Annotated in this window: 53 protein-coding genes; 30 read left to right on the forward strand and 23 right to left on the reverse strand. The window is 71.2% G+C overall.

All coding sequences use genetic code 11. The features are described 5' to 3' along the window. Positions 1–89: 89 nt before the first annotated feature. Both AB0M92_RS34230 and AB0M92_RS34235 read right to left on the reverse strand, forming a co-directional pair. On the reverse strand, positions 90–755 hold the full coding sequence (locus AB0M92_RS34230) for a response regulator transcription factor (protein ID WP_366106259.1): 666 nt from the start codon (positions 753–755) through the stop codon (positions 90–92). Beyond that, positions 752–1,687: a HAMP domain-containing sensor histidine kinase gene (locus tag AB0M92_RS34235; protein WP_366106320.1), complete on the reverse strand. Its 936-nt coding sequence runs from the start codon at positions 1,685–1,687 to the stop codon at positions 752–754. Before AB0M92_RS34235 ends, AB0M92_RS34230 begins: the two co-directional genes overlap by 4 nt. A gap of 281 nt (positions 1,688–1,968) precedes the next feature. On the opposite strand from AB0M92_RS34235, the gene AB0M92_RS34240 reads away from it, so the two are divergent. Both AB0M92_RS34240 and AB0M92_RS34245 read left to right on the forward strand, forming a co-directional pair. Beyond that, on the forward strand, positions 1,969–2,439 hold the full coding sequence (locus tag AB0M92_RS34240; protein WP_366106260.1) for a TrkA C-terminal domain-containing protein: 471 nt from the start codon (positions 1,969–1,971) through the stop codon (positions 2,437–2,439). A 7-nt stretch (positions 2,440–2,446) separates the two neighbouring features. Continuing rightward, positions 2,447–3,697 (forward strand): cation:proton antiporter, encoded by a 1,251-nt coding sequence (locus tag AB0M92_RS34245; RefSeq protein ID WP_366106261.1) that lies wholly within the window; start codon positions 2,447–2,449, stop codon positions 3,695–3,697. Positions 3,698–3,962: 265 nt separating this feature from the next. On the opposite strand, the gene AB0M92_RS34250 is transcribed toward AB0M92_RS34245, so the two are convergent. The 3 genes from AB0M92_RS34250 to AB0M92_RS34260 form a co-directional block, all read right to left on the reverse strand. Beyond that, entirely contained in the window at positions 3,963–4,763 is an 801-nt protein-coding gene (locus tag AB0M92_RS34250; protein WP_366106262.1) for a maleylpyruvate isomerase N-terminal domain-containing protein, read from the reverse strand. A gap of 75 nt (positions 4,764–4,838) precedes the next feature. Beyond that, entirely contained in the window at positions 4,839–5,228 is a 390-nt protein-coding gene (locus AB0M92_RS34255; protein WP_366106263.1) for a hypothetical protein, read from the reverse strand. A gap of 36 nt (positions 5,229–5,264) precedes the next feature. Next, complete coding sequence (locus tag AB0M92_RS34260; protein ID WP_366106264.1) at positions 5,265–5,810, reverse strand: winged helix-turn-helix domain-containing protein; 546 nt, start codon at positions 5,808–5,810, stop codon at positions 5,265–5,267. Between the two features lie 57 nt (positions 5,811–5,867). Between AB0M92_RS34260 and AB0M92_RS34265 the strand changes: the two genes are divergently transcribed. Next, entirely contained in the window at positions 5,868–6,773 is a 906-nt protein-coding gene (locus AB0M92_RS34265) for a S41 family peptidase (protein ID WP_366106265.1), read from the forward strand. Between the two features lie 93 nt (positions 6,774–6,866). On the opposite strand, the gene AB0M92_RS34270 is transcribed toward AB0M92_RS34265, so the two are convergent. From AB0M92_RS34270 to AB0M92_RS34285, 4 genes are all read right to left on the reverse strand, one after another. Continuing rightward, on the reverse strand, positions 6,867–9,062 hold the full coding sequence (locus AB0M92_RS34270) for a SpoIIE family protein phosphatase (RefSeq protein ID WP_366106266.1): 2,196 nt from the start codon (positions 9,060–9,062) through the stop codon (positions 6,867–6,869). Between the two features lie 122 nt (positions 9,063–9,184). After that, entirely contained in the window at positions 9,185–10,228 is a 1,044-nt protein-coding gene (locus tag AB0M92_RS34275; protein ID WP_366106321.1) for an aldo/keto reductase, read from the reverse strand. 240 nt (positions 10,229–10,468) lie between these two features. After that, on the reverse strand, positions 10,469–11,113 hold the full coding sequence (locus AB0M92_RS34280) for a hypothetical protein (protein WP_366106267.1): 645 nt from the start codon (positions 11,111–11,113) through the stop codon (positions 10,469–10,471). Positions 11,114–11,316: 203 nt separating this feature from the next. Beyond that, positions 11,317–11,769, reverse strand: coding sequence for a MarR family winged helix-turn-helix transcriptional regulator (locus AB0M92_RS34285; RefSeq protein ID WP_366106268.1), 453 nt, complete (start codon positions 11,767–11,769; stop codon positions 11,317–11,319). A gap of 104 nt (positions 11,770–11,873) precedes the next feature. Here AB0M92_RS34285 and AB0M92_RS34290 point away from each other — a divergent pair, with 104 nt between their 5' ends. Continuing rightward, positions 11,874–12,287: a DUF1398 family protein gene (locus tag AB0M92_RS34290; protein WP_366106269.1), complete on the forward strand. Its 414-nt coding sequence runs from the start codon at positions 11,874–11,876 to the stop codon at positions 12,285–12,287. Positions 12,288–12,355: 68 nt separating this feature from the next. Here the strand turns inward: AB0M92_RS34290 and AB0M92_RS34295 are convergent, their stop codons facing one another. Continuing rightward, positions 12,356–14,053 carry a sugar-binding protein gene (locus AB0M92_RS34295; protein WP_366106270.1) on the reverse strand — a complete coding sequence of 566 codons (1,698 nt, stop codon included), beginning with the start codon at positions 14,051–14,053 and terminating at the stop codon, positions 12,356–12,358. A 410-nt stretch (positions 14,054–14,463) separates the two neighbouring features. Beyond that, positions 14,464–14,838, reverse strand: coding sequence for an amphi-Trp domain-containing protein (locus AB0M92_RS34300; protein WP_366106271.1), 375 nt, complete (start codon positions 14,836–14,838; stop codon positions 14,464–14,466). Positions 14,839–15,249: 411 nt separating this feature from the next. On the opposite strand from AB0M92_RS34300, the gene AB0M92_RS34305 reads away from it, so the two are divergent. The 11 genes from AB0M92_RS34305 (at position 15,250) to AB0M92_RS34355 (ending at position 28,077) form a co-directional block, all read left to right on the forward strand. Then, entirely contained in the window at positions 15,250–16,674 is a 1,425-nt protein-coding gene (locus AB0M92_RS34305; RefSeq protein WP_366106272.1) for a hypothetical protein, read from the forward strand. Beyond that, on the forward strand, positions 16,671–18,134 hold the full coding sequence (locus tag AB0M92_RS34310) for an MFS transporter (RefSeq protein WP_366106273.1): 1,464 nt from the start codon (positions 16,671–16,673) through the stop codon (positions 18,132–18,134). Before AB0M92_RS34305 ends, AB0M92_RS34310 begins: the two co-directional genes overlap by 4 nt. 105 nt (positions 18,135–18,239) lie before the next feature. Then, positions 18,240–19,502, forward strand: a complete 1,263-nt coding sequence (locus AB0M92_RS34315) for an MFS transporter (protein WP_366106274.1) — start codon at positions 18,240–18,242, stop codon at positions 19,500–19,502. Continuing rightward, complete coding sequence (locus AB0M92_RS34320; RefSeq protein WP_366106275.1) at positions 19,499–20,512, forward strand: NDP-sugar synthase; 1,014 nt, start codon at positions 19,499–19,501, stop codon at positions 20,510–20,512. The genes AB0M92_RS34315 and AB0M92_RS34320 overlap by 4 nt, the downstream gene beginning before the upstream one ends. A gap of 118 nt (positions 20,513–20,630) precedes the next feature. Next, positions 20,631–21,953, forward strand: coding sequence for an AMP-binding protein (locus tag AB0M92_RS34325; protein WP_366106276.1), 1,323 nt, complete (start codon positions 20,631–20,633; stop codon positions 21,951–21,953). Positions 21,954–22,204: 251 nt separating this feature from the next. Then, on the forward strand, positions 22,205–23,575 hold the full coding sequence (locus AB0M92_RS34330) for an aspartate aminotransferase family protein (RefSeq protein ID WP_366106277.1): 1,371 nt from the start codon (positions 22,205–22,207) through the stop codon (positions 23,573–23,575). Further along, positions 23,572–24,582 (forward strand): Gfo/Idh/MocA family oxidoreductase, encoded by a 1,011-nt coding sequence (locus AB0M92_RS34335; protein ID WP_366106278.1) that lies wholly within the window; start codon positions 23,572–23,574, stop codon positions 24,580–24,582. Before AB0M92_RS34330 ends, AB0M92_RS34335 begins: the two co-directional genes overlap by 4 nt. Next, a complete protein-coding gene (locus tag AB0M92_RS34340) occupies positions 24,579–25,529 on the forward strand; it encodes an ROK family protein (protein ID WP_366106279.1) in 951 nt (316 codons plus the stop codon). The genes AB0M92_RS34335 and AB0M92_RS34340 overlap by 4 nt, the downstream gene beginning before the upstream one ends. Beyond that, positions 25,513–26,706, forward strand: coding sequence for an acyl-CoA dehydrogenase family protein (locus tag AB0M92_RS34345; RefSeq protein ID WP_366106280.1), 1,194 nt, complete (start codon positions 25,513–25,515; stop codon positions 26,704–26,706). Before AB0M92_RS34340 ends, AB0M92_RS34345 begins: the two co-directional genes overlap by 17 nt. Further along, complete coding sequence (locus tag AB0M92_RS34350) at positions 26,696–27,484, forward strand: inositol monophosphatase family protein (protein WP_366106281.1); 789 nt, start codon at positions 26,696–26,698, stop codon at positions 27,482–27,484. The genes AB0M92_RS34345 and AB0M92_RS34350 overlap by 11 nt, the downstream gene beginning before the upstream one ends. After that, positions 27,481–28,077, forward strand: coding sequence for an NUDIX hydrolase (locus AB0M92_RS34355; protein WP_366106282.1), 597 nt, complete (start codon positions 27,481–27,483; stop codon positions 28,075–28,077). The genes AB0M92_RS34350 and AB0M92_RS34355 overlap by 4 nt, the downstream gene beginning before the upstream one ends. On the opposite strand, the gene AB0M92_RS34360 is transcribed toward AB0M92_RS34355, so the two are convergent. Continuing rightward, positions 28,016–30,517: a helix-turn-helix domain-containing protein gene (locus AB0M92_RS34360; RefSeq protein ID WP_366106283.1), complete on the reverse strand. Its 2,502-nt coding sequence runs from the start codon at positions 30,515–30,517 to the stop codon at positions 28,016–28,018. The genes AB0M92_RS34355 and AB0M92_RS34360 overlap by 62 nt on opposite strands. A gap of 220 nt (positions 30,518–30,737) precedes the next feature. On the opposite strand from AB0M92_RS34360, the gene AB0M92_RS34365 reads away from it, so the two are divergent. Next, positions 30,738–32,252 carry a DHA2 family efflux MFS transporter permease subunit gene (locus AB0M92_RS34365; protein ID WP_366106284.1) on the forward strand — a complete coding sequence of 505 codons (1,515 nt, stop codon included), beginning with the start codon at positions 30,738–30,740 and terminating at the stop codon, positions 32,250–32,252. Positions 32,253–32,595: 343 nt separating this feature from the next. Then, positions 32,596–33,150 carry a hypothetical protein gene (locus tag AB0M92_RS34370; protein WP_366106285.1) on the forward strand — a complete coding sequence of 185 codons (555 nt, stop codon included), beginning with the start codon at positions 32,596–32,598 and terminating at the stop codon, positions 33,148–33,150. A 44-nt stretch (positions 33,151–33,194) separates the two neighbouring features. Here the strand turns inward: AB0M92_RS34370 and AB0M92_RS34375 are convergent, their stop codons facing one another. Beyond that, the gene (locus tag AB0M92_RS34375) at positions 33,195–33,860 is read right to left on the reverse strand and encodes a DJ-1/PfpI family protein (protein WP_366106286.1); all 666 of its coding nucleotides are present in this window, start codon (positions 33,858–33,860) and stop codon (positions 33,195–33,197) included. 70 nt (positions 33,861–33,930) lie between these two features. On the opposite strand from AB0M92_RS34375, the gene AB0M92_RS34380 reads away from it, so the two are divergent. Beyond that, complete coding sequence (locus AB0M92_RS34380) at positions 33,931–34,947, forward strand: helix-turn-helix domain-containing protein (protein ID WP_366106287.1); 1,017 nt, start codon at positions 33,931–33,933, stop codon at positions 34,945–34,947. On the opposite strand, the gene AB0M92_RS34385 is transcribed toward AB0M92_RS34380, so the two are convergent. Next, positions 34,850–35,518 carry a TetR/AcrR family transcriptional regulator C-terminal domain-containing protein gene (locus tag AB0M92_RS34385; RefSeq protein WP_366106288.1) on the reverse strand — a complete coding sequence of 223 codons (669 nt, stop codon included), beginning with the start codon at positions 35,516–35,518 and terminating at the stop codon, positions 34,850–34,852. The two genes, AB0M92_RS34380 and AB0M92_RS34385, sit on opposite strands and share 98 nt — an antisense overlap. Before the next feature lie 105 nt (positions 35,519–35,623). Here AB0M92_RS34385 and AB0M92_RS34390 point away from each other — a divergent pair, with 105 nt between their 5' ends. Further along, complete coding sequence (locus AB0M92_RS34390; protein ID WP_366106289.1) at positions 35,624–36,346, forward strand: hypothetical protein; 723 nt, start codon at positions 35,624–35,626, stop codon at positions 36,344–36,346. A 51-nt stretch (positions 36,347–36,397) separates the two neighbouring features. On the opposite strand, the gene AB0M92_RS34395 is transcribed toward AB0M92_RS34390, so the two are convergent. After that, positions 36,398–36,733, reverse strand: coding sequence for a DUF2188 domain-containing protein (locus tag AB0M92_RS34395; RefSeq protein ID WP_366106290.1), 336 nt, complete (start codon positions 36,731–36,733; stop codon positions 36,398–36,400). A 293-nt stretch (positions 36,734–37,026) separates the two neighbouring features. On the opposite strand from AB0M92_RS34395, the gene AB0M92_RS34400 reads away from it, so the two are divergent. Both AB0M92_RS34400 and AB0M92_RS34405 read left to right on the forward strand, forming a co-directional pair. Continuing rightward, positions 37,027–38,661 (forward strand): MFS transporter, encoded by a 1,635-nt coding sequence (locus AB0M92_RS34400; protein ID WP_366106291.1) that lies wholly within the window; start codon positions 37,027–37,029, stop codon positions 38,659–38,661. 126 nt (positions 38,662–38,787) lie between these two features. Continuing rightward, positions 38,788–39,432, forward strand: coding sequence for a GAP family protein (locus AB0M92_RS34405; RefSeq protein ID WP_366106292.1), 645 nt, complete (start codon positions 38,788–38,790; stop codon positions 39,430–39,432). A gap of 57 nt (positions 39,433–39,489) precedes the next feature. Here the strand turns inward: AB0M92_RS34405 and AB0M92_RS34410 are convergent, their stop codons facing one another. Both AB0M92_RS34410 and AB0M92_RS34415 read right to left on the reverse strand, forming a co-directional pair. Continuing rightward, entirely contained in the window at positions 39,490–39,981 is a 492-nt protein-coding gene (locus tag AB0M92_RS34410; RefSeq protein WP_366106293.1) for a hypothetical protein, read from the reverse strand. A 410-nt stretch (positions 39,982–40,391) separates the two neighbouring features. After that, positions 40,392–40,781 carry an ATP-binding protein gene (locus tag AB0M92_RS34415; RefSeq protein WP_366106294.1) on the reverse strand — a complete coding sequence of 130 codons (390 nt, stop codon included), beginning with the start codon at positions 40,779–40,781 and terminating at the stop codon, positions 40,392–40,394. Between the two features lie 887 nt (positions 40,782–41,668). Between AB0M92_RS34415 and AB0M92_RS34420 the strand changes: the two genes are divergently transcribed. The 3 genes from AB0M92_RS34420 (at position 41,669) to AB0M92_RS34430 (ending at position 43,243) form a co-directional block, all read left to right on the forward strand. Further along, positions 41,669–42,007: a MerR family transcriptional regulator gene (locus AB0M92_RS34420; protein ID WP_366106295.1), complete on the forward strand. Its 339-nt coding sequence runs from the start codon at positions 41,669–41,671 to the stop codon at positions 42,005–42,007. A gap of 236 nt (positions 42,008–42,243) precedes the next feature. After that, positions 42,244–42,447 (forward strand): cold-shock protein, encoded by a 204-nt coding sequence (locus tag AB0M92_RS34425; RefSeq protein WP_019072426.1) that lies wholly within the window; start codon positions 42,244–42,246, stop codon positions 42,445–42,447. Between the two features lie 406 nt (positions 42,448–42,853). Continuing rightward, positions 42,854–43,243 carry a hypothetical protein gene (locus AB0M92_RS34430; protein WP_366106296.1) on the forward strand — a complete coding sequence of 130 codons (390 nt, stop codon included), beginning with the start codon at positions 42,854–42,856 and terminating at the stop codon, positions 43,241–43,243. 51 nt (positions 43,244–43,294) lie between these two features. Here AB0M92_RS34430 and AB0M92_RS34435 read toward each other — a convergent pair whose 3' ends face one another. Continuing rightward, complete coding sequence (locus tag AB0M92_RS34435; protein ID WP_366106297.1) at positions 43,295–43,612, reverse strand: hypothetical protein; 318 nt, start codon at positions 43,610–43,612, stop codon at positions 43,295–43,297. A 228-nt stretch (positions 43,613–43,840) separates the two neighbouring features. After that, on the reverse strand, positions 43,841–44,791 hold the full coding sequence (locus tag AB0M92_RS34440; protein WP_366106298.1) for a DUF4344 domain-containing metallopeptidase: 951 nt from the start codon (positions 44,789–44,791) through the stop codon (positions 43,841–43,843). A 346-nt stretch (positions 44,792–45,137) separates the two neighbouring features. On the opposite strand from AB0M92_RS34440, the gene AB0M92_RS34445 reads away from it, so the two are divergent. Both AB0M92_RS34445 and AB0M92_RS34450 read left to right on the forward strand, forming a co-directional pair. Next, on the forward strand, positions 45,138–46,919 hold the full coding sequence (locus AB0M92_RS34445) for an N-acetylglutaminylglutamine amidotransferase (RefSeq protein ID WP_366106299.1): 1,782 nt from the start codon (positions 45,138–45,140) through the stop codon (positions 46,917–46,919). Positions 46,920–46,965: 46 nt separating this feature from the next. Further along, a complete protein-coding gene (locus tag AB0M92_RS34450) occupies positions 46,966–49,158 on the forward strand; it encodes a prolyl oligopeptidase family serine peptidase (RefSeq protein WP_366106300.1) in 2,193 nt (730 codons plus the stop codon). A gap of 107 nt (positions 49,159–49,265) precedes the next feature. Here AB0M92_RS34450 and AB0M92_RS34455 read toward each other — a convergent pair whose 3' ends face one another. Next, entirely contained in the window at positions 49,266–49,577 is a 312-nt protein-coding gene (locus AB0M92_RS34455; RefSeq protein ID WP_366106301.1) for a hypothetical protein, read from the reverse strand. Positions 49,578–49,682: 105 nt separating this feature from the next. Continuing rightward, complete coding sequence (locus tag AB0M92_RS34460; RefSeq protein ID WP_366106302.1) at positions 49,683–50,156, reverse strand: SgcJ/EcaC family oxidoreductase; 474 nt, start codon at positions 50,154–50,156, stop codon at positions 49,683–49,685. A gap of 226 nt (positions 50,157–50,382) precedes the next feature. On the opposite strand from AB0M92_RS34460, the gene AB0M92_RS34465 reads away from it, so the two are divergent. Both AB0M92_RS34465 and AB0M92_RS34470 read left to right on the forward strand, forming a co-directional pair. Next, positions 50,383–50,844 (forward strand): MarR family transcriptional regulator, encoded by a 462-nt coding sequence (locus tag AB0M92_RS34465; protein WP_366106303.1) that lies wholly within the window; start codon positions 50,383–50,385, stop codon positions 50,842–50,844. A gap of 226 nt (positions 50,845–51,070) precedes the next feature. Then, the gene (locus tag AB0M92_RS34470; protein WP_366106304.1) at positions 51,071–51,628 is read left to right on the forward strand and encodes a GNAT family protein; all 558 of its coding nucleotides are present in this window, start codon (positions 51,071–51,073) and stop codon (positions 51,626–51,628) included. Between the two features lie 210 nt (positions 51,629–51,838). Here the strand turns inward: AB0M92_RS34470 and AB0M92_RS34475 are convergent, their stop codons facing one another. Next, a complete protein-coding gene (locus AB0M92_RS34475; RefSeq protein WP_366106305.1) occupies positions 51,839–52,432 on the reverse strand; it encodes a hypothetical protein in 594 nt (197 codons plus the stop codon). A gap of 572 nt (positions 52,433–53,004) precedes the next feature. Between AB0M92_RS34475 and AB0M92_RS34480 the strand changes: the two genes are divergently transcribed. Further along, on the forward strand, positions 53,005–53,133 hold the full coding sequence (locus tag AB0M92_RS34480) for a hypothetical protein (protein WP_366106306.1): 129 nt from the start codon (positions 53,005–53,007) through the stop codon (positions 53,131–53,133). Between the two features lie 120 nt (positions 53,134–53,253). Here the strand turns inward: AB0M92_RS34480 and AB0M92_RS34485 are convergent, their stop codons facing one another. Further along, positions 53,254–53,967: a hypothetical protein gene (locus AB0M92_RS34485; RefSeq protein WP_366106307.1), complete on the reverse strand. Its 714-nt coding sequence runs from the start codon at positions 53,965–53,967 to the stop codon at positions 53,254–53,256. 117 nt (positions 53,968–54,084) lie between these two features. Here AB0M92_RS34485 and AB0M92_RS34490 point away from each other — a divergent pair, with 117 nt between their 5' ends. Further along, a complete protein-coding gene (locus tag AB0M92_RS34490) occupies positions 54,085–54,735 on the forward strand; it encodes a helix-turn-helix domain-containing protein (protein ID WP_366106308.1) in 651 nt (216 codons plus the stop codon). The last annotated feature ends 46 nt before the right edge of the window (positions 54,736–54,781 follow it).

The raw sequence follows: 54,781 nt of genomic DNA on the forward strand, positions 1-54,781 counted from the left end.
CCGTGAACGTCTCCACCCACACCGGCTCAACCCGCAACACCCCACCCATACACGGAAAATGCCCGGAACTCAGCCTTCTGCAACACCCTTTAGGGCTCGATCAGACCGACACGGATGGCGTAGCGGGTGAGTTCGAGGCGGTCGCGCAGGCCCAGTTTCTGGAGCAGGTTGGCGCGGTGTCGCTCTACGGTCTTGGGGCTGATGAAGAGGAGGGCGCCGATCTCCTTGGAGCTGTGGCCTTCGGCCACGAGCTTGAGGATCTCTTCCTCCCGTTCGGTGATGGGCCTCTCCGGGATCGGGCCGCCGGTACGGGCGCGGTCGAGGTAGGTGCGGATGAGGGTGGTCTCCGCGCCGGGATAGATGAACGGTTCGTCGCGCAGTGCGGCGCGGCAGGCTTCGACGAGGTCGCGGTCGGCGACGGACTTGAGGACGTAGCCGCAGGCTCCGGCGCGCAGGGCTTCGAAGAAGTACTGCTCGTTGTCGTACATGGTGAGCATGAGTATGCGCAGGCCGGGTCTGGTGCGGGCGAGTTCGCGGGCGGCTTGCAGACCGGTCTGGCGGGGCATCGCGATGTCGAGGACGGCCAGGTCGACGTCAAGTCTGCGGGCCTCGGCGACGGCTTCGGCTCCGTCTGCCGCTTCGGCGACGACGGTCAGGTCGGGCTCGGCATCGAGGATGAGGGGTACGCCCCGGCGGACCAGGGTGTGGTCGTCGGCGAGGAGTATGCGGGCGGGTCCGGGGCCGGGCTGGATCATCGGGTGGCCCTCGTGGTGTCGGTGATGTCGATTCGGACCTGGGTGCCGCCGTGGGGGCCGGCGCCGATGAGCAGGGCGCGTTCGCGCATCCCGCGGATGCCGGCGCCCTCCGGCGCCTCACCGAGGCCGTGTCCGTTGTCGCGGACCAGCAGACCGACGCCGCCGCGGGACAGGGGGCGCAGGTGGACCTCGACGCGGGTGGCGCCGGAGTGCCGGGCCGCGTTGGTCAGGCCTTCCTGGGCGACGCGGTAGAGGACGAGTTCGGCGGCCGGGTCCAGGTGGGGCAGGCCGGGAGTGATGTGTGCGGTCACGCCCAGGCGCGGGGTGGTGAACTCTCCGGCCAGGGAGCGCAGCGCACTGTGGAGGCCGAGTTCCTCCAGGACGCCGGGGCGCAGGCGGCGGGCGATCCTGCGGATCTCGTCCAGGCTGGCGCGGGTGGTCTCCTGGGCCTGGTGCAGGTCTGAACGGACCGGTTCGGGGGCGCGGTCGGCGGCATGCTTGAGCTGGAGGAGGACAGCGGTGAGGGTCTGGCCGATCTCGTCATGGAGCTCTTGGGCGATGCGCTTGCGTTCGGCCTCCAGCGCGGTGAGCACCCGGCCACTGCTGGTGGCCCGCTCGGCTTCGAGCCGGTCCAGCATCGCGTTGAAGGTCCGGGTGAGTTCGGAGACCTCCCCGTCACCACCGACCGTCGGGCGGGTGGCGGGCCTGAGGAGGTCCGCGGTGGCCATCGCCCGGTTCAGACGGGCGAGCGGGGCCAGGCCGACCTTCAGCAGGACCGCGTTGACGACCAGCATCACGGCCAGCCCGCCGAGCAGCACGAGGGCCTCCCCGAACAGGACCGGCGTGGAGACGGTGACCGGGCCGAGCAGCAGGGCCACCGCGACGGCCAGGACACCGGCATTCAGGAGGAAGATCCGCCAGTACAACGACACGGCCACACACCTCTCCAGCCGGTCCCCCAGCATCCTCCACGGCCGCCCGGCCGCCCCGTCCCCAGGTGCTGTGACCTGCATGGAACCTAGTTCTCCGCCCCCATCCTCACGCTGGTGAAGGCTGCTGTCCATCCGTGCCGGCACCCATATTTCGGACACGTGAAAAGTGGCACGATGGGCCCGCCGAGCGGCCCTTCTCCTGCCCGAGACCGACTGTCCGCCGCGGCGGCGTCACGTACGAAAGCGAAACACGAGGGGGGACAGCTGTGCCTGCTCCACGGATGAGCACCACGCCACTGCCCGGCATCGGGGTCCAGTACGACCTCACGACCCGCGGGCACCGACACCTGTCCGTGGTCGCGCACCGGGACGGCACCCGGACGGTGAACCTCTACCGGGCTGACGACCCCGATGCCTGCGCACAGTCCCTGCACCTGACGGGTACGGAGACGGCCTCGCTGATCGACGCGCTGATGCCGGCCCACCACAGCCCCAACGTGCTGCACACCACCGGCCTGGGCCTGGTCGCCGAGCGGATCGAACTGTCCGGGCACTCGTACTGGAACGGCCGGGTGCTGGGGGAGACCCGGATGCGGACCGAGACCGGCGTTTCGATCGTGGCCGTGCTGCGCCGGGCCGAAGCCCGTCCCTCTCCCGCGCCGGACTTCCGGCTCGCCGGCGGGGACACCCTCATCGTGATCGGCACCCGCGAGGGCGTGGACGCCGCCGCCGCGATACTCGGACGGGAGTGAGACGCCTGTGCACTCCGCCGTGTTCTTGACCGAGTTCGGTGCGATCATCCTCGGCCTGGGCCTTCTGGGCAGACTCGCCGGCCGCTTCCACTTCTCCCCGATACCCCTCTACCTTCTGGCCGGCCTCGCCTTCGGCACCGGCGGGCTGCTGCCGATGGGGGCGAGCGAGGAGTTCGTCGCGATCGGCGCCGAGATCGGCGTCATCCTGCTCCTTCTGATGCTGGGTCTGGAGTACACGGCCAGCGACCTGGTCTCCAACCTCAAGACCCAATATCCGGCCGGGTTGGTCGACTTCGCCCTCAACGCGGTCCCCGGAGCCGTGGCCGCCCTCCTGATGGGGTGGGGTCCGGTGGCCGCCGTGGTCCTGGCCGGCGTCACCTGGATCTCTTCCTCCGGTGTCATCGCCAAGGTCATGGGCGACCTCGGCCGCGTCGGCAACCGCGAGACCCCCGTCGTCCTGTCCATCCTGGTCCTCGAAGACCTCGCCATGGCCGTCTACCTGCCGATCATCACCGCCCTCCTCGCCGGCGTCAGCCTGGCCGCCGGCAGCGCGACCCTGGCCATCGCCCTCGGTGTCGCCGGAGCGGTCCTGTTCGTCGCGGTCCGCTACGGGCGCCACATCTCCCGCTTCGTCTCCAGCGACGACCCCGAGAAGCTGCTGCTCGTCGTCCTCGGCCTGACGCTGCTCGTCGCCGGCATCGCCCAGCAGCTCCAGGTCTCCGCCGCGGTCGGGGCCTTCCTCGTCGGCATCGCCCTCTCCGGCGAGGTGGCCGAGGGCACCCACACCCTGCTCAGCCCGCTGCGTGACCTGTTCGCGGCCGTGTTCTTCGTCTTCTTCGGCCTGCACACCGACCCCGCGAGCATTCCGCCCGTCCTGCTGCCCGCGCTCGCGCTCGCCGTGGTCACCGCGGGTACGAAGATCGCCACCGGCTACTGGGCGGCGAAGCGGGCCGGCATCGGGGTCAAGGGACGCTGGCGGGCAGGCGGGACGCTGGTGGCCCGCGGCGAATTCTCCATCGTCATCGCCGGCCTCGCCGTCACGGCCGGCATCGAACCCGCGCTGGGCCCGCTCGCCACCGCGTACGTCCTGGTCCTCGTGGTGATCGGGCCGCTGACCGCTCGCTACACCGAACCCGTGGCCGCCCGGATCGGGCGCCGCCGCACCCCTGCGGGTCCCGTCCCGGCCAAGGCGCCCTTCCGGCCCGGATCCCCGGAGGGCCTCAAGGCCGAGGCCCAGGATCCGGCCGGCCGCACGTGAGCGTGGACTCCCGGCCGGCAGCCCGGGGCTGGATTCCGTACCGGGGGAGGGCTCGAATGACTTCTCGACGAGATCGGGACGAAGGCAGTCGCGTCGCTTCTCGTGATCGCTGGGACGGAGACATTCGCACTGCCCTCCGGTTGGAGGGTCGGCTTGGTGACGCCCCGAGGCCGCCTCGCGGGTTCGAGCCCGGTGCCGCGACTGACGAACCTGGCGAAGAACCGTGTCTTGCCGGTTCGGGGCGCGGCCGACCGACCCCTGCGTCCTACTTCTCCTCCGGCTCCCAGGCGCGGAGCAGGTCGAGCAGCCCTGCGTCTCCGTCAACGTGCAAGGAGTCGGCCTTGACCCGGTCGTACAGGTAGAGGACCAGTTCACTGGCCGTGCCGTGGACGGAGGCGCCGGCTGCGTCCGAGTCTTCGCCGGTCGCGGCGGTGGGCACGGGGATGCGGGTGGTGCGTGCGCCGTCGCCGTCGACGGTGAGGCGCCAGGAGCGGCCCTCGGCGGCGTGGAAGTCGAAGGCCGTGGGTTCGTGCGGCCAGGCACTCGGCGTTGCGCAGACGGTGAACAGGAACTCCTCCACACCGTCGAGTGCCAGCTCGACCGGCAGCGGCCGCGGGGCGCCCGCGGCGAGCTGGGCGTCGTAGGTGTGCACCGCGGTCTCCTGGACCCGGTGCCGGGCGGTGCCGCCGGCGGTCTGCGGTGACTGCGACGCGGGCCACCACGTCCAGCAACCGCTCTCCGGTCCCGCCGCCCGCAGGGCGCTCAGCAGAAGCTGCGTCGACGCGTCCAGCCAGGCCAGCAGGGCCTCACGCTCCTGCGGCACTTCCAGTGCGGCGCGCGCGGCGACGGCCTCGGCCGGGGGCGCACCGGCGGGCCCCGCGCCGACGATGGCGGCCCAGAAGCGGTCTCCCCCGCCCAGGTGCTTCACCAGATCGAGCAGCGACCACCCGGGGCAGGTCGGCACCGGTGCGTCGAGACCGGGCGCGGCGGCGACCACGGCGCGGAAGGCGGTCGACCGCTCATCGATCAGTCGCAACAGGTCGGGGAACTCAAGATTCTTTTCCACGCCGGATGTCTATCACCGTGCTCCGGTGATCGGACAGCGATTTTCACAGTCGCCGCCTGTTGGCCACTGCGGAGGTCACGACGGCGGGGGAGGACCGGCCAGGCGGGCGAGGACCTTGGCGTACACCATGGTCGCCGCAGCGGTGACGGTTGCCAGAGTTGCCAAGGCGAGGACGCCCAGGAGCGAAGGCCACTGCCGCAACGCATAGCTGCGGCAGACCCGTTCCTGGGAGGCCGACTCGAACAACGGGCCCCGGCACACACTGCCCGGCCCTTGATATGACGGTACGTCGGGGCCGTAGTCGGCAAGCATCAGGAAGGCGAACCATCCCCAGACGGCCATGGCCAGGAGCATCCACGCGATCGACCATCGCTCGATCCGGAGCGCGTCTCGGGTCGCCGTCTGCGCACCACCTGGTGCGGTGCCTGCGGGAACGGCTTCCGGAGCCGCTTCGTGGGCTGTCATTCTTCCCCCTCCTGTGTTCAAAGAATGATCATCAGTTCACCACACCCGTCGGCGCACCCCCGCCGGCCGGGCCTGCTGATAGAGAGCCACCAATACGCCGTGCAGGGGCTGGCCTTCTGCGTCTTCCTCGGCCTCGTCCACCAGTCTGGCGAGTGCCTCGCCGAGTTCTCTCGCCTTCGTGGGGTCGAGGCGCAGATGGCGCAGCGTGAGGTGGGCCTCGGCGGGTGAGAGGTCCAGCTCCTGGGCGAACGCGGCGAGCATCGCGGCGGTGCCCGCCGCCCGGGGTTCGGCGACGATCATGTGGCGCGCCGTGCGCTGGTAGTACTGCTCGGTGCCGCCGCGGACCTGACGGGTCTCGGCGATGTGGACCAGTCCGGCTTCGCGGAGCACTTTGAGGTGGTGGGCCACGTTGCCCTTCTTCGCGTCGAGCTGCGCCGCAAGCTGGCTGGTGGTGGCAGGCCGGTGGCCCAGGGCGAAGAGCAACCGCTGACGCAACGGGTGGGCGAGTGCCGCGAACTGCTCGGGCGCACCGATCTCCAGGACATCCTCGGGAGGCGGCAGATGGGGAGGCTGATCGTGCATACCGAAAGTGTCTAAACTCATTGACGCTTTCGCAAGGGCGGTGCTCTACTCCCTGCCATGACGACTTCGACGAAGCTTTCTGCGGCCCCTGTCATCGACGAGACGGCACGGCTCCTGGTCGAGAACTATGTCTTCCCCGACATGGCGGAGCAGCTCGCAGGCCTGCTGCAACGACGCCTCGCCGAGGGCGCCTATGACGTCGACGAAGCCGAGGAGCTCGCCCGGTTGGTCACCGCGGACCTGCAATCCGCCAACGGCGACCGGCACCTGAGGCTCAAGCACCACGCCGACCCGGTGCCCCCGAAGAAGGGGGCGGCCACCTTGGAGGCCATGCGCCGGGACTTCGACACCTCGCTGGGCGGTGCACCGCGGGTGCAGCTGCTCGACGGAGGGGTCGCCGTGGTGGAGCTGGCCCCGATGCTGTTCCCGCTGGAGTGGGCCGCCGAACCGCTGGGCGCCGCGCTCACCCTGGCCTCCCGCGCACGGGCGCTGATCGTCGACCTTCGCGGCAACCGCGGCGGCGACCCGGACACGGTCGCCTTCGTCTGCAGCCACCTGCTCGACGAGCGCACCCACCTCAACACCATGCACTGGCGAGGCGGCGAGACCGGTGAGCAGTCCTGGAGCCTGCCGCACGTTCCGGGCGCCCGCTTCGGTGGCAGCAAGCCGTTGTACGTGCTGTCCAGCGACAGCACCTTCTCCGCCGCCGAGGAGCTGGCGTACGACCTCCAGCAGCTCGGCCGCGCCGTCATCGTCGGCGAGCGCACCCGTGGCGGCGCGCACCCGTGCCAGGGCTGGACGGTGCACCCACACCTTGAAGCCACCGTCCCCGTCGGCCGCGCCGTCAACCCCGTCTCCAACACGAACTGGGAGGGCACCGGCGTGCAGCCGGACGTCCCTTGCGCCGCTGCCGACTCGCTCGACCACGCACACGAGCTGGCCCTCGCCCGGCTGGCGGGCTGATCCGGTCCGGATGCAGGACCGGGTTCGCCATCCTTGCGCAATCGGGTGGCAGGCGAGCCGGAGCCCCCGAGCCCGATGTGCGCCTGGGCACCGTCAGGTGTGCCTCCCCTCCTGGGCGAAGCGCAACAGGAGCAGGGCGATGTCGTCGGTACGGGGGGCTCCGCCGCGGGCTTGGCGAATGAGGTCGTCCGCCAGCGTGCCCACCGGGTGACGTTCGTGGGTCGCGGTGATGCGGGCGGCGACGGCCGCGATGCCCTCCTCCAGGTCCTCGCCGGGAACCTCGACCAGCCCGTCGGTGTACAAGGTGAGCAGGGTTCCCGGCTCGAACGGGATCTCCAGGGTCGTGTACGAGGCGTCCGGGTCGATGCCGAGGAGCAGTCCGGGTGGCAGGTGGAGCATCCTCGCCGGGCCGCCGGCATGGCGCACCAGCGGAGGCGGGTGGCCGGCCGTGGCCAGGTGGGCGGTTCGGGCCGAGAGGTCGATGTGGGCGTACACGCAGCTGGTGAAGAGACCGGGTTCGAGGTCGGTCAGGAGCCGGTTGGTGCGGGCGAGGACCTCCGCCGGGCGCTCGCCGGCGGAGGCGTGTACGGCCGTGCGGACTTGGCCCATGAGGGCGGCGGCGTTCACGTTGTGGCCCTGGACGTCGCCGACGGCGACCGCGACGGTGGTGTCGTCGATCCGGATGAGGTCGTAGAAGTCGCCGCCGATGTCGAACCCGTGCGCCGCCGGCAGGTACCTGGCGGCCACGTCGAGCTGTGGGACGTCCGGTAGGGCGTGCGGCAGCAGGCCGGTCTGCAGGCTGTGGGCCAGCTGGTGGGTGGAGTCGTAGAGGCGGGCGCGGTCCAGTGCCTGGGCGATGAGTCCGGCGAGGGAGGTCAGGATCGCCCGTTCACCGGGGGCGAACGCATGGGGACGCGCGTAGGCCAGGATGAGGGTGCCGATGGGCCGGCCGGACGCGATGAGGGGCAGGAAGGTCCACGCCGCCATGTCGTCCCCGATCACGACGGCCGGGAAGGCGGCCGCGAGCTCGCCCGCGTCCGCGAAGAACAGCGGCTCGCCCGTACGCAGGCCATGGGTGCTGGCCGTGTGGATGCCGAGCGGGATGCCGTCGTAGCGGGCCATGAGCTCGGCCGAGTAGCCGCGGAAGCCGACGATGCGCAGGCGCTGCTCCTCGGCCACCAGAAGGGCCAGGGCCTGGGCGCCGAGCGCGGGGACGAGCAGGTCGGCGGCGTGGTCGACGACGTCGCTGGCGTGGACGGCCTCCGTGAGGGCGGCCGCCAGGTGCATGAGCTGATAGAGGGCGGTGGCCCGGCTGGGAGAGGGTTCCGCGGGGGCGGCCGTGGGCGGGGCGAGCGGCGGGACGGGCTCGTCGGTGGTGACCGGGGTGATGCGGACGCTGATCCCGGTGTCGTCCGGGTAGAGGTCGAAACGCAGGTAGCGGCCGATCGGGGGCGCGGCGATGAAGCTGCGCGGCAGTCGGCTGATCGCTGCGGCCCGGTAGTGGTCCTCGATGACGGGGGTGTCCATCCACGGCAGCGCTTCCCAGGGGAGCGCTCCGCGCAGCCGTGAGACGGGTGCGCCCAGCAGCTCGGCGGCGTCGGTGGTGATGAAGGTGATCGTGCCGTTCAGATCGAGTGCGCAGTTGCCTCCGGGCAGTCGGCGGATGAAGGCCATGGCGGCGGCCGCCTCGGACGGTCCGGGCGTGGGAGGGGGAGGCGGTCGAAGCATGACCGGGTGCACCGGCGGATGGACGGGGTGTCCGGCGGCGTCGGCCCGGCGCAGGTGGTTCGCGAGACGGCCGCAGGCCGAGTCCACGGCGTCGCGTTCCCGGTCGGTCAGACGGGGAGCGTGGGAGCCGGGCCACAGGAGGACGAGACCGGCCCCGGTCGGCTCCGCCGCCTCGGGCGCCGGGTCGGGGACGAGCGGGGCGGCGGCGAGGGCGAAGTCGTACGGCAGGACGAGGCCGAGGCGCGGGTAGCGCCGGGCCGTCTCCTCCTGGCCGCCCAGCCAGACGAACCGCCCCTCGCGGACCGCATCGGCCACCGGGATGGAATCGTCCATGACGACCCGTGACCAGGGCAGCGCGAACTCACGGGCCAGCCCGAGGGACATCGCCAGATGCAGGACGCGCCGGGTGGGGTCGGGCAGGTAGAGCATCCCGATGGACGCCCCCGCGGCCGCACAGGCCCGGACCAGGGCCTCGCCGAGCGCCCGCTGATCGGCCCCCTCGCCGCCGTCGGCGGGCTCGGGCGGCTCGGCCCCCTGGTCACGCCCTGGAAGGTGTCGCACCCGTCCATGGTCCCCCCATACCCTGCCGACGCGCCGGTACCGGGCCCGCCCGGCGAGCCGACGCGGACGCATTCCCGCACAACGACGAACAGGGTGTCGTCGCGCGAACGGAACGACCTGGCTCAGCGGTCCCCGACGGGCCGGCGGCGCAGGGCGGGATCCGTGAGCGCGACGGGCTGCCAGGCGCCGTCAGGGTGGTACAGATCGGTGCCCGGCGGCACGATCTCGTCGATCCGGTCCAGGGTCGCGTCGTCGGGTACCACCGACACCCCCTTCAGCAGGGATTCCAGTTGTTCCATGGTCCGCGGCCCGATGATCACCGAGGTGACCGCCGGGTGCACCAGTGGGAAGGCCACCGCCAGTTCCGGGAGGGTGCAGCCGAACTCCGATGCCACCTCGATCAGTTCCCCCGCGGCAGCCAGCTTGGCAACGTTCCCCGGAATCGCCGGATCGAACCGTGCGGGCGTCAGCGCCGCCCGGCCGCGGCTGAGGTCGACCTCCAGACCGGCCCGGTACTTCCCGCTCAGGAAGCCCGAGGCGAGGGGGCTCCAGGTCAACACCCCCATGTCGTAACGCCGGGCGACGGCGAGCACGTCCCGCTCCACCCCGCGCGCCAGGATCGAGTACGGCGGCTGCTCGGTCCGGAACCGGGGCAGGCCGCGCCGTTCGGACACGTGGTGCGCCTCGGTGATCTCCTCGGCCGGGAAGGTGGAGCAGCCGAAGGTCCGGATCTTGCCCGCGCGCACCAGGTCACCCAGTACGCCGAGGGTCTCCTCGATGTCGGTCCGCGGGTCCGGCCGGTGGACCTGGTAGAGGTCGATCACATCGGTGCCCAGCCGGGTCAGGCTGTCCTCCACCGCCCGCGTCAGCCAGCGCCGGGAGTTGCCACCGCGATTGCGTCCCTCGCCCATCGGGAAATGGCCCTTGGTGGCGAGCACCACATCGTCCCGACGCTTTCCGCGCAGCGCCTTTCCGACGATGGTCTCCGACTCTCCGGCCGAGTACATGTCCGCGGTGTCCACGAAGTTGATGCCGGCGTCCAAGGCCGCGTGGATGATCCGTACGCAGTCCTCGTGGTCGGGGTTCCCGACCGCCCCGAACATCATGGTGCCCAAGCACTGCACGCTCACTTCGAGCCCTGTTCCGCCCAGGAATCTGTATCGCATGGTCATACGGGCGGACCCTATGACCTGGAGTGCGCTCGAACGCAACCTCCACCGGCACTCGACGGCGCCCTCGCGGGGGCCGACGCCGGGTCGAGGGGCACCCGCAGCTCGATCCCGGCGGGGCGGCGGCGGCTCCGCGAGGGAGGAGCGGCGCGCCGGCTTCCCGTGTGGCATGCGCGAGCGAGGGCTGACGCCCGACGCCGCCACCGGCCGATCCCGCGACTGCCCCTCCCCGCGTCGTCAGGGGGCGTTGAGGCCGAATACCTGGCGGCTGCTGTTGCCGGCGCCCGGGCTGTTGATGTTGTTGTTCGTGGTGACGTTGTTGAACATCGGGAGGACGCCGCTGAGGTTGACGGGAAGGATCGACCCACCACCGTCGCCGCTGTCGCAGTCGGCGCCGGGAATGTTGGTCAGGTCGCTCACCGTGGCGCCGGCGCGGAAGTCGCCGAGGTCGGTCACGCTGGCCGTGTTCGTCACCGTGCAGGGAGCATCGGACGCGACATCGACGGTGACCTCGATGGTGTAGCTCGACCCCGGCGGCAGCGCGCCGGTCATGCAGTCGGTCCTGTTGGGGGCGCTGTCCGTATTGCAGCCGAGGGACGTCCCGTCAGGGAAGCTGATCTGGTCGATGCCGACGACCTGCAGTCCTTCCGGATAGCTGTCCGTCATGCGCGTCCCCTCGGTGCTGGTGGGCTGATCGCCGGAGTTGGTGACCGTGATCCGATAGACACCTTGCCCGCCACGGGGGAAATCGCCGACATGGGTCTTCGTGATGGTCAGTTGAGCCTGGGCGTGAGCGGGGGTGGCCCCCACGGCGATCGGCAGAGCGATGCCGAGGACCGCGCCCAGGGCAGCCGTGCGCTTCCGCAATTGGTTCATGGCCATGATGGATCCATCTCCAGTCGGATGAAGGTCACGAGGGACTCCTACACACCCGGGAACTCTCCGACGGTCAGAACGATCACGGGAGCGGCTGCCACACCACCCGATCGCCACACCCGGATGGCGGCAACGTCCACATGCGGAAGGAGTCCTCCCGGGCGGTGTCGGGCTCCTCCGCCGTCAGGGCCGCCTGACCGGGGTCGAGTTCAGCCCGGCGGGATCCGCCCGTCGGCCTCATGGCGGTGCACCTGTTCGATGATGCGCCGCAGCAGCGTACGCGCACGGACGATCTCGTCGACGGGGATGTCGGCGGTCAGCGCGCGGTGGACTTCGGCGGCGCGGGTCGTGATCGTGCCCAGCACGCGCTGCCCTTCGGCCGTGAGGGTCAGCAGCGGCGAGCCGCGGTGATCGGGGTTGGGCTGGAAGACGGCCAGGTTCTCGCGGACGAGATCGTTGGCGACGCGTTGCACCCCTTGGCGGGCGATGCCGAGGCGGCGGGCCGCCCTGGCCACGGTGAGGGAGTCTTCGCAGACCACGCTCATCACCTGCCATCGCGCCTGCGTCTGCCCCTCTGTCGCGGCAATCGCCTCGCCCGACCTGCGCAGCAGCCCGGCCGTTTCGTACACGTCCGCGACCAGCAAGGCCATCTCGTCAGGCATGCCAGCTCCCCCGTCAGAAAATTGACAACATGATGTCAGTGCGTAAAGTTGTTGTCATTATATGAGACCGGTGCCCCGCAGGCACCCCGAACCCCGGAGGGCCGATGAACACCGCAATCACGAAGCTGGAAGCAGCGCTGGGCCGAGCGGCCGCCGTGCGCCCCGAGGTCGGCGGTTTCCCGTACCTCGCTGAAGCCCTGCGCCAGGCCGGGGTCGCTCGCTGCCGGATGGCCGTGCCGTCGAACGCCATGCTGTATCTCACCGACGCCGGGCCCGTCGCCGTCCAGGGCGAGCCCCTGGTCACGGGAATGGTCGACGTCATGGCGTTCGACCGCGAGGCGCTCATCACGGCACTGCGCGCCGACCAGGCCGGGGAGACCGCGTTCCCCGAGTTCGTCCGGAATTGCTGGACGGCCGGCGTCGTCTGGTACGACGTCGACCTGAACGCACGGAACTGCACCTATTACGGCGCCGACGGTGACAGCTACACCGAGACCTACCCGACCGTCGAGATCTGACGCGCCCCGCTCGCGCAGCCGCCACCCGTGCCCGGTGTTCCGACCGCGGGGCGGTGGGCCGTGGAGGGTCAGGCCGGGCGGTCGCCTGCGGCCAGTGGGACGCCGGTGCGGCGGGACTGGGCGAGTGAGGCGGGTGAGTCCTGGCTCCTGGGGGCTTCGAGCGGGATTTCGGCCGGGCCGGCCGGGCGGCCCGCTGGGGTGTACCCGGGCAGGAGCAGGGCTCCCCATGCGTAGGGGTCGGCCTGGGCGCTGCCGAAGGGTGCCCAGGCGAGCCTGCTCTGCCCCGTCTTGTCCTGGGTGTCGGAGTCGTAGACAAGGAAGTTCGCGCGCAGGCGGGCGGGGTCGGCGGTGGCGGGCAGATCGCCCAGGGGGATCTTCACTTCGACGGTGTATCCGGTGTACGGCTGGGTGAGGGTGGAGGCAGCCGTCATGCCGGGGGCCGTTCCGGCGGCCGGGCCTTGGCGGTTGTCGCCGTCCCGTCCGGCGCACGGGCCGCCCCGGCCGGCGGTGTAGGGAAGAATGCCGGTTTTGAAGGTGGTCGAGGTGTCGTCGGAGGCGCCGTCGGGGTCCAGGTCGATCTCGACGGAGTCGGTGCGCCAGTGGCGTTTGCAGTCACCTGCCCCGTCCAGCGCGGCGCCCTTCTTGTCGTCCGTGACCCGCATCAGGACGTACAGGGCGTCCGCGTGGCGGGAGAGGTGGATGGCAGCCGAGCAGTCGGCCGGCGTCGCGCACGTGCCGCCTTCCCAGTGCCGCAGCACCAGCCGTGGTCCCGGGTACTCGCCCGGTTCCGCCTTCCCGTCCACGACGGGAGCCGATGCGACGGCCGGCACGCCGGTGGCGGGGTGCGGCGGGTAGGCGGGTTGTGCGTCGTTGGCGAGCCACGGCATGCCCAGCTGCCGTGCCCAGTCCCTGAACTCGGCGTACAGCGGAAGCAGCCCGCTCTGCTCACGCACCGGCGCCCTGAGGGCCTCGCCCTCGCGGGCGAGCACGGTGAACCACTCGCACGGCAACTGCTCAGTGGGCGTGGTGACGGTCGCCGGCAGGGCGCCGAAGCCCTGGGAGGTGTAGGTGCGCGCCGCGTCGCGTTCCACCTGGGCCCACGTCGTGCCGGCACGCGAGCGCACGCCGCTCCAGTACCCCTGGAGCGGCAGGCCGGTGTGCGGATCCCGTGCCCCGTCCGTGGCGCAGTCGGGTCCCACCGGCCCCTTGAACCCCCAGTTCTGGGTCAGCAGCGTCGCGGGCTGCCACGGCTCGTACCCCTCACGGGAGATCTGCTCGGGGAATGCGGCCGGGTCACCGGCCAGCCGGAACGCCTCGACCGCCAGGCGTGCGGCCTCCTGGTGCCCGCCGTGCTGGTTGAAGGGGCGTACCTCCATGGTCACCACCGTCGAGGGGGTGGTCGCCCGGATCAGCCTCACGATCCGTTCGAGCGTGTCCGCAGGCCGCGCAGCCGCCCCGTTCCAGACTTCGGCGGTCAGCGGAGCGGACAGCGTGTACCAGAAATCGGGCTTGTCGAGGTAGAAGACGTTGCGGATTCCGACCGTGCCGACCGCCTTGCGTTCCTCCGTCTCCCGCAGGAGCCCGAGCTCAGCCCCTTCCTGCGGGCCGACGGCGTTGCCTCCGCCCTCGCCCCGGGTGATGGTGACGACGCCCGTGCTCAGCCCTTCGCGCTCCCTCAACTGGCCGAAGGAAGCCAGGGACTGGTACTCGTCGTCGGGATGGGCCCCGACGAACAGCACGTCCGTATGGGCGGTACTGCGGTTCACCGGGGGCGCGTCATGCCGGCCCGCTTCGGCCCGAGCGGCGGGCCTTTGCAGGGCCAGGGCGGCACTCAGCACGAGTACGGCGGCTCCGGTCGGTGCAGCGCGCCGCCATACGTGTGAAATCAAGGAACCATTCCTCCTGGGCGGTGCTGCCGTTCGTATCCCCGGACGACAACGCGAGAGCGCAGGCCCCGGACACGGGCCCGAGCCTGCGTCGTTGGTGTCGGTATCCCGCCGGCTCCTCGCCCTCGGCGGTCACGGCGCTGGGCGCCCGCGCCGCCGCCCCCGCGCGAAGAGCATGCGTACCCCGGGTGGTCTGGCGGCCCAGCCGCCCGGGTTACGAAAAGTGACTGATCGAACGTCGAACGTGACGGTTTCGGTGAACGGCGCACGATCAATGGCCGACCCGGCGATCACGGCGCTTTCGCCGGGCCGGATCGCTTGGCGCTCTTGCTCCTGCTGGTACCGACGCTGTTCCGGACGGGTGCGGCGGTGGGCGCGGCCTTGCGCCGCGGGGTCTTTTCGCCGTTCTCGACCGGGTGCCGTGGAGCTGTCCGGCTCGGTGTGGTCGGCCACTTGAGCTCGATCTCCAGCTCGATCTGCCCGTCACCCACCTCGACTTCGATTTCGCTGCGGAGGTCGTCCGGGATCCGCAGGCTCAGCTTTCCGGGGCCGAGTTCCAGTTCGCCGTCCCCGCCTTCTCGCAGCATGGCCGCGAGTGCCGTGAGCTGGTCAGCCGCTTCAAAGCGCGTCAGCGCGCGCTTCTGTTCAAACTTCATGTCCGTCATGGTCGTTTCCAATCCGGAAGGGAGAGCGCATGAAGTCCATTGTGAGGCCATGTGCGGGATCGGACATCCTCGTGCCGATGCCGTCGGCGTTGCCTGGGCGCAGGGGCAACGGGCAACACCTTGATCGGCCGATCCCCGGCGAACAGGCTGTCCGCAGAGTCCGCACTCCGGTACGGGCGCGGGAGCCGGGGGTGGTTCTCGTACCGCATCCGCCGGCCGGCCTTCGCGCCGGCCGTCGCCGTCGCCGTCGCCGACACGGTCTTCGTCTCGTTCCGTCTGCTTCCTCCGGCTCGTCGGCACATCTGACGAGCGAGGCGACACCCTCGGCTCCGCCCCCACTCCGCCCGCGGCCCCCGCACCGTACGACAACCGCCGCTTCGGCGTCGGGAGCGAGAGAAAGGGATCCCACACATGGGTCGAACCACCACGGTATTGCTGATAGGAGGCTCGGGGCACTGGGCCGGCCGGGAGAACCATGCCCCGGCGCTGCTCGACTTGCAGAGGTCCGGACGGCCCGTCCGCACCGCCGTCATCTGCGACCCGCGCAACCCGGAGAAGCGCGCCCGGGAGCAGGACATGGCGCCGCTGCGCGAGCTGCTGTGGAGGGACTCGCCGGAGTGGCTCAACCCCGACGGACTCGACCGTACGGAACTGGCGGCCGTACTGGACCGCGCCCACGCCACCCACCGCTTCTCGCTGGCGATCATCGCCTGCAACCCCGTCCACCACCGCGACTACCTGCTCTGGGCGGTCTCCCGGGGCATCAGCGTCCTGTGCGACAAACCCCTGCTGGTCGCCGAGGGTGCCGCGTACGAGCCGGCGGCAGCCGAGCGGATCATCGGCGGCTACGCGGAACTCGACCGCGCGCTCACCCGGGCCCGCGCCGCGGGCACGGGACGGGTCCACCTCGCCATGCCGCTGCGCCGGCGGGCCAATGACGTCTACCGGTCGATCGCCGCCGACATCTCCGAGATCCAGCGGACGCGGGGGCAGGGCATCACCTCGATGCAGCTGATCAAGAACGGAGGCCTCTTCCGGCACCCGGAGGAGTACCTGTTCGGCGATGCGCACGGGTACCGCAGCGGTGTCGGGGCGCTCTCCTTCTCCAGCTACCACTACATCGACCTGCTGGCCTGGTACCTGGAGCTGGCTCCCGGGGAAGCGACGACGGTACGGGTGACCAACCCGTACGTACGCAGGGTCGGCGAGTTCCTGCGCACCCGTCAGGCCACCGTCCTCGCGGAGCTGGTCGACGGCCGGGCAGGGGTGCGGATCCCCGAGCTGCCGCCCCAGGTGCTCGCGGCCGAGGCCGACTTCGTCTTCAACCTGGAACTGATCGGGCGGGACGGCCACAAGGCCGGACTGGTCTCCTACGCCTGCCACTCGAACACCTACTCCCACCGCTCCGTCGGCCTCCAGGAGTTCGACCGCGACAACCGGCAGCCGTTCCGCGAAAAGGGACGGATGTCCCAGTTCACCCTCGACATCAACCAGGGCAGCATCCAGCACATCGGAGTCTTCAAGAACGACGTCGTCGGCGAGGACTACCGGATCCGTGTGCAACGGCGCCGCAATCCGGTGCTGGCCGACGAGACCTACGTCGAGGAGGTGTTCGACAACGCCCACGCGGGAAGTTCCGTCACCCCGCAGGACGTCCTGCACGCCATGGTGGGCCTGGCGAGCGGTGAGGCCGCCCCCGCGCAGGTGGCCGACCGGATCGCCTTCTTCGAGGACCAGCGGCTGAGCCACCACCTCTTCGGCACGTTCTACGAGCTCATCGCCGCGAACGCCGAGGGGGTCGGCTCCCCGGAGCGCTTCGTAGAGCTGGCCGGGTGACCAGGGGGCCTGTCGGTCGGCGGCGGGGGCTCGTGGCGGCGCTGCTGCTGGTGATGTTCCTCGCCGCCATGGACAGTGCGGTGACGGCCGCCGCCGCCCCGCAGATCGTGGCCGATCTCGGCGGCGCGAAGGCCTTCGGCTGGCTCCTGGCCGCGTACGTCCTGGCCGCGACCGTGTCCGTGCCCCTGTACGGGAGGCTGGCCGACTCCCACGGACGGCGGCCCGTGCTCATCGGCGGGACCCTCCTGTTCCTGGCCGGCTCCGCGTCGTGCGCCGCCGCGTGGAGCATGCCCAGCCTCGTCGCCTTCCGCTTCGTCCAGGGCCTGGGAGCCGGTGCGATCCAGGGAACCGTGCAGACGGTCGCGGGCGATCTGTACGAGCCGCACGAGCGCGGCCGCATCCAGGCGGCGCTCGCGGCGGTGTGGAGCGTCGCCGCCCTGGCAGGTCCGGCCGTGGGCGGCGCGCTCGCCCAGTACGGCCAATGGCGGTGGATCTTCCTGCTCAACCTCCCCTTCGGCCTGACCGCGGTGTGGCTGCTGGCACGCCGTTTTCCCCCGGAGGAGGCGCGGCGCGGGTCGAGGGCTGCGAGCGGCCCGGCGGACTGGCGCGGAGCCCTGGGCCTCCTGCTGACCTGCGGGGCGCTCATGACGCTGCTGGCCCGGGGCGGTAGCGCCCGGCCCTGGCTCTCCGTACGGAGCGGAGCACTGCTCGCCGTCGTCGTGGCCCTGGCGCTGACCACCGTACGCATCGAACGGCGGGCCGCCCGGCCGCTGCTGCCGGGCTGGGTGTGGAAGCGGCGCGAACTGGCGATCCCGAGCCTCGTCCTGGGACTTGTGGGCGTGGTCATGGCGGCGCCGCTGCTCCTGCTGCCGGCCTACGCCCAAGCGGCACAGGGGCTGAGCCCTGCGGCCGGCGCGGCCGTGCTGGCCGGAATGACGTTCGGCTGGCCGACGGCTGCCGTCTTCAGCAGCGCCGTGTACCTGCGCATCGGGTTCCGCGCGACCGCACTGGCCGGCGCGGTGACCGTGACCGCCGCCCTCGTGGCCACGGTGTCGCTCACCCTCGTCGGCGCGCCCGTCGTGCCGTTCGCCGCGGCTTCGACGCTGCTCGGCATCGGCTTCGGACTGCTCCAGCCGGCGCTGCTCGTCGGTGTCCAGGCCGCCGTCGCGTGGGAGGGCCGGGGCGCCGCGACGGCGAACCTGATGTTCTGCCGGGAGATGGGCCAGAGCCTGGGGGCGGCCCTGTTCGGGGCCCTGTTCAACGCCGCCGGGAACCAGGGCATCGCGGCCGCGGCCGCGGCCGACTGCGCGGCCGTCTGCGGCGACCGGGTCGCCTCGGGCCTGCGGTACGCGTACTTCGCCGGCGCGGGCTGTGCGGTCGCGATGGTCCTCCTGCTGCTGGCCATGGAGCGGTCGTTGCCAGCCGTTGCCTGGCGGCAGGGGCAACGGGCAACACCTTGATCATCCATTTCACGTCGAACAGGCTGTTCACAGAAGCCGGAACACCGGAAGCCGGAACGTCGGCGGGTCCGGCAGCAGCCGGGAGTCAGGGAGAGGAGGTGCGGCATGGCAGTCGGATGGACGGAGCGCTTACTCGGCGCCGATTGCGGTGTGCCGCCCGCGCTCGCCCTGGGTTCGGTCACCACCGCCATCGGGTCGGGGGTGTTCGCCGCCGGCAGCGCCGTCTTCTTCACCGGGTACGTGGGGTGCAGCGCCGCGCAGGTGGGTCTCGGGCTCTCGGTGGCCGCGCTGATCGCGTTCGCCGCGCAGGTGCCCCTGGGGATGCTGGTGGACAGGATGGGCTCCTGGCGCTGCTGGCTCGCCGCGGTGCTGCTCCTCGCGCTGCTCTTCGCCTGCTATCCGGCGGTCACCGGCTTCGCCACCTTCCTCGTGGTCGTCGTCGCCTGCACGCTGTGCTCGACGCTGGGCGGCCTGAGCCGGGGCCGTTACATCGGTGACGTCCTGGACAGGCAGTCGAGGGTCAGGGCCAGCGCCCGCATCCGGGTGAACGCCAACATCGGCACGGCCCTCGGCATGCTGATGGCGGCGGCCTGCCTGGCCGTCGGCACGCGAGAGGCGTACATCGCCCTTCCCGTCGTCAACGCGGCCAGCTACATCGTCGATCTGGTCCTCATCGGCTTCTTCATGCCGCGGACGGAGCCCCTGCCCCGTGGTCGGGCCCGGACGGGGAAGGCGGCGCTGCGGGACGGCCCGTTCCTCACGCTGACCCTGATCAACGGCATCATGATGGTGAACGACACGCTGTTCGGCGTCGTGATACCGCTGTGGGTGCTGCGGCGGACGGACGCGCCGCACGCCACCATCGCGGCCCTGTTCCTCCTGAACACCGCGCTCGTGGTGTGCTGTCAGACACGGGTCGGCCGCAGTGCCGAGAAGATTCCCGGCGCTGCCCGCGCCCAGCGGAGAGCCGCCTACGCCATCGCCGGCTCCTGCGTGGTCTTCGCATCCACCGGCGGCACCTCCGGATGGCAGACGCTCGGCCTGCTGGCCGCCGGAACGGTGCTCCTGACGGCCGGGGAGCTCCTGGAGGCCGCTGCCGCCTGGGGGATCTCGTACGGGCTGGCACCGGACGACCGCCGCGGTGAGTACCTGGCGGTGTTCGGTCTGGGACCCCAGCTCATGGACGTCGTCGGCCCGGTCGCACTGACCGGCCTGACCCTGGCCTGCGGAGCGGCCGCCTGGCTCGGCATCGCCGTGGTGGTGCTGGGCGCGGGAGCGGCCGTCGGGCCCGCCGCGGCCTGGGCGCAGCGGCGTACGGCTGCGACGGCGGAACCACCACCCCACCACGTGAGACAGGACGTCCAGTGAAGGCATTCATCCTCGCGGCCGGACTTGGCGAACGGCTGCGCCCGTTGACCGGGGCGCTGCCCAAGCCCCTGGTCCCGGTGTTCAACCGGCCGGTCATCGGTCATGTGATCGACGCGCTCTTCGCCGCCGGCTGTACCGAGATCGGCATCAACGTCCACGCCTTCCCCGAGAAGATGACGGCCTATCTGACGGAGCACAGGGAGGACGCGGACCGGCTGACGCTCTTCCACGAGGAGGAACTGCTCGGATCGGTCGGCACGATCCGGCGCTGCCGGGAGTTCTTCGCGGACGGGCCCGTACTGGTCACCTGTGCGGACATCATCAGCACCACCGACTTCGCGGCCCTGATCGAGCAGCACATGCGGCGCCGGCCCACGGTGACGATGGCGGGAGTCCCGGTCACGGCGGACTGGAGCGGCGATTACGTCGAGACCTCCGACGGGATCTCCGTCCGCTCCTTCTCCTACAAACCGGGCAGACCCGTCGGTGATTCGGTCACCGGCTGCTACGGAACCTGGATCGCCGAACCGGGACTCCTGGACGGCGTCGCACCCGAGGCGTTCGACGTGTCGCGGGACGTCCTCACCGCGCTGCCGTCGGGCGCCAGGACGATGGACGTCTTCGAGGACGACCGGGTCCGGCTCTGCGACGTCGGGGAGTACGAGCTCCTGCACCTCGCGAACACCAAGGGGATCGAGGGCGTGTTCCGGACCGACCACCGGGCCCGGGAGGCCGCGCCGGGCGTGTACGACCAGGGCGACACCGACCTGCGTCCCGCTGCCGGGCTCAGGGGTCCCGTGCTGCTGGGCCGGGAGGTCGTGCTCGGCGAAGGCTGCGAACTGTCCGGCCCGCTGGTCGTGGGCCACCGGGCGGTCATCGGCGCCGGTGCCAGGGTCGTCGACAGCGTGCTCCTGCCGGGGTGTGCCGTGCCCGACGGCGCGGTCGTCGAGCACACCGTGTACGGCGATCCGGCGGCCGTCTGGCCGGCCATGGTGGCGAACCTCTTCTAGCGAACGGCCAACAGCCAACGGCCAAGGGCCGAGGGCCAACTGCCAACAGCCAGTGGCCAACAGCGAACCCCGACCCCGTCCAACCGCACCGACCATGCACGAGCCGTGGGGAAGTTCCATGATTCCGACAACCGACGATGACATACAGGCGAGTTACCGGGCGGTCCTCGCATCGACCGCGGCGCAGGAAGCGCTGCTGGTCGACCGGATCAGAGCGCTGTCCCGCTCCGAAGAGCAGCCGCAGGAGTTCGCGGAACGCCTTGCCGCAACCCTCGCGCGGGCGGTGCGGGACGTCCCGGCGTACCGCACGGTCGGACTGTCCGGCGAGGACTTCGACGACCCGCTGGCGGCGTTGGCCCGCTTCCCGCTGGTGGACAAGAGCGACCTCAGGGACCGGCTGGCGGACTTCTGCAGTGACGACATCGACCCCGACGAATGCCGGTTCGGCACCACCTCCGGAACCACCGGCATGCCGCTGAAGGTCATCCACAGCCTGGACTTCATCGCGTCCGAGTACGCGGCCGCGCTGCGCAGGAACCGGGAGTCCGGGCTGCCCGGCCGGCGCCGCATCCTCATGCCGATGAAGACCGTCCCCCTCCCGTGGACCGAGTACGAATCGCCGGCGAAGGGGTATTCCGTCGTCGCCGAATTCGGCACCGCGGCCTACGAGGACCGGGCCGAACTCCTCGAACGCGTCCGGAAGTTCGATCCCGACGTGGTGTACGGGCACCCCTCCGACTGCGTGGCCCTGGCGCAGGCCCTCGATGCGGCCGGCGTCGGCGTGTCTCCCCGACTGGTGGCGACGTTCGGGGAATACGTGTCCGCCGCAGTGCGGGGATACCTTGAAACCACTTTCGCCACGGCGCGGGTCATCGACTTCTATGCCATGTATGAATTCGGCAACATTGCCGTGCAATGCCTCCATGGTGCCTACCATGTGGAGGACAAGGTGTATGTTGAAGTAGTCGATTCGGACGGAAATCCGGTGGCTCCGGGAATTTCCGGAGAAATTGTCGTCACCGGTCTTCACAACGACGTTATGCCGCTGATAAGGTACCGTACAGGTGATCTTGGAGCGGTAATTTCTCCCGAATGCCCCTGCGGGAACCTGAGTCAGGTGATCACCGGCCTGGTCGGCCGCGGGACCGGAATCGTATCCTTCGCGGACGGTTCCCAGGTCAGGCTCAGCGGAGTGACGCGAATTCTTCGCCGCTACCCTCTCCTGCGATTCCAGATCGCCCGGGAATCCGAATCGGAATTCACGGTCCGGATCCAGCCTTCGCCGGACTTCCAGGACGAGATGCTTTCCGGGATGCGTGATCTCCTGACCCGGGAACTGGCCGACCGGTCCGTCGCCCTTCGTATCGTCGGACCGGATGAATTCCTCCCGGACGGCAGGCGCAAGACCGTCGACTACCTCGACCTGCGCCCCGCGCACTGAAAAAGCTTGCGGAAATCCCACGATTTCCGCGCCGAACGCCGGCCCCGACCCCTTGGGGAGCCGGTACACCCCATCCGAGGACAGAAAGGAGGTGTACACCATGACCAAGCTCGACGCGATCAAGAAGATCCAGGAGATGCGTCTCTGGGAGAGCCGGATCTGATCCCGCTCACACCGGGCCGGGGCCGTACCCACGGGGGTCGGCCCCGGCCCCTCGGCACCACGAACGACACGTCCCGATCGGAGCAGGAATGACTCGCGAAGGCAGCATCGAGCCCGCCGCCTGGGGAATGCGGGCACCGGCCGTGCGCTCCCGGGCGCACTGGGCGGCGGAACAGGAGACCATCGGCCCCGGGCTGCAGGCAGTCATGCTGTGGGCGCGCTTCTGCGTCGAGTCGGCCGACGGCGCGGTCATCACCGACCAGGACGGGAACCGGGTCCTCGACTTCCAGGGCGCGGGCGGGGTCAACTCGATCGGGCACGCCAACCCCCGCCTCGTCGAGGAGATGACCCGCCAGCTGACCACGTGGACGGCGGGCGCCTTCGGCTCCGCGGCACGGCTGGACATGGTCCGGGCCCTCCAGGAATACCTGCCGGCCCCGCTCGACCGCATCCAGCTCTACAGCGGCGGCACGGAGGCCGTGGAGGCCGCGCTGCGGCTCGCCAAGTCGGTCACCGGGAAGCACGAGTTCCTCTCCTTCTGGGGCGGCTTCCACGGCAAGACCATGGGCAGTCTCGCCCTGACCACGGGCAGCGCCCGGTCCAAGCTGGGCCCGCTGCCCACCGGCAACTTCAGCGCCCCGTACGCGAACTGCTACCGCTGCCCCCTCAAACTCACCTACCCCGGCTGCGGGCTGGCCTGCGTGGACAGCGCCCGGGAAGTGATCAAGCAGCAGTCGACCGGCGCCCTGGCGGCGATCGTCGTGGAACCGGTGCAGGGCCGCTCGGGCAACGTCGTACCCCCGCCGGGATACCTCCCCGCGCTCGCCTCCGTGGCCCGGGAGTTCGACGCGGTGCTGATCGACGACGAGATGATGACCGGATTCGGCAGGACCGGCGAGTCGTTCGCCTTCCAGCACGAACCGGTCGTCCCCGACATCGTCACGGTGGGCAAGGGCATGGGCGCCGGCTACCCGGTCTCCGGCGTCATCGCCTCGGCAGAGACGATGTCCGCCGCCCCGTTCAGCGAGCCCAGCGCCAGTTCGTCGAGCTTCGGGGCGTTCCCCATGGCCTGCCGCGCCGTCGCCACGACGGTCGAGATCATCCGGGAGGAGAACCTGGCCGACCGGGCGACACGGCTCGGCAAGCTGTTCCTGGACGCGCTCCGGCCCTTGGTGGACAGCGCCCCGCTGGTCGGCGACGTCCGCGGCCTCGGCCTGGCCCTGGGCATCGAGCTGGTCGTGGACAAACGGACGAAGGAGCCCGCCGACGCGGCGACGATCCGGCAGGTCTACCTCGCGCTGCTCGAAGCCGGCGTGCTGGTCATGACGGGCGGCAACACCCTGCGCCTGTACCCGCCGCTCACCGTGGACGAGGACCAGGCCGCCGAGGCCATCGACATCATCTGCCGCACCCTGCGGGCCGTCCCCTCGCCGGCGCCGCGCTGCGGAGGTGCACGATGAAGGTCGCCCTCGTGGGGTTCGGCACCGCCGGCGAGGCGCGCATCGCCGCCTACCGCCCGGTCCCCAACGCCTCGGTCGTCGCCGTGGTCGACCCCTCGCCCCAGCGGCGGGCGCGCGCCACCGCCCTCTCGCCCGGACTGGCGGTCTACGCCGACCTCGATGCCCTGCTCGCCGACGGGGTCGCCGACGTCGTCGACATCTGCGCACCGCCGGTCTTCCACGTTCCCCACGCACGCGCCGCGCTGACCTCAGGCCACCACGTGATCTGCGAGAAGCCCGTGGCCTTCACCAGCGCCGCCGCACACGAGCTGGTCACGCTCTCCCGGCAGCGGGGCAGGCTGTTCTACCCCGTCCACAACTACGCCTTCTCGCCCATGATGGAAGCGCTGACCGAAGCCGTTCCCCGAGCGGCGGGCAACGTCCCCATGGAACTGGCGATCGAGATCCTGCGCCCCCGGCACGCCGTCGGCGTCCGGGCGTGGCAGGCGGACTGGCGCACCGACGCCGCCGTGGCCGGCGGCGGCATCCTGCTGGACCACGGAACGCACTGCGTCTACATGGCCACCCGCCTGTTCGGGGCCGTCCCCGACAAGGTCGCCTGCCTGATGGTCCGCGACGAACAGGCCGCGGGGGACCGCGCCGTGGACGTACGGGCAGACCTCCGGCTGGAGTTCCCGAACGGCATCTGCGAGATCGCCCTCAGCTGGATCAGCGAGGTGCGGAGCAACCGCTACCGCCTCGCCGGCGGGCTCCGGACCGTGGAGATCCGTGACGACCTGGTGGTCACGGACGGACCCGCCGGACGCGTCGAACGCGGTCTGACCCCGCCCACGGCCAGTTCCACGCACGAGGAGTGGTTCGCCGCGATGTTCGCCGACTTCACCGAGGCCGTCGGCGACCGCACGCAGTGGGACCGCCCCCTGGACGAGGCGCTCTCCACCGTACGGATCACCGAGGCGGCCTACCGGTCGGCAAGCCAGGGCGGGCTCCCCGTGGGTCTCGGATGACGGCCGGTCTCGTGCTGGGCGTGGACATCGGGGGAACCGCTCTGCGGGCCGCACTGGTGCGGGCCGACGGGTCCTCGCCGTTTCCGCTCGTGGACGTACCCCGCGGCCCCGACCTGCGCGGTCAGCTGGCGGAGACGGCCGACGGCCTGATCGGCCCGGCGATCGCGGCGGGCATGCCCGTGACGGGCGCGGGCATCGCCGTTCCCGGCCACCTCGACCCCCTGACGGGCCTGGTGTCCTCCGCGCCCGGCGCGGAGGACCTCATCGGCCTGGACCCCCGGGACATCGACCTCGGCCCGGTGCACGTCACCCACGTGGTCAACGACGCGAACGCCGCCCTCATCGGCGAATGGCTGCACGGCGCGGCCCGCGGCGCCCACAGCGCGCTGGGCGTGTTCGTGGGCACCGGCGTCGGCGGCGGCCTCGTCGCCGGGGGCGCCCTGTTCGCCGGCAGCAGCGGAACGGCCGGCGAGGTCGGCCACATGCCGATCCTGCCGGACGGCCCCCGCTGTCCGTGCGGCGGCCGCGGCTGCCTCCAGCAGCTGGCCTCGGGAACCGCGGTGGCCCGCTGGTACGGCGAGCGCACCGGTCAACCGGTGGCGGGCGCCGCCGCCGTGGCCGCGGCCGCCCGCGCCGGAGATCCCCTCGCCCGGGAGGCCTTCGTACGGGCGGGTGAATGGCTGGGCGTGGGCATCGCCACCGCCGTGAACCTCCTCAATACCGAAATCGTCGTGGTGGGCGGTGGCATGGCCGCCGCGTGGGACCTCTTCGGTCCCCGCCTGACACGGACCGCGAACCGACTCACGATGCCGGCCACGGCCGCCGCGTGCCGGATCGTCCCGACCGCTCTGGGCCGCCGCGCCGGAGTCGTCGGCGCGGCCCTGGCACCGGGGCCGATGCCCGGAGCACTCATGAAACACGGAACTGGAGATGAAGATGATCGGTGACTCCGCGGGCCGCGCCGCCCGGTCGGCCTTGCTGGACGAGGTCATCCGGGACGTCGTGGCCCCCAGGGCCCGCGAGGTCGACGAGAAGGGGCTCTTCCCCGAGGAGGCCGTCCGCGCCCTGGCCGACATCGGCCTGCTGGCCCTCACCATCCCCGTCGAGGACGGTGGAGCCGGGGCGAGCGCGGCCGAACTCGGCGACGTCGTACTGCGCCTGGCCACGGCATGCGCCTCCACGGCCATGGTCTACGTGATGCACGTGACCGCGCTGAACTCCTTCCTCGCGCTTGCGCAGGGGAGGTCGCGCAGCGGCTACCTGTCGCGGATCCGCGAGGAGCGGCTGCTGGTGACCGAGGCCATCAGCGAACCCGGCTCCGGCTCCCAGTGGTGGTCGGTCGAGAGCACCGCCGAACGCATCGACGGCGGTTACCGGATCGAGGCCGACAAGAGCTTCTCCACCTCGGCCGGCCACGCCGACCTGTACGTCGTCTCCACCCGTACCCCGGGATCCGACAACGACCGCGACCACGCGGTCTTCGCCATCCGGGCCGACGAGGGCCGCATCGAGAGCGGGGAGTGGAAGGGACTGGGCCTGGCGGGCAACAGCAGCACCTGGATCACCTTCCGGGCGGACGTAGGGGAGGACGCCCTGCTCTACTCCGGGTCCGAGGGAGCCGGGCTGCGCACGTACAACGAGGCGAACCAGCCGCTCTACCACCTGGGCGTCTCGGCCGCCTACCTGGGCATCGCCACCGCCGCCTACCGGGCCTGCCTGGACCGGATCCGCACCCGCCGGTACAGCGGCAACCCCAGCGGCTTCGGCGCGAACCTCAGCCAGTACCCCATCGCGCGGCGGCACATCGGCACCATGGCGATCCGCCTGGAGGCGACCCGCGGTCTCGTGGAGGGCCTGGCCCGGGCCATCGACGAGGAGCAGGGCCTCGACGAGATGGCCGTGCTGATGACCGCCACCAAGGTGGCGGCGGCGGAAGCGGCGGCCGAGATCGCGCAGGAGGCGATGATGGCGAGCGGCGGGGTGGCGTACTCGCGCGGCTTCCTGCCCATCGAGCGGCATCTGCGCGACGCGCTCGCCGCCTCGCTCATGGGCCCCAACGACGACTTCTGCAAGGAGCTGATCGGGCGCCTTGAGATCGACGGGTCCTCCTACCATGACCTCTGAGCGACTCCACCTCGCCCGTGAGGTGGCACGGCGGGCATCCGAGACGGCCCTCGTCTACTTCGAGCGGCCCCAGGTGCGCCACTGGTCGAAGGACGACGGCTCCCTGGTGACGGAGGCCGACCTCGCGACCGAGGAACACGTCCGCCGCGTGCTCGCCGAACTCGCCCCGGGCGAGGAGGTGATGGGCGAGGAGTACGGCGGAAGCGCCTCGGACTCCGGCCACTGGATCGTCGACCCCGTCGACGGGACGGAGAACTTCCGTCGGGGAGTCCCCGTCTGGGGCGTCCTCGTCGCCTGGCGGTCGGGCGGCCAGGTGATGGACGCCGCGGTCTGCGCCCCGGCGCTGGGGCGCAGCTGGTCGGCGAGCCGGGGGCGCGGAGCCCATGACGGCGAGGGCCGGCGGCTGCGGGTCTCCGCGGTGGCCCGACGCTCCGAGGCCTCCTTCTGCTACGGCGGCGCCCACGAGTACACACCGGAGGGGATGGCCGCCCTCGGCGCCTTCGCCTCGGGCTTCCGCACGGCGTGGGGCATCGGGAACTTCTACGGCCACATGCTGGTCGCGGAAGGCGCCGCCGACGGCGCCCTGTCCGTGGGCACATCGGTGTGGGACGTCGCGGCGCCTTCGCTGATCGTCGCGGAGGCCGGCGGTTCCTGGTGCGATCTGGAGGGAAGGCACGACCTCATGTCGGGAGCGCTGCTGACGAGCAACGGACACATGGGCACGACGCTCCTGGACGGCGTCCGGCCGGCGTGCGGGCATCCGGGCGGCGTCCGATGACCGCCCGCGAGCCCGGACACCAGCCCGCCCCCGAGCCCGCCCATGAGCCCGGACACGAGATCACCGCGACGAGTTCGGCCGTCGTGTACAAGAACCGCTGGATGACCGTACGGGAGGACCGGACCCTGCGCCACGACGGGCGCGAGGGCGTGTTCGCAGTGGTGGAGAAGCCGGACTTCGCACTGGTCGTTCCGTACGAAGACGGCGGCTTCCACCTCGTGGAGCAGTACCGCTACCCGGTGCGCGGGCGGTACTGGGAGTTCCCGCAAGGCTCCTGGGAGGAGGACCCGGCCGCCGACCCGGTGGCCCTGGCCCGCGGCGAACTGGCCGAGGAGACCGGACTGTACGCCGCGAGGATGGTCCGCCTCGGCCATCTCTTCGAGGCGTACGGCTACTGCGACCAGGGCTTCCACGTCTTCCTCGCCGAAGACCTCAAAGCCGGCGAACCGCAGCCCGAGGACGCGGAGGAGGGGCTGGTCTCCAGGTGGTTCCCGGAGGCCGAGCTCTGGGACCTCGTCGCCGCGGGCAGGTTCAAGGACGCGCCGTCGCTGGCCGCCCTCGCTCTCTTGCGGCGCCACCGCGAACAGGGCTGACACCGCCGGGCGCCCGGCACGGGGGGAGCCCGGCGAGCCGGTCGCGGACCTCCTGTTCGCGGGGATCCCCCAGGGATTCGTACACGGCCCACGCCTGAAGCCAGACCTGCCGCGCCTGCCGCGTCCGGCCCTGGAGGCCCCAGCAGATGCCGAGCTGGTGCAGGGCGTGAGCGGTGCCCGCGCGCATCCCGGTCCGGCCGTGCAGGTCGAGGGCGTCGCGGTAGCAGGCCTCGGCCTCCGCGTGTGCGCCCAGCTCCCGGTGCGCGGTCCCGCGCAGCGTGCAGTTCGCGGCCTCCAGCCACAGCACGCCCTCCGCGCGCTGGAGTTCACGCGCCCGGGCCAGCGTCGCCAGCGCCTCCTGAGGCCGGCCCTGCGCGAGCAGGCCCTCGCCGATCCCGCTCAGTGCCAGCATCTGGCCCCAGGCGCTGCCCGCGGCCGTGAACAGCGCCAGTGCCCGGTCCATGCGCCCGGCGGCCTCGGCGGCACGCCCCTGCCGCATGGCGGACATGGCGTACCCGACCAGCAGGGCCCCCGCGCCGACCTGGTCCCCGGCGGCGGTGAACAGGTCCACCGACCGGCGGTAGTGGCCGTCGGCGGCCGCGTGTTGGCGCAGCCCGGCGTACGCGCTCGCCAGGACCAGCTCGGCGCAGGCCTCGGGCACCAACCCGCCCTCGCGTGCGGCGGCCCTGCGGGCGAGGCGCCCGGACTCCAGCTGGTCGTGATGCCCGTGGCGCAGGAAGAGGAAACCCCACAGCGCGTAGGACAGCTGCCAGGCCACCGGGCTGCCCGCCTCCTGCGCGGTCCGCACACAGGCCAGCAGGTTCACCTGCTCGGTCTCGCACCACCGCAGCGCCTGCGCGACGGACGCGAAGTGCGGCGGCTCACAGCCGGGGGGCGGCGCGCCGATCGGCACGCGGTGCCGTCCGCGCCCCACCAGCAGATCGGCCGCAGCCTCCTTCGTGTGCAGGTACCAGGCGAGCACCCGTTCCGTCGCGGCCTCCAGCGCCGCCCCGGACTCCTCCGCCTCGGCGCGCTCCCTCGCGTAGTCCCGCAGGAGATCGTGCATCCGGTACCGGCCCGGCGCCACCTCCGCCACCAGATGCCCGGCCTGCAACTCGCCGACCAGACGTGCGGCGACGGCGGGCGGCTCGCCCAGCAGCGCCGCCACGGCGTCCACCCCCGCCACCGCACCCGGGTGCAGCGCCAGCAGCCGGAAGGCCCGTGCCTGTGCGTCCGGGAGCCTGCGGTACGACCACGCGAGCACCGGCCGTACGGCCGTCTCGGCCTCGCCCGGCACGGCCAGCGCGTCCAATCGCTCGCCCGCCCGCCCCAGTTGCTCGGCCAGCGGCGCGGCGAACACGGGGCCCAGTTCCGCCATGCGTTCGGCCGCGATCCGCAGCGCCAGCGGAAGGTACGCGCAGTGCCGCGCGATCGCGGCCAGGACCGGGTCGGCGTCATCGGGCGGGGCGGCTGCGGCGGCCGGGCCCGCCGCGGTCTTCGCCTCCGCCTTCGCTTCCGCTTCCGCTTCCGCTTCCGCCTCCGCTTCCGCCTCCGTCATCGTCTTCGCCCCAGGCTCTGCCTGACCGGGCGCCGCTGCGCCCCGGTCGAGTGCCCGGTGCAGGAGCGAGACGGCGTCGCCGGGGGACAGCGGTCCCAGGGGCAGCCGCAGGGCGCCGTGTCTGATGCTCAGCCCCGCCAGCCGCCGCCTGCTCGTGACCAGCACCAAGCTGCCGCCCGCGCCCGGCAGCAGCGGCGCCACTTGCGCGGCCGACTCCGCGTCGTCCAGCACCACGATCGCCTGGTGCTCCGTCAGAGCGCTGCGCAGCAGCGCCGTCTGCTCGGCCGGCCCGCCGGCCATGTCCTCCGCCGGTGTACCGAGGCCGCGCAGGAGTCCTGCGGCCACGTCCGCCGCGGTGACGGGGACACCGGCCGGTCCGTGCGCGTGCAGGTCGGCGAAGAGCACCCCGCCGGGGTACGAGGAGCTCAGCTGCCGGGCGACGGAGACGGCGAAGGTGGTCTTGCCGACGCCGCCCATCCCGTCGACCGCGACCACGGCCGGTCCTCGGTGCCCCGCGAGGTGTGCGCGGACGCGCTCCAGCTCCGCGTCGCGGCCCCACATCTCCCCGGAGGCGGGCAGCTGGGCCGGGACGGGACGCCTGCGCACCTGCGGATCCGCAGCCCGCGCCGATGAGGATTCCGGTACCGCAGCCTGTGCCTGTGCCAGCGTCTGTGCCTGCGCTTCGGCCGCGGCCAGCCGCGCGAACGTGCCGTCCGTGTCCATCACTTGATCGCAGACCTGTGCGAGTTCGGGCGTGACGGCACGGGTGCCGTTCTCCACCCGGCTCAGGTAGCTCTTGCTGTAGTGCACGAGCTGGGACAGCTGCGACAAGGACCAGCCGCGCTCCATGCGCAGAGCACGTATCTGTTCCCCGATTAACATGCCGCCTCCAGTGACGGGCCGCCGAGTGCGCGGCCCGACCCGCATCCTATGCGGCCCCGAACGCCCCTCCGGGCCTTGCCGCTCTCGCCTGGCCGGATCCCGATGCATGCTGTGCCAGGGCTCTGACCAGGGAAAGCCCGTCCTGTGCCGGGGGAGACCGATGAGTTCTTACCGGCGCCGCAGTCTGTCAGTGTGACCGCCACGCGCGGAGGAAACCCACATGACGGAAGGCACCATGTCCGCACCACACGAAGCACCCGTCCCCTCGCCCGCCCGCGTCACCGCCGTGCTGCGGATTCTCGTGCTGTCCACGTTCGTCGTCCTCCTCAACGAGACGATCATGGTCAACGCGATCCCGCGGCTCATGCGCGATTTCGAGGTCACCGCCGCAGCCGCAGGGTGGCTGTCCACCGCCTTCATGCTCACCATGGCCGTCGTCATCCCGGTGACGGGTTGGTTCCTCCAGCGCGTGACGACCCGTACCGCCTTCGGCCTCGCCATGGCCCTGTTCCTCGCCGGTACGGCCCTGGCCGCGGCCGCACCCGCCTTCCCCGTACTGCTGACCGCCCGTGTCATCCAGGCGAGCGGCACCGCCGTCATGATGCCGTTGCTCATGACGACGCTGATGACCCTCGTGCCCCCGCACGACCGCGGCCGTGTCATGGGCAACATCACCCTCGTCATCTCCGTCGCACCCGCCCTGGGCCCGGCCGTCTCCGGTGTGCTGCTGCAGCTGGGGTCATGGCGCCTGCTGTTCTTGGCCGTGATTCCCATCGCCGGAGCCATGGCCATGTTCGGTCGGCGCAAACTGGTGAACATCGGCGAGCCGCAGGCCGTCCCCATCGACTGGCTGTCCGTCCCGCTGGCGGCAGCGGGCTTCGGCGCCCTGGTCTACGGCCTGAGCGGGCTCGGTGCCCAGAACGCGTCCCAGGCCCCCGTGCCCGCGGAGGCCGTCACCCTGGTCGGCGCCGTGCTCGTGGGCCTGTTCGTGTGGCGACAGCTGGCACTTCAGCGCTCGTCCGCCCCGCTGCTGGACCTGCGCGCCCTGATGTTTCGTCATTTCTCCGTGGCACTAGGCCTGATGTGCCTGTCGTTCATGGCCCTCATGGGTGCGTTCATCCTGCTGCCGATCTATCTGCAGGAGGTCTGCGGCCTCACCTCCCTGCAGACCGGGCTGCTCCTCATCCCCGGCGGCCTGACCATGGGCCTGCTCGGACCGCAGGTCGGCAAGCTCTACGACCGACTCGGCGCACCGCGCCTGGTCGTACCCGGAGCCGCACTCACGGCGCTTTGCCTCGCGCTGTTCGCCTTCACCGGCGAACGGACCTCGCCGTGGCTGATTCTGGCCCTTCACGTGGCCCTGAGCGCGGGCATGGCGTTCGTCTTCACCCCCGTCTTCACCTCCGGCCTGTCCGTACTGCCGCCGCACCTCTACCCCCACGGCTCCGCGATCCTGGGCTCGCTCCAGCAGGTCGCTGCCGCCGCCGGCACCGCCCTGGTCATCAGTGTCATGTCGGGACACGCCGCCACGGCGGCAGCCGATGGAGCCGACACCACCGGGGCCCTCGCCACGGGCGTCCGGTGGGGATTCGGCGTCGGCGCCGTGCTCGGCGCCCTCGCGGTGCTGGTCGCGTTGCTGATCCGTACCCCGCCCGCTCCGCAACGACCTGCCGGGTCGCAGGCTCATGACGAAGACGGCACCACGACGAACAAGACCGTCCACACACCCACCTGACGCCCTGCTGCACGGCCCGGGCTCGGCGCGCCGCCCGGGCCCGGACGGGACCGGGCAGCCGCACCCCCGGGACAGCGGGGCCGCGAGGTCGTACGGTCAACCGTGTACGACTCGAACGGAGGGCCGGTCGGGCGGTGAGGCGTTGACACATGCCGAACGGCGTGCGACAAAGGCCTCATGCGCTCGGCGGGTATCCTCGTCCGAGCTGCGGTTCTCCGCGTGACCGGGCCACCATTACGGGGCCCGTGCCGACGCCGGCGCCGCGGGACAATCGCTTTCGCCACACGCGAGACTGTCAAACAGTGGGCACACCACCGCACAGATGTGAACGGACAACTCTGCTTTGACCACGATTCCCGGATCCCGTGTCCCGGGGCGGACGTGGACGGTCCGTCTGACCGGCCACGGTGACCACACCGTCTCCGTCACCTGCAGCACCGAGGCGTGCCGCATGCCGTCCCGCTCCAAGGACACGGCGGCCATGCGACGGTTCGCCGCCGAGCACTGCCGCGCGCACGCCCGCCTCGCCACTGTCCGCCCCCACGCGGCGTGTGCCTGCCGGGCCGCCGAATGCGGATTCCACGAGGACACCAGGGCCTCGTGCACCGGTGCCCCCCTGCTCGTCCTCATCCACAACCCGGCCGTCGGCCAGGTCTGGACGCTGGCCGAGATCTGTCAGGCCTGCGCACCGCTGATCTCCCACACCGCCGTCCTCGGCCGCGCCGAGCAGTCAGCGCCGCCGCGTTCCCCCTCGGCACCGGCCCCTGCTTCGGCCCTCCCTGCCTCGCCGCCTGCGGCCCGTGCGGCGGTGGCCGGCGGCTTCTCGTCCCCCGAGGCCGCCCCCGAGGCCGTCTCGCGCCGCCGCCCGTACCGTGGCGGTCCCCGCCGCACCCGCTGACGGCGCTCCGTACGAAGCCTGCCGCTCGCCGGTCGCTCGTGCACTCACGGGGCCACGCCGGGGCGGCAGCGCGGGCAGCCGGGCGTGGCCGCGGGGGTCCAGTCGTATTCCATCTGGCGGGCAGTGCGGCGGGCGAGTTCGACGCCGTGGAGGCGCCCGACGATGTGGAGGCTGGCGTCGATGCCCGCGCTGATTCCCGCGGACGTGACGATGTCACCGTCGTCGACCCACCGCACGTCGCGGCGCACCCGGATGTCCGGCCAGCGGTCGGCCAGTTCCTCCTGGTCCTCCCAGTGCGTCGTGGCCGGACGGCCGTTCAGAGCGCCGGTGGCGGCCAGCAGGAAGGCGCCCGTGCAGATGCTGAAGGTCAGCGCGGAGGTCTTGTGGCGCCGGGCCAGCCAGTCGATGACCTGCGCGTTGTCCTCGACGGTCGTGGTGACCCCGCCGGGGATCACCAGGATGTCGAAGGGCGGGTCCTCGTCGAGGGTGTGGTCCGGTACGACCATCAGTCCTCCCCGGGCGCGGACCGGCCGGGCGGCCGCCGCGACCGTCACGACGCGCAGCAGGGGTTCGTCGGTGGCGGTACGGGCCAGTCGGCCCGCCGTGCTGAAGACCTCGAAGGGGCCTCCCATGTCGAGGACCTCGACCTCGTCGAACACGAGCATGCCGAAGGTGAGCGGGGCAAGGGGGCCAAGGGGGTCACGGTTCATGGCACCAGGCTCCGCTGGACCGGGCCCGGGTGGCAGTGTCGTAAACGACGACCACCGCTAGGATCCCGCCATGGCACATCACCGGGTCGCCTGCCTCGCCTTCGACGGGATGGCGCCGTTCGAGCTCGCCACCGTCGCCGAGGTCTTCGCCGTCCCGAGGCCGGAGCTGGACGTGGAGGGCTGGTACCGGTTCGAGTTGTGCGCCGAGACACCCGGACCGCACCGGGTCGTGGGCGGCTTCGACATCGTGGTGCACCACGGCCTGGACCGGCTCCGGTTCGCCGACACCGTCATCGTCCCGGGAGTGCCGGACGTGCGCGGTGACGTCCCGCCCGCCGTACTGGACGCGCTGCGCGCCTCGTACGCGCGAGGAGCGCGGGTGGTGTCGATCTGCAGCGGAGCGTTCGCCCTGGCCGCCGCGGGCTTGCTGGACGGCAGGCAGGCGACCACCCACTGGCGGCACGCCGAGCTGCTCCGGACTCGGTATCCGCAGGTCACGGTCGACGCCTCCGTGCTCTACATCGACGACGGTCCGGTCATCACGGCGGCCGGCACCGCCGCGGGCATCGACGCCTGCCTGCACCTCGTCCGCAAGGACCACGGCTCGGCCGTCGCCGCCGGTGTGGCGCGCCGCATGGTCGTGGCGGCGCACCGCGAGGGCGGGCAGGCCCAGTTCGCGGAGCATCCCGTGGTCGTCGAGGCCCCGGCGGACGACCTCATCGGGAGTGCCATGAGCCATGCGCTGGACAACCTGCACCGGCGTCTCGCCGTCGGCGAACTCGCCGGCGTCGCGCACCTGTCGGTACGACAGTTCGAACGCCGCTTCGTCGACACGACCGGTCTGCCGCCCGGACGCTGGCTCACGGAGCAGCGGATCCGGGCCGGCGCCGTGCTGCTGGCGTCCGCGGACCAGCCGGTCGACGTGGTCGCCGCCCGGGTGGGCCTGACGGTCGCCGGCTTCCGGCACCACTTCCACAGGACGATGGGCGTCAGTCCCTCGGCCTACCGGCGTCAGTTCCGGCAGGAGACCGACCGGAACGCATCAGGGTGGCGAGTCCCGCACACAGCAGCTGTACGGAGCGGCTGAACTTGTCGTCCTCGGTGAAGGCCGTGGCGGCGGCCACGGTCAGGGGGAACCGCGCGTGCAGGTCCGCGGCCTCCTCGGCGCCGACGGCCGCGGCGGGGGATTGGCTCTGCTCCTGGAGGACGAAGCCGGTGGCGTGGCTCAGGAGGGCGTCCGCGCCGATCGCCGCGTGCCCGGCGGGGATGCCGGCGTCGCGCAGGGTTTCCAGGAGCCGTTCCATCAGGGAAAGTGCGCCGGTGCTGAGGACCTTGGGGCTGTCGGCGAGCATGACCGCGCCGCCGGGGTGGAGGCGGATGCTCTCGCGGAGGGTGACGAGCTGGGCCTGGACCCTGTCCTGCCAGGGGGCTGCCGGGTCCAGTGCGGACAGGGCCGCGGTGCCGGCCTCGTAGGCGCGGCGGGCGACGCGGTCCGCCATCAGCTGGATCAGGGCGCTCTTGTTGGGCACGTGGTAATAGAGGCTCCCGGCCTGCGCGTCGAGACGCTGCGCCACCTTGCGCATGGACAGGCCGTGGTAGCCGGACTCGGCGAACTCGGCCATGCCCGCGTCGATGATCCGCTCCCGCGTCAGCTTCATGGAAGCACTCTACCTCCAATTTCTAACAGTGTTTGAATTTGACCGTGGACCCGGATATCTTCATCCCCGAAGCACGCGACCGGGGATCGAAGGGGGGTGGTGGCGATGGACGCAGTGGTGTTCAACGTGACCACGGCGGCACTGATGGTTTTGATGTTCAAAGGCGGACTGGCCCTGCTCGGGCTCGGGGAGGACACGCTGCGAGGGCGGCGCATCCCCTGGGCCGCCGTGGCCCTGACCGGTCTCGCCCTCGCCGGAGTGGCGCTGCAGCTGTGCTGGTCCGGTGCGATGGACGCCCTCGGCGCCGACCCCGCCGAGCCGGGCTGGTGGCGGGTCCTCACCTCGGTCTTCATGCAGAACGGCGGCCTGTTCGGCGGAGCCTGGAACATCGCCACCCTCGCCGTCGTCGCGGCCCTCGCCGACTGGTTCTGGGGCTCCCCGCTCACCCTGGGCCTGTTCCTCGCCGGGATCCTCCTGCCCGAGCACATCGACGCACTGTTCGGCGCGGGAGGTCACCACAGCACCGACCCCCGCAACTTCGCGGGCAGTTCGGGAGCCACCTACTTCCTCGGAGCGACGCTGGCCGCCGCCCTCCTCCTGCGCGTCATACGCGGCCTGCGCACCGGAGGGGGCGAGGCGCGGGGCAAGGAGGCCCTGCTCGCGGCGGGCGTGCCCGTACTCGGCTTGGCCATGTGGTTCACCCAGTCCAACGGACACGGGCTCGTGTCCGTGTACGGATTCCTCCTGGGAGCCCTGGTCGGCCTGCCGGCCCGTCCGGCAGCGCGCGGCCCCCGCCCGGCCTGCCGGAACGCCACCCACCCGGCCTGAGCTCAGGATTGCGACGGGTCCCGCAGGGCGGGAGCACGCCCTGCCGACGGATCACGTCCGTCGGCGCCGACAGCGGCGACACGGCGGCGGGATGCAGGGCCCTCGGCGACCTGCGGTGCGGGTACCGCGCCTCAGAAGATTCCTCCGTGCGATGACCTGCGCGGGCTGGTGTTGCCCGGCGTGCCGGCGTGCCGCGTCGATGGCGTCCTTCTGGGTGCGGTGCGGCTCGTGCAGCTTCCGGCGTCCTTCTCTGCCCTCGACCTGCCACTTCACGCCCGCTGCCGCTGCGCGCTCACCGGATGGTGAGACGTGGTAGACGGTCTGTTTCGCTGCCATGATCGTTCTCCTCGGCTGCCGGGCGGACTGCCGGAGGTCTTCGGGAGTCATCCGGTCGGACAGAAGGCGAAGCCGGGCCGCGTCAGGCCACCTGATGTCGCGTCAGCCCGTGGCCCCGATCGTGGTGTCCGGGCCGGTCGCCGTGTTCATGATCCGGTACGCGAACAAGACGGGCGGTGACACCGGTCAACCACGCGTTGCGGTCCGAAAACGGCGGGTCGCACCGGCGGGCGGGCGGACCGCGTCAGCGAAGGTGGGCGTGTCATCCCGATGGGGCGGTGTGCGGCACGGCACGGTGGATCAGGCAAGACTCCGTCCAAGCCCGACTTCGTCCCGGAGGTTCCATGTCGAAGAGCGGCGCGCCTCGCATCGATGTTCAGCCTGAGGCTCCGGCGCGGGCGTCGCTCGTTTTGGCGTCCCTGATCGTCGTTGCCGCGGTGGCCAATTTGAACCTGTCGGTGGCGAACGTGGCGCTGCCCGCGATCGGCAAGGCCTTCGACTCGTCCCAGACCTCGCTGAACATGGTCGCCGTGGGGTACTCGCTCGGCCTGGCCGCGTCGGTGCTCTATCTGGGTGCGGTCGGCGACCGCCACGGCCGCAAGCTGCTGCTGCTCCTCGGCATCGCGCTGTCCGTCCCCGCCTGCCTGCTCGCCGGGTTCGCGCCGAACGACACCGTCCTCGTGCTGGCCCGGATCCTCGGCGGGCTCTCGGCCGGCATGGCCTACCCGACCACCCTGGCGCTGATCACCGCCCTATGGGCGGGGCCGGGGCGGACGAAATCGATCGCGCTGTGGTCGGCCCTGGGCGGAGGCATCTCCATGCTCGGGCCGGTGATCGCGGGAGCGCTGCTCGAACGCTTCTACTGGGGATCGGTGTTCCTGGTCACCCTGCCCCTCGCCGTGATCGCGCTGGTGATGGCCCTGCTGTTCGTCCCCTCGCACGCCAACGAGTCCGCCGAACCGGTGGACGACCTCGGCGGCATCCTGTCCGTCCTCCTGATCGCGGGACTGGTACTGGCGATCAATTTCGCCGCCGTCCCCGACGAGGGGGCACTGGTCATCGGCCTCGTCGTGATCGCCCTGGCTGCCGGAGCGGCGTTCTTCTGGCGTCAGCGCCGGGCGCCCAACCCGTTGTACGACCTCCACGTCGCCGGGCGGCGCACCTTCTGGGTCGCCGCGTGCGCCGGAATCATCGTGTTCGGCTCCATGATGGGGTCGGCGTTCGTCAGCCAGCAGTACCTGCAGAACGTGCTCGAATACAACCCGGTCGAAGCCGGCGCCGCCATCCTCCCCCTCGTCGTGATGATGGTGCTCGTGGCACCACGGTCCGCGAAGCTGGTCGAGACGCGCGGCGCCCGCACGACCCTGCTGACGGGTTACGCGTTCCTCTTCCTCGCCTTCGCCTGGATGTTGCTGTTCTGGGGCGAGGACAGCAGCTACTGGCAGATCGGCCTCGCCTACGTCCTCGTCGGCATCGGCTCCGGCTTCGCCGGGACACCCGCATCCCACTCGCTGACCGGATCGGTGCCCGTACGACGCGCCGGCATGGCCTCGGGCACCGCCGACCTGCAACGGGACCTCGGCGGGGCCGTCATGCAGTCCATCATGGGCGTGCTCCTCACCGCCGGCTACGCCTCCGCCTTCAGCGCGGCGATCGCCGCTTCCCCCGAGGGCAAGGACGTGTCGGACCAGGTCCAGAGCGAGCTGACGAAGTCGTTCGCCTCCGCCGGGCAGGTCGCCCAGCAGCATCCGCAGTACGCCGACCAGATCGTCGCGGCGGCACGGCAGTCGTTCCTCCACGGCGACGACTGGGCGTACACCGTCGGCCTGGCCGCGATCGCCCTCGGCGCGCTGCTGATCTTCTTCATGTTCCCGCACCGGGAGGCCGAACGGGAACTCCTGCGGCGCTACTACACCGAAGACTCCGCGTCCGCCTCCACTGCCTCCGCCGCCGAGGGGCCGAGCGGATCGGGAGTCTGAGCATGACCAGACGGGCCGCCGCTTGCGGAGTCGGGACGCGGCGCCGCGGCGCCGCCCGACGCTGTCGACGGGTCCTTCCCATCCACACGTGGCCCACGGCCCCGACACCCGGGAGCGGCTGATCCCATGGTCCTCGACCTGGTCGTGATCGGTACGGCCGTCACCTTGGGGCCTTTGCACAACAGCGCCTTCATCCTGCTCCTCTCCTCACGGCGAGGAGTCCGCCAGGGCCTGGCGTTCCTGTTGTCGTGGCTGGCCAACCTGATCACGGTCATCGCCTGCGTGATGCTGCTGACCGGCGGACAGCCCCCGGCCCGTCACAGCGCACCCTCGACCGCCGCGACCGCTGCGAAACTCGCCATCGGCGTGGCTCTGGTGCTCTACGGGGTACACCGGCACCGCCGGCCACCCCGCCCGCACGGCCCACCCCGCTGGACGGCCCGGATCGACAACGCCTCCCCGGTGACCGCAGCCGGCCTGGCATGGCTGCTGCAACCCTGGGCACTGGTCGGCGCCGGCGCCGCGACCGCCATCGACGCGGACCTTTCCACACCCACCGACTGGCTCGCACTGACCGGCTACTGCCTGCTGGCCACGCTCAGCCTCATCGTCATGGAGATGTACGCGCTCCGGGCGCCCGCGGCCGCCGACGCCCGGCTGAACGCCCTGCGGAGCTGGCTGGAGCAGCACCAGGAGCAGCTGATCGTCATGCTCTCCCTGCTCGCCGGCCTGTGGCTGACGGCCCGGAGCATTTACGAGCTGGTCGCCTGACACGGACTGCGCGACGGCGCCGGGTCCGGGCCGCTGGGCGGCCCGGACCTCAGCGGATCAGGCGTGCACGCCGTGCCACGGCGTGCACTTGCGCTCGCTGCCCTTCACGATGCAGCCGCGCAGCTTGTACGCGTGTCCCTCGGGCAGGTTGCCGGAAGCGATCGCGATGTAGATCGCCTTGTGGCCCCGCGTGGAGGCGACGCGGCCGGTGCTCAGCTCCGCCTCGACCGCCCAGCCGTCGGGGCTGATGTCCTTGGCGACGAGGGAGTCGCCCGGGATGTTGGGCGCGGGCTGCGGATCGGCGTTCCACCGGGCGAAGCCCATCTCGTGGCCGTCCGTGGGGCTGATGATGTTGATCGTGTACGACCCGTCCGACGACATCGCCGTGAGGCCGGAGACCCCGGTCGTGGAGAGCGAGACGTCGATGTCGGTCGCGAGGTCGCCCGTCTCGTCGGCGCTGGCCGTTGCGGCCCCGGCCGTGAGCGTCACGCCGACGAACAGGGCGGCCGTACCGAGGACCGCGCCAACGCGCTGGTGTATCGAACCCATGATTTCCTTCGTTCCCGCGCGCGACGGCACGCCGCAGCACGCACGCTTCCCGCCGGCTTCGAAAGTCGCCGACGGTCGGTCAAGACCACTGTAAACAAGCCATGTTGGGAACCTACTGGCGGGTACCCATCGGGCGAACGGGGGCCTTGGCCACTTGGTGCACAGCTGCGGGGTGGCGAGCGGAACCGATTCTGCTCCGTCTCGTTGACCCTGGCGGGACGGACGTCGCTCCGGGAGGTTCTTCGGTTCCCCGGGCCTTGCGGAGCGGTCGGTCCTGGTTCCGGCATCCGGCATGCCGCCCGTTGGGGCGGGACTCACCACGGCGGTGGTGTCGGCATCCGGTGTCGGGGCCGCGCCGGGCTGTAGAGCCCACCGGGCGAGGGGTGCGCCGAGGGCGGGCCCGGATCTGCCTATCGGGGCAGGAGGGCGTGCACGGTCTTTCCGCGGCCGGGGACGGTGGTGACGCGGGTGCTGACGGCGAGGCGATTGACCATCGGCCAGCCGAAGCCCCCGCCCGCGCCGTGCAGGTCGGGCACGCGCATGCGCGGTGGTCGCGGGCTGCGGTCGTGGACGGCCACCTCGATGCCGTCCGGACGCGAGGTCAGGTCGAGGGCATAGCTGCCGCCTCCGTGGCGCAGGGCGTTGGTGACGAGTTCCGAGACGGCCAGGATCACGCCCTCCGCGGCATCGCCGGCGAGCGGGCGGGCGAGGGTGTCGAGGAAGGTGCGGGCCTGCTGCCGCGCGTCGGCGGGTGAGGCCGTGCGGCGGTCGAGTGTCACGCCGACGTACTCCGTGGCCATCAGGGCACCTCGTCTCTGTTCGTCCGTCCTGGTCCGGCCTGCCCGCTCTTGTACCCAGCCCCGGCGCGTACAGCCCTGCGGTGCTCGTGGAACGTCCCTCCTGTCCGGTGCGGATTACCTCTCGACACCGCCGACGAAAATCTATACTCGCCGGAGTAGACATTGGGCGACGGTGTGGCTATGGTTTCTCTCGTAGCCCGAAGAGATCGAAAGGCCCGGCAGAGACGAACTGCCGGGCGGCAAGACCGCAGTACCCGCAGTTGCAGTGCGCAGGACGGTGCGGTGACGGAGTTTCGAAGCCAGGTTGGTTGCAGGACGGCGACGGGACTGGTGACCGGACCGGGAGGCCCGCAGTGATCAGGGGCCGCCACGGCAGTAACGCAGTGGTTGCAGTACCGGCAGTTGGCAGTACCCGGCAGTGAAGTGGAATGAAGCGGTACCTCGGTGAAGGCGTCGGGCTGCGGGCGCGCGCACCGGGAGGTTCGGCAGTGGGGTTCCAAGCCAGAGCAGATGCAGGATGGGCGACGGGGCTGGCTGCCGAAACGTGGCGCTTGGCGAGGCCACCAGTAGTACGCAACACCAGCAGTACAAGCAGTTTGCAGTTCCCGTTTGGAAAGTGATTCATCCCAGAGGGAAAGAACGGAGGGATTGAGCGCCATCAGGATCGCCCGGACGCCACGCGAGTCCGGGTACCGCAGGACATCGATAGTGAGGTGGTCTCCGGTCAAGCAACCGCGATCCCCGCACCCCCGGCGAACCTCAGGTCGGGTGGGCGGAAACAGAAGGCCGGCGCACAATCAAGGCCGGCAGATGGTGTAGCAGTTCCTTCGGGGCCCGGGAGCAACATGCTCCCGGGCCCCTCCACGCGTTCCACGAAGAGAGGTGCAATGACAGCAGACGACTCGTTCGGCCGTCTCGATGACGACGACTACCCCGCCTACACCATGGGCAGGGCCGCCGAGATGCTCGGCACCACCCAGGGTTTCCTGCGTGCCATCGGCGAAGCCCGCCTGATCACCCCGCTGCGTTCGGCCGGCGGACACCGCCGCTACTCCCGTTACCAGCTGCGCATCGCCGCCCGCGCCCGGGAACTCGTCGACCAGGGCACCCCCATCGAGGCGGCCTGCCGCATCATCATCCTCGAAGACCAGCTTGAGGAAGCGCAGCGCATCAACGCCGAGTACCGCCGCGCCGCCGAATCAGCGAATCCCACAGATGCCGCGTGAGGGTCGCGCCCGCCCGGATCGGCGGCCGGCGCGGAGCAAGCCATGACGTGTGCTCGTTTTCTGTGGTGACAGCACGTGCGGACGTGTACCGTCTGCGTCAGCTGTCGTGGTTCGGAAGTTCCCTTTGCCCACGCCGTAGGGGTGGGCGTTTTGCTGTGCTGTGCCGCAGGAACCAGGGCGATCACCTCCGCCTTCCACACGTGGTGGGAGGCGTCAAACGACTGGAAGGCATGGATATGGCTACGGGAACTGTGAAGTGGTTCAACGCGGAGAAGGGCTTCGGCTTCATCGCCCAGGACGGTGGGGGCCCGGACGTCTTCGCCCACTACTCGGCGATCAACTCCTCGGGCTTCCGTGAGCTGCAGGAGGGCCAGGCCGTGACGTTCGACGTCACCCAGGGCCAGAAGGGCCCGCAGGCGGAGAACATCAACCCGGCCTGACTCTTCCCGCCCCGTCGGCAGGGCCGAGGGGCCCGCGATCGACTGAGTGCGGCTGCCCGCACCGACCGACGAGCGGGTGCCGGACTCGTCCGATGACGCCGATCGGGACTTGAGGCGTACCGAATCAGGGCTGCACGGCCATTGCCGTGCGGCCCTGATCCGTATCGAGGGCCGTCACCCTGAACACCGGCCGCAGCAGACCAGCCAGGGGGAAACCATGTGGGCTCGTGCATCAGCACTCTTACTGACCATGGGCAGTGTCGTCCTGCTTTCCGGCTGCTCCGGGGGGTCTGGGACCGCCACGGCGACGCAGAGTGCCGGCCCGATCCCCAGCCCGAGCCCCAGTGCGTCCCGGACGCCGACGCCTACGCCTACGCCCTCCCCGACCCCGGTCGGCGCGCTCGTCGTGCTCTGGTACGGCCAGGGCGGCTCCGAGAAGTACAACAAGGTGGTCGACGAGGCGCGCTCATCCCAGGCGCAGCACGAGGAGCACCGGGCGGTCATCTACTTCACCGAACTGGAGGCGGCGCTCCGCGACGCCGAGGCGTACCAGAAGATCCCTGACGCCCCGAGCCAGGAGGTGTGGGCGAGCGCGTTGAAGAACACCCGCAGCGGCAAGGCGAGCGTGCTCGCCGCCTCCTCCCTGGCGGCCTCGCCGCTGCCCGAGGACGAGGCGCGGGAGATGGAGGCCCTCGGGTGGGAGGACATCGGCAAGGGCATCGGAAGTCTGAAGGACCTGGACACCCGCTTCCGCGGCTTCGGAGTCCTGCCGGTGAAGGACCCCTGGACGGACTGACCAGGTGTGGAGGGGGCCCCGAGGAGGCTCACCCACGGGTCCCGCCACCGGTCAGTCCAGCCGCTTCGGCATCACGATCCGGCTCGCGCGCTCTCCCGGCCCCGAGATCAGGCACCATGTCCCGCGGTCCAGGATGCCGTCTCGGTCGGGCTTGGCGTTCACCGCCGGTGGGAACGTCACCTCGGCAGCCAACAGATCGAAGTCCAGTGGCAGCTCCAGCTCGCATACGGCCCCGCCGCGAGGGTCCACGATGAAGCCTTCGCGGCCCGGCACGTAGCGGTTGCCGTGGGCGAGCAGCAGATCCACCACGGGCAGCAAGCTGCGGTAGGGCTCCGAGCTTCCCGGATCCCCGGGGGCGATCTCAATCATGGTGTGGCCTCTCGCTCGGGGCGGTCCGGTACGGGAGAGTACCTGCTACACGTTCGGCGGATCGCCAACCCACACATGACCCGATGCGGCCCGGTCGCTCAAGGAGGCCCCGGGGAACTCCCACCCTCGGGGCGTGCGCCGCCAGACGGTCGGGACGGCCTGCTGAGAGGGCTCGTCATCTGCCGGTACGCCGTGAACAGACCGCGCGGCGAGGGCTGCGACGCATGCTCATTGGCTGGTGCGGAGCTTGTCGAGCTGCTCCGCGAAGGCCTTCATCTCCGCGATCAGGTGCGCGCGGGCGTCCTCCTGGTTCTTGTCGCCCTGGTCCTTGAACGCCGCCGCGAAATGCGGTTGGAGTTGGGTCCACCAGCCCTGGTCCAGCATCGCCCAGGCCTGCGGACACAGCGGGGCGCGGGTCTTCGGCAGGTAGCCGGCGCCGACCAGGGGGCCTTCGTACTTCTTCGGGTCGCTTCCTTCGAGGTAGCAGAGGAAGTTGAACACCCGAGCCTGGGTGACGGGGTGATCGCTGGAGAGCCCTTCCAGGGTGGTCTTTCCCTCCTTGCGGGCGAGCTCGTCGAAGACGAGCGCGGCCGCGAGCGAGGGAGCGGGCCCGACCTCGTTGACCGTGTAGAACGATGCGAACCCGTCGGCGGCGTCCTCTTCGAGTCCCAGGTTCGCCAGCATGAGCTGACGCTGCAGTGCGTGGCCCAGCTCGTGGCCGAAGACGAACTGGGTCGACAGCGCGGTCAGGTCGTCGGCGTTGTACTCGTCCTGGGGGAACACGGCGGGACGCTCGACGGTCTTGGCCACGTCGGTGGCGATCCCCTGGACCTTGGTGAGGAACTCCGGGGGCACGTAGATCGTTCTGCCGTCGGGCTGGGTGACCGCATCCTCGACCCCGGGCGGGACCTTGTCGGTGACCTTGACGGCCAGGTCGTGCGGGAGGGCGAGTGACCTGCTCACCCAGTCGGCCGCCTGCTCCAGGACGCGGGCTTTGCGGATCACCTCGACGGCATGCCGGTTGTCCGGTGCGATCGCGTCGTCCTCGTAGACGACCGTGACCTTGCCTTTGGCCTCGTCCTTGTCGTCGCCACCGCAGGAGACGAGCCCGAAGCCGACGACGAGGAGCGCGCCCGCCAAGGCAGTCCGCGCGACGGTCGAGTAGCCACCACTGCTCACCGCCCGATTATTTCGGCCCGGCCCTGCGACCAGCGCGCGACACCCCGCCGCGTCCGGGTTCATGATGCCCGCCCTGGGCGCCCCGTCGGACGGTTGCTGATGCATACGGTCCGAGACGACGCCCACACCGACAGTGCGAGCCCGGGACCTCGGGGAAGCGAGGAGCTTATGGGCCGCTGAGGCGGGCAGGCGCCGCACATGTCGATCGACCGTTGCGGGCCGGCCGCCGTCGTCCCAAGCGGTACAGGAGTAGTGAAGTGATGACGTACGTGATCAGGCGCTCCACGGAGAGTGAGGTCCCTCGGGGGTGGCGCCCCCGCTGTGCCGTGCATGTGGCGGGTGCCCCGTGTGCGGTGTGAGCGGGGAGATGCGTTTCGACGGCGGTAAACCGGACCTTGCCGCAGTCGAACGCATGACCGACTCCCTGGAGCCGCGGGGACCGGACGGCCGAGGGGCGTGGTCGCAGGGGGCGGTGGCCCTGGGGCACCGGCGCCTAAAGATCATCGATCTTTCCGACCGGGGCGCCCAGCCCATGACCGACCCGCAGCTGGGCCTCACCGTGGTCTTCAACGGCTGCATCTACAACCACCGCGAGCTGCGTGAACGCCTCGGAAGGCTCGGACATCGCTTCTTCTCGCGTTCCGACACCGAGGTGGTCGTCAAGGCATACGCCGAATGGGGCCTGGAATGCGTCCAGTCCCTGATCGGCATGTTCGCCTTCGCCGTGGTCGAGCACCGCACCGGCCGCGTCGTGCTGGCCCGTGACCGGCTGGGCATCAAGCCGCTGTACGTCACCGAGGACAGCGACCGGCTCCGCTTCGCTTCCTCCCTGCCCGCCCTTCTGGCGGGCGGCGGAATCGATACGTCCCTCGACCCGGTGGCGCTTCACCAGTACCTCAGCTGGCACGGAACCGTCCCCGCGCCCCGTACCGTACTGGCCGGAGTGCGCAAGGTCCCGCCGGCCACCGTCCGCGTCGTGGAGCGGGACGGCACCTCCCGTGACCACTGCTATTGGCAACCGTCCTACACCCGGCACTCGGAGCTCGGCGAGGACCCGGCGCTCTGGCAGGAGGCCGTGCACGATGCGCTGCGCACGGCGGTCCGGCGGCGCACGGTCGCGGACGTACCCGTGGGCCTGCTCCTGTCGGGCGGGCTGGACTCCAGCCTGCTCGTGGCGCTGCTCGCCGAGGCCGGTGAACAGGACCTTGCGACCTTCGCCATGGGCTTCGAGTCGGAGAACGGCGAGGACGGAGACGAGTTCTGGTACTCCGACCTGATCGCGCGAGAGTTCTCGACCGACCACCACCAGTTCCTGATCCCGTCCGATCGGCTTCCGTCGGCGCTGGACGCCGCCATCGGCGCCATGAGCGAGCCGATGGTCAGCCACGACGCCGTCGCGTTCCACATGCTGGCGGAACAGGTCTCCAAGGAGGTCAAGGTCGTGCTGTGCGGCCAGGGCGCCGACGAGGTGTTCGCCGGCTACCACTGGTACCCGCGGATCGCCGCGGCCACCCGGCCGGAAGCGGGCGAGGCCTACGCGGACGCGTACTTCGACCGGACGCACGCCGACCTCACCGCCATGCTGCACCCCGACTTCACCACCGACCACGATGCCTCCATGGGGTTCGTCCGGGCGCACATGGCCGCACCGGGAGCCGCGACCGCTCTCGACGCGGCCCTGCGCATGGACGTCCACGCACTCATGCCCGACGACCCCGTCAAGCGGGTCGACAACATGACCATGGCCTGGGGCCTGGAGGCGAGGGTGCCGTTCCTGGACCACGAGCTGGTCGAACTGGCTGCGGCCTGCCCGCCACAGCTCAAGCTCGCGCAGGGGGGCAAGGCCGTGCTCAAGGACATCGGACGCAAGATCCTGCCCCCCGAGGTCGTCGACCGCCCGAAGGGCTACTTCCCGGTGCCGGCGGTCCGGCACATGGCCGAGCCCGTGCTCGCCCGCGTACGCGAGGCGCTCACGGCCCCGGAAGCACGCGGACGCGCCGTATTCGACCAACGCCTGGTCCACGAACTGCTCGCGGCGCCCAACGGCCATCGCACCAAACGCGGGGCCAACACCCTCTGGCAGGTCGCGTCGTTGGAGATCTGGCTGCAAAAGCACGGAATCAAGTGACCGGATCGACATTGAAGCGGAAGCCGAAGCCTGGGAGAGGCGGCCCATGCCCCTGGAGCACCCGAAACCCCCGAGGCCGGAGCCGGCACCGGCACCGGCCCCCGCTCCGGTGCGGATGCCCGACCACCGCGGCATCGACCCGCCGACCCTCCTCACCGCCCACGGGTGCTGGTACCCCTCGGCCGACCCGACGGGCGAGCACGTGGCGTTCATCTGCGACCGGGCCGGAGTTCCGCAGCTGTGGAGCGGGCCCGCCCGGGGGACGGAGGTACACGTTCTGGACGATGCTCCCGACCCGGTGGCCGAGGTCGCCTGGTCGCCGGACGGGCGCTGGATCGCCTACACCTCGGCGCCGGGGGGCGGCGAGCACACTCGTGTCCTGGTCGTGCGCCCGGACGGCACCGGGCGGCAGGTCCTCGCGGGCGCGGAGCCCGGGAGTTCGGCTCACCTCGGTTGCTGGACGCGCGACGGCACCGCCCTCACCGTCACGGTCGCACAGCCCTCACCAGTGGGCTCCGAGCACGCCGGCCCCGGACACCTGCCGCCGGACGCGGAGGCCGCAGCCCCCGCCGACGGTCGGGTGCCGGGCTCGTCATGGTCCGAACGCGGCGGCCCGGCCACCCTGCTCGAAGGAGGGGCCGCGCAACGACCGGCATCGAGGGAGCCCGAGCCGGCGCCATCGGTGGTCGAAGCGGGCGGCCTTGCCGCGAGCGGTGCGCCGGCCGCCGGGCTCGGCCCGGCTCGCAGCGGCGGACTGGCCGCCTACCTGGTCGACCCGGACGGAGCCGGCGCCCCGGTCCTGCTGTTCAGCGAGGAGGGGGCTGCCTCCCTGCGCGTGTGCGACATGAGTGCGGACGGCCGCTTCGCGCTCGTCCGCCGCGGCCCGCGCGGCCGCCGGGAGGCCCTCGTACTCGACACTGCTTGCGGCCGCACCACCTTCACGCTGCACGCCGCCGACGGGGACCCGTGGATCGGGCGGTTCTCCGCCGACGCACGGACGCTGTGGCTGCGCAGTGACGCGGAGCGGGAGTTCGCGGCCCTCCTGCGGGTCGGGCTGGACGATGAGGGCGCTTCGCGGGGGGTGTCCGTCGCCGCGGAGCGGGAGGAGTCCGCCCTCGATCTGCTGAGCGTGCCCGACCACGGCCGGTGGGCCCTTCTCGCCTGGAACGCGGACGGTGCGACCGAGCTGGAAAGCGTGGGGCTCGCCCCGGGCCCTGCGGACGCCGGGATCGGACCGCGACAGCGCCCGGTCCTGCCGCACGAGGTGGTGACCCGCATCGTCCCCTTGGAGCGCGGCGGATTGTTCGCCGCACTGTCGGGATCCCGGCGCAGGCCCGGAATCTGGGAACTGGACGGGGCCCTCGTGCCCGCGCGCACCGGCTGGACGGCGCGGGACGAGGACGCGGTCCCGCCGGGGCGGCCGCCCGTACGCCCGGTGCCCCTGCGCTGCCGGGCCCGGGACGGGCTCGTACTCGGTGGCTGGTACTACCGTGCGCCGGAGCAGGAACCGGGCCGGCCGGCCCCGTGCGTGATCCACCTCCACGGCGGACCGGAGGAACAGGAACGGCCCGTGTTCAGCCCGCTGTACCACGAGCTCCTCGGCAGGGGACTGGACGTGTTCGCCCCCGATGTCCGCGGCTCGTCCGGCCGGGGCCGGTCGTTCGTCGACGCAGACCTCGGCGCCGGTCGGTTCGCGGCGATCGACGATGTCGCCGACTGCGCCGCTCACGTGGTCTCGCTCGGGTACGCGGACCCGCTGCGGCTCGGGGTGATGGGCCGCTCGTACGGCGGCTACCTCACCATGGCCTCTCTCGTCTGGCATCCCGAGCTCTTCCGCGCCGGGGTAGCGGTCTGCGGGATGTCGGACTTCGCCACCTTCTTCGCCGGTACGGAGCCGTGGATCGCGCAGTCCGCAGCCGTCAAGTACGGGCACCCCCGGCACGACCGCGAACTGCTCCGCGCCCTGTCCCCGATGAGCCGCATCGATCAGTTGCGCGCCCCCGTCCTGACCGTCCACGGCGAGCACGACACCAACGTGCCGCCGACGGAGTCGCAACAGTTCGTCAGGGCGGCACGCGAGCGCGGTGTGCCGGCGCGGCAGCTGGTATTGCGCAACGAGGGCCACGAATTCCTGCGTGCGGACAACCGGCGGCTCTACCGGCGGGCTGCCGCGGACTGGCTGGAGCAGCATCTGGGCCCAGGCCCAGGCCCAGGCCCAGGCCCAGCCCCAGGCCCGTGACCGGGCTGGATCCTCTGGCCATGCGGGAGCCCTTCTCCGGCGGGCCGGGACGACGGGGTCGTGGTGCTGGTGCCCGAGCCGGTCCGCATCCGCCACGGAGCTGGGAGTCAGCGATGACGGCGTGCTCCCGAATCCAGCCGCGGCGGAGCCTGGTCCCGGGCTTCCTGGAGCTGGACGTCCGCGCCGGTGACCGTGAACGCGACGTTCAGGCTGCGGCACATCCGCTGCGCGCGCGCCATGGCGCTGAGGGTGGCGGGGCTCGGTTGGGCGGTGGGCAGTTCGAGGAGGACCTGGTCCGGGCGGTGGGCCGCGACGAGCGCTTCGATCTGCAAGGCGACGGCAGCCCGGTTGGTGATGTCCAGCTCGTGGTGGATCTTCACTCTGAGCGTGCCGCGATCGAGAGTATGGGTGATCAACATCCGCAATCCTCCAATGGCCCGGCCGGGGTGCCACGCAGGTCCCACGACGCCCCTCCAGCATGCAGCCTGCGGGCCGCGACGGCCCTCGTGACGGCGTGAGGGGGGTCAGGGGAGAGTGGGCCGGGTGGCGGGCTGGACCCGGAAGGAAATGGCCTCCATCCAGGGTTTGCGCTGCGTCTTCTGGACCGCGGCGATGCGCCACTGCCTGTCGGCCTCGCGCACGAGGGTGTAGGTGGCGAGCTTGCCGGGTCGGCCCGGTGCGGCCCGGCTCTTGCGGACATCGCCGCGGGTCACGGCGACGGCGGTCTCGGGGCCGTAGAAGCGCAGGTCGACCAGGTCGAGGTCGAGGCGCGTGCCCTTGAGGAACCCGTCGAACAGGGCTTGGTGGGCGCGACCGATCTCGGCGCTGCCGCGGTAGAGGGTGCCGATGTAGGTGAGATCGGTGGCGTCCTCCGTGAAACAGGCTCCGTAGGCGGCTCCGTCACCGTCGGCCCAGGCAGCGGCGCTGCGCTGCAACAGGGCGCGGACGGCGGCGGTGTCTTCGGTGCGGTCAAGCGGGGCGGGTTGCCGGGCGGTCATTGTCGTTTCCCTTCTGACGGATCGGTCAGCAGCGGGTCGTACCGGGGCGCGCGAGAGGGGATGTGCACGCACGGTCCCTCCGCCGGGTGACCGGGCGATGGGGGAGGGGCCGGGGCCTTGCGACCCTCCCCCATGGTAGCTTCGCGAGAGCAGATACTTCATGTGAGCATTTTCTTCCTCAGGGAAATATCTTCTCTGAGGAAGAGATTAAGGAGTGGGCAAGCCCATGTCAACGCACGCCGTTCCGTCCGAGGCCGCGGAAACCTACCGTCGCTACCTGAGCGCCGTGATGCTCCACGGCCATGCCGGCGCCAAGGCGTGCGAGCTCGGCGCCACCGACCTGTACGCGCTCAACGTGCTGGACCTCGGCGGCCCGATGACGCCCGGCGAACTGGGCGCGAGGACCGGCCTGACCACCGGCCCCACCACCCGGCTCGTCGACCGACTGGAGGCTGCCGGCTACGTACGCCGCTCGCCCTCCCCGAACGACCGGCGCAAGGTGATCGTCGAACCCGTCGGGAAGCCCGCAGGCCTCGACGAGGTGATGGCTCCTGCCCGGCAGCGAATCGGCGAAATCCTCAGTGGCTACACACCCCAGCAGTTGGAGGTCCTCTTCGACTACTTCACCCGAGCCACCGACGCCTACCGCGAGGCCGCGGAGCAACTGCGTGACTCCCGCAACGCCTGAAACCAAACCCTGCGAACGACGTGGGCCGACACGGTGCGCGGACCGATGTCCGCGGCGGCCCCGAAGACATGCCGTGGGGACAACGTGTCGCCCACATTCTGAAACCCCGACGCCGCCGGTCGGTGAGATCGCCCGGACCGATGGGCGGAGGCGGGTGGAGGGTGGAGGGTGTCCGCACGGAAGCACCGTCGGCCTCAGCGGTTCTGTGATCGATTAGGGTTGTGCGATGTTCGAAGGAAAGCTGGTAAGGCTGCGTGCGCTGTGTTCCGACGATGCCGCGCACCATCTTCGGTGGCGCAACGACCCGGAAGTGGTGCGCTGGGCCACGGCCGGAGACCCGTGTTTCGGCCCGGTCACGGCGGAGGCGCTCGGCATCGGCTTCGAAACCATGCTGCGCCTGAACCCGAGGGAGTCGGCCGTGTTCACGGTCGAGGACCTGGCGAGCGGAAGCGTGGTCGGCATGGCCGACTACCGCGACCTGGACCCGTACGCCGGCGTGGCCACGCTGGGAGTGACCATCGGCGAGCGGGAGTTCTGGGGCCGCGGACACGGAAGTGACGCGTTGCGGCTGCTCGTGGACCACCTGTTCGGCGCGTATTGCCTGAGCCGGTTGGAGCTGGACACCTGGAGCGGCAACGAGCGTGCCGTGCGGGCCTTCACCGGGTTGGGTTTCCGCGAGGAGGGCCGCCGCCGGTCGGCCGTGCTGTTGGACGGGAAGCGCTACGACAGCGTGCTCTTCGGGATGCTCCGTGAGGAATGGGCAAGCTCCCGCGCGACGGTGTAGGTGAGCTTCGGGTCCCGGCAGCGGGGCGCGCACTCTGGCCGTCCCGCGAGCCGGGGCGGGGGCGGGGGCGGGGGCGGAGTGCGCGGCCGGGGCGGCGGCGCGGGTGAGGGCGCGCGGGCCGCGCAGCCCGAGGTGCCCGGGCGGCCCACCCCGCCACGGCTGCCGAACCTGGGATTGACCACGACACCGCACGGGCCTGGGACGTGAGCGTCAGCCCGCCTTCCATACGACCTCGGGCGCGGTGCCGGTCTCCAGGGTGGGATTGCGGTAATCGCGGTCGCCCTGGAAGCCCACGAAAGCGGGCGGTACGTTTTCGGGAACGAGGAATATCTCGCAGGTGGTGACGGACTTGCCCTCGGTCAGGCGCAGGTCGGAGCCGGAAGCCTCCTGGCAGGGCTCGAACTTGGCCCCCCAGGAGGGCGTGGAGTAGTACGCAACCTTCTGGTCGGTGCCGTGCAGCAGCAGCTTGAAGTTGAAGGTGCCGACGTCTTCCACACCGCCCTTGTGGGCGTAGGTGGTGGTGACGTAGTAAGGCGTCTTGCCCGCCATGAGCCCGATGCCGAGCTTCTCCACCGCGGCCTTGTCCCCCTTGACGACCGAGATCGGGGTCACGCTCAACTGGCTCTTCTCGTTCTTCGGGAAGTGCGTGTCGGACACGTCGGCGGGCGCCTTCAAGGCGAGCGGATCGGCGAACGTCCCCTTCTGCGAAGCGGCTTGCCCGTCGTCCTGCGGCCCGCAGGCGGCAAGCGCCAAGGCCGCCAGCGTGATCGGCGCGGCAGTGCGGAGCAGACGGTTGGTCAACACGATGTGAATCCCCCGAGGTTCTTGACTTTGCGCAAGCGGCTGCGCCCCCTGCACAACCGGCACCGTGACTCTAGCCCGCCGAATGATCAAGGTTCGCCACGCCCGTGTCACCGTCTCGTACCAGGGGCGGACCGGTCCTGAACAGGAACGACACCCAGCCAGGTGGAATTGGCCGACGTCGAACGACACCCGGCGCTCGCGGTCGATGTGCGTTCCGGGGTTTCACTGCCGTTCTCACTCGGCTCGCGCCGCTGCCGTGGGGCGCGGTGCCATCTGGCTGCTGGAACCGGAGTGCCCCAACACCTTCTACGAGCTGCTGACGGAGAACCGCGACCGGACGAACTCCAGGAGGCCGGATCGGACATCGTCCCCCGGGCGGGTACCGAGAACGGTGACTGCTCTCTACCGGCTCGCCCGCTTGTTCTGCGCCCCCCCGTGGAAGCCGGCCACGAGTTCCGCCCGAGCGCCGGCTTCCTCCAGTTGGTCGCTGCCGTTCGTGAGCAGGAGGAGGCTGCCCGTTCCCCGCTTGGCCGGGTGGCTTCGACCTGGACCGGGGCGATCATGTCGAGGCAGTGCACCTCGCCTCGGGCGCCGCGCTCGAAGGGTTCACCGGCGACGGTGCCGGCGAGGAACGTCCCATCCCCTACGCCGACTCCGAAGGCGGTGCGGCTCTGATCGCCATCGAGGCCGAGTATCGCTGATGGCTACTGCGGCCGGACGCCGACGCCGGACGCCGACGCCGGACGCCGACGCCGGACGCCGACGCCGGACGCCGACGCCGGACGCCGGACGCCGGGCGGCGCCGGCGACCGGCCGGGCTCTCAGGCGCGGGCGGCCGCGGCGGCGACGATCCAGTTCCGGAACTCGACGGCGTAGTGCCGCAGGTGGTGGTCAAGTACCTCGTCCGGGCAGGTGACGGGGAAGTAGACCGTCAGGTTCGCGGTGAAGCCGTCGGCCGTGTCGCCGAACTGGATCAGCGCTCGGCCGACGACGGTGCCGTCGGCCAGGAAGAGGTTCGAGGACATCTTGCGGGGGAACTCCGATTCCGGAAGAACCTCCTCCGCATCCTTGGCCCAGTCCAGTGCGTCGGTGCCCCAGCCGCCCATGTAGAAGTCGGCGACGTGCGGGCCGATGTTCTCCACCACGCGCGCGCCGATCTCATCGGTGCCCATCACGTAGTGCTCGGGGTGCGCCGCGAGGAGCGCGCGCTCGTCCCCTGCGAACGCCTTGTCCATCCAGGCGAGGAACTCGCCCGAGGTCAGCCCCTTCGTCGCGAGCACGGTGGTGCCCCCCTTGAAGGCGCCGCCAGAGGCGCGGGCGCTCTCACGCAGGAAGGCGTTGCCCTCCTCGATGTCGGCGGCCAGGAGGTCGAGGAGGCCCTGGCGGCCCAGCAGCGTCCGGAAGCGGTCCAAGGCGCGGCGGGCGTAGAAGAGCTCGAAGTCGTCGATGCTCCCGGAGCCGGCGGGTCCGGCCTCAAGCGTCACGGCGACGGGCTGGGGCTGGGGCTGGGGCTGGAAAGTCTGGTCGTGGGTCATGGTCGAACCTCCGATAGGATGTGAATGTGAATTCACGTTCGCATCATGAGGGTACGCCGAGGAGTGCACCAGTTGTCAAAAAGCCCTGTTGAGAGCCGCGCAGATACCATCTGGGACATGACCAAGGATCCGGAGCGCACAGCGGCCTACCGGGAACCCCAGCAGGCCCGCAGCGCCGCGACCCTGGCCCGCGTCCTGCGGGCGGCCGAGGAGATCGCCGTCGACTCCGGCCTGGAGGAGATGACGATCGCCGGTGTCGCGCAGCGCGCCGGCGTCGCCGTCGGAACGATCTACCGCCGCTTCGAGGACAAAGAACAGCTGATCACCGCCCTCACCGAGCGGATGCTGGAACGCCGCGAGGAATACGTGGCCGAGCAGCTGCACACGGCCGAGCCCTCCCTTTCCGGGGTCATGGACGCCTACGCGCACGCCCTGCTCCAGTCCTTCGCGGACAGCAGCAGCCTCTTCCCCGAGCTGCTGCGCACGCGCGGGGCCAGGTCGCTGGACCGCGGGGCCCGCACCATCGCCGAACTCCACCGCCTCCTGCTCGAAGCGGCCACCCCCTACACCGACCAGATCCGGCGCTCCCAGCCCCAGCAGGCGCTCGACACCGCGGCCCGAGTCATCCTCGGCGCCTGCTTCCACAACTCGGTGCGCCCCGATGCCGTCACCGGCGAAGCGGCCAGACGCCGGTACGCCGACGAGCTCGGGGACATGGCGATCGCCTACCTCCTCACCCCCGACCGGCGGCGCAACGCCGAGACCTGAGCCCGACGAGCTGCCGCGCACCTCTCACGCCGCCGGGAGTCCGCAT

Origin of the sequence: Streptomyces sp. NPDC051582, assembly GCF_040681715.1 — a bacterium.
Classification (GTDB): domain Bacteria; phylum Actinomycetota; class Actinomycetes; order Streptomycetales; family Streptomycetaceae; genus Streptomyces.

Excerpts from the sequence above, each read along its gene's own strand:
- AB0M92_RS34315 (WP_366106274.1), top strand. The coding sequence starts at position 18,240 with ATGGCAGTCGGATGGACGGAGCGCTTACTCGGCGCCGATTGCGGTGTG.
- AB0M92_RS34275 (WP_366106321.1), bottom strand. The coding sequence starts at position 10,228 with ATGCGATACAGATTCCTGGGCGGAACAGGGCTCGAAGTGAGCGTGCAG.
- AB0M92_RS34405 (WP_366106292.1), top strand. The coding sequence starts at position 38,788 with ATGGTCCTCGACCTGGTCGTGATCGGTACGGCCGTCACCTTGGGGCCT.
- AB0M92_RS34465 (WP_366106303.1), top strand. The coding sequence starts at position 50,383 with ATGTCAACGCACGCCGTTCCGTCCGAGGCCGCGGAAACCTACCGTCGC.
- AB0M92_RS34285 (WP_366106268.1), bottom strand. The coding sequence starts at position 11,769 with ATGCCTGACGAGATGGCCTTGCTGGTCGCGGACGTGTACGAAACGGCC.
- AB0M92_RS34490 (WP_366106308.1), top strand. The coding sequence starts at position 54,085 with ATGACCAAGGATCCGGAGCGCACAGCGGCCTACCGGGAACCCCAGCAG.
- AB0M92_RS34420 (WP_366106295.1), top strand. The coding sequence starts at position 41,669 with ATGACAGCAGACGACTCGTTCGGCCGTCTCGATGACGACGACTACCCC.
- AB0M92_RS34345 (WP_366106280.1), top strand. The coding sequence starts at position 25,513 with ATGAAGATGATCGGTGACTCCGCGGGCCGCGCCGCCCGGTCGGCCTTG.
- AB0M92_RS34350 (WP_366106281.1), top strand. The coding sequence starts at position 26,696 with ATGACCTCTGAGCGACTCCACCTCGCCCGTGAGGTGGCACGGCGGGCA.
- AB0M92_RS34415 (WP_366106294.1), bottom strand. The coding sequence starts at position 40,781 with ATGGCCACGGAGTACGTCGGCGTGACACTCGACCGCCGCACGGCCTCA.
- AB0M92_RS34360 (WP_366106283.1), bottom strand. The coding sequence starts at position 30,517 with ATGTTAATCGGGGAACAGATACGTGCTCTGCGCATGGAGCGCGGCTGG.
- AB0M92_RS34355 (WP_366106282.1), top strand. The coding sequence starts at position 27,481 with ATGACCGCCCGCGAGCCCGGACACCAGCCCGCCCCCGAGCCCGCCCAT.
- AB0M92_RS34340 (WP_366106279.1), top strand. The coding sequence starts at position 24,579 with ATGACGGCCGGTCTCGTGCTGGGCGTGGACATCGGGGGAACCGCTCTG.
- AB0M92_RS34335 (WP_366106278.1), top strand. The coding sequence starts at position 23,572 with ATGAAGGTCGCCCTCGTGGGGTTCGGCACCGCCGGCGAGGCGCGCATC.
- AB0M92_RS34460 (WP_366106302.1), bottom strand. The coding sequence starts at position 50,156 with ATGACCGCCCGGCAACCCGCCCCGCTTGACCGCACCGAAGACACCGCC.
- AB0M92_RS34255 (WP_366106263.1), bottom strand. The coding sequence starts at position 5,228 with ATGACAGCCCACGAAGCGGCTCCGGAAGCCGTTCCCGCAGGCACCGCA.
- AB0M92_RS34450 (WP_366106300.1), top strand. The coding sequence starts at position 46,966 with ATGCCCCTGGAGCACCCGAAACCCCCGAGGCCGGAGCCGGCACCGGCA.
- AB0M92_RS34385 (WP_366106288.1), bottom strand. The coding sequence starts at position 35,518 with ATGAAGCTGACGCGGGAGCGGATCATCGACGCGGGCATGGCCGAGTTC.
- AB0M92_RS34470 (WP_366106304.1), top strand. The coding sequence starts at position 51,071 with ATGTTCGAAGGAAAGCTGGTAAGGCTGCGTGCGCTGTGTTCCGACGAT.
- AB0M92_RS34325 (WP_366106276.1), top strand. The coding sequence starts at position 20,631 with ATGATTCCGACAACCGACGATGACATACAGGCGAGTTACCGGGCGGTC.
- AB0M92_RS34260 (WP_366106264.1), bottom strand. The coding sequence starts at position 5,810 with ATGCACGATCAGCCTCCCCATCTGCCGCCTCCCGAGGATGTCCTGGAG.
- AB0M92_RS34380 (WP_366106287.1), top strand. The coding sequence starts at position 33,931 with ATGGCACATCACCGGGTCGCCTGCCTCGCCTTCGACGGGATGGCGCCG.
- AB0M92_RS34240 (WP_366106260.1), top strand. The coding sequence starts at position 1,969 with ATGAGCACCACGCCACTGCCCGGCATCGGGGTCCAGTACGACCTCACG.
- AB0M92_RS34390 (WP_366106289.1), top strand. The coding sequence starts at position 35,624 with ATGGACGCAGTGGTGTTCAACGTGACCACGGCGGCACTGATGGTTTTG.
- AB0M92_RS34410 (WP_366106293.1), bottom strand. The coding sequence starts at position 39,981 with ATGGGTTCGATACACCAGCGCGTTGGCGCGGTCCTCGGTACGGCCGCC.
- AB0M92_RS34455 (WP_366106301.1), bottom strand. The coding sequence starts at position 49,577 with ATGTTGATCACCCATACTCTCGATCGCGGCACGCTCAGAGTGAAGATC.
- AB0M92_RS34485 (WP_366106307.1), bottom strand. The coding sequence starts at position 53,967 with ATGACCCACGACCAGACTTTCCAGCCCCAGCCCCAGCCCCAGCCCGTC.
- AB0M92_RS34300 (WP_366106271.1), bottom strand. The coding sequence starts at position 14,838 with ATGACGGACATGAAGTTTGAACAGAAGCGCGCGCTGACGCGCTTTGAA.
- AB0M92_RS34435 (WP_366106297.1), bottom strand. The coding sequence starts at position 43,612 with ATGATTGAGATCGCCCCCGGGGATCCGGGAAGCTCGGAGCCCTACCGC.
- AB0M92_RS34265 (WP_366106265.1), top strand. The coding sequence starts at position 5,868 with ATGACGACTTCGACGAAGCTTTCTGCGGCCCCTGTCATCGACGAGACG.
- AB0M92_RS34290 (WP_366106269.1), top strand. The coding sequence starts at position 11,874 with ATGAACACCGCAATCACGAAGCTGGAAGCAGCGCTGGGCCGAGCGGCC.
- AB0M92_RS34305 (WP_366106272.1), top strand. The coding sequence starts at position 15,250 with ATGGGTCGAACCACCACGGTATTGCTGATAGGAGGCTCGGGGCACTGG.
- AB0M92_RS34395 (WP_366106290.1), bottom strand. The coding sequence starts at position 36,733 with ATGACTCCCGAAGACCTCCGGCAGTCCGCCCGGCAGCCGAGGAGAACG.
- AB0M92_RS34425 (WP_019072426.1), top strand. The coding sequence starts at position 42,244 with ATGGCTACGGGAACTGTGAAGTGGTTCAACGCGGAGAAGGGCTTCGGC.
- AB0M92_RS34230 (WP_366106259.1), bottom strand. The coding sequence starts at position 755 with ATGATCCAGCCCGGCCCCGGACCCGCCCGCATACTCCTCGCCGACGAC.
- AB0M92_RS34280 (WP_366106267.1), bottom strand. The coding sequence starts at position 11,113 with ATGGCCATGAACCAATTGCGGAAGCGCACGGCTGCCCTGGGCGCGGTC.
- AB0M92_RS34400 (WP_366106291.1), top strand. The coding sequence starts at position 37,027 with ATGTCGAAGAGCGGCGCGCCTCGCATCGATGTTCAGCCTGAGGCTCCG.
- AB0M92_RS34365 (WP_366106284.1), top strand. The coding sequence starts at position 30,738 with ATGACGGAAGGCACCATGTCCGCACCACACGAAGCACCCGTCCCCTCG.
- AB0M92_RS34330 (WP_366106277.1), top strand. The coding sequence starts at position 22,205 with ATGACTCGCGAAGGCAGCATCGAGCCCGCCGCCTGGGGAATGCGGGCA.
- AB0M92_RS34375 (WP_366106286.1), bottom strand. The coding sequence starts at position 33,860 with ATGAACCGTGACCCCCTTGGCCCCCTTGCCCCGCTCACCTTCGGCATG.